Here is a 57,671-nt window from a genome sequence, read left to right as displayed (position 1 = left end):
GCATGGGTCGGGCGATCATCCATGCTGATAACCTCACTCGCATGCTCGACTTGCAAGCGCGCGCGATCAACACCCGGATGGCGGGCAATCAGCTCTTCAAGGACGGGGGCTTGGCCGACGAGGACCAGGTGAAGCGAGGGGAATTCAGCCAGACTGGCTATGCAGGCTGGAACAATGCGATGGGGACCGAAGTCCCCACCCATTGCATCGATCGCGATCAGAGCGGACAAGGATTACTCGTCGGCGCCCTTGTCGATCACTTTACGGCCGCGGTAGAAACCTTCCGGGGACACGTGGTGACGCAGGTGAACTTCACCGGTGCTTTTCTCTACGGACAGGGCATTGGCCTCGAGGGCGTCGTGGGAACGGCGCATGTCGCGGGCAGAGCGGGATTTTTTGTTCTGCTGAACAGCCATAACTCAATAACTCCTAAACGTTTGGGTCACGCTTTAACTGCGCCAAAACACTGAACGGGTTGGACCTCGATACCTCGTCCCGGCTCGACTCGGGCTCATTGGCACCGGCCGGCTGCTGGCATTCATCAGGGGCATGGACTGGAACGATGGGCAGAGCGAGCAGAAGCTCATCTTCGACCAGCGTCATCAGATCCAAAGGATCTTCGCCCACCTCCAGCACGTCATAGCCCTTCGGCAGCGACTGGGTATCCGCTCCTACCTTCACCACCGCATAATCACATTCGCTGCGGATCGGCAGGGCGACCAGTTCCAGACAACGCTGGCAAACCATCTTGACCTCAACCTCGAGCTCGCTGTGAATACTCACAGCTCGGCGCTCATCACGTTCGAAGACCAGCTTCGCGTGCACCTTGCCGACGTTGTCCGCCAGCGGGTCGCACAGTCGCTCGAAACTGGCCAGTGGCATCTCCCCTTCTAGGGTGGCACCACGATCGGCGAGTTTGCGCGGATCAACGTGAGGTGGAATCGGCCCATTCGACATAGGCGCGGTATTCTATGGACGCACCTTGCCACTGTCAAAGGAATTTCCGCCCTGTCCGTCGGACTCCACGACCGTTAGAATCGCGCGGCCGATCAGGAGAACAATCATGCTACCGCTGGTACTCGCATCAAGCTCGCCTTACCGACGCGAACTGCTGACCCGCTTACGCCAACCTTTCTCCTGTGCATCACCCAATGTCGACGAGGCGTTACACCCCAACGAAAGCGCCAGCAGCCTGGTTCGCCGCCTGGCGGAAAGCAAGGCGCGCGCCCTGAGCGAACGGAACCCAGCACACCTGATCATCGGCTCGGACCAGGTCGCAGTACTGGGCACGCAGATCCTCGGCAAGCCTCACGACTTCGATCGCGCACGCAACCAGCTTATGGCTGCCAGCGGTGCCAGCGTGACCTTCCTGACCGGACTAGCCCTGCTCAACAGCGCCAGCGACCGATGCCAGGTTGATGTAGTGCCCTTCACTGTGCACTTTCGCCCACTGACCGAGGAGCAGATCTGCCGCTATCTGGAAGCAGAAGAGCCATACGACTGCGCCGGCAGTTTCAAGTCGGAAGGTCTGGGCATCAGCCTGTTTCGCTCCACCGAAGGCGAGGACAATACCAGCCTGGTCGGCCTGCCACTGATCCGCCTGGTACAGATGCTGGACCAGGAAGGGATCCATATCCCCTGATATCCATATATAAAGAAGAAACCCGGTCAAGCCGGGCTTCCAATGACTTCAAGAAGACTCAGCGCAGCACCGGCCCCTGGAAGCCCATCCACAACGCCAAACGCTCCGCCACGCTGGTGCCGAGCTTTTTGGTGAAGCGATCAAAAGGATTCTCTTCGCGGGTGTAGTCAACTATCTCCTTGGCACCAATCACCTCACGAGCGACATAGCTGCTGCTGCCCAGAGCATCCACAAGCCCCAACTCCAGGGCCTGCTCGCCGGACCATATCAGCCCGGAGAACAGCTCTGGGTGCTGATCAACCTTCAGTCGATCACCGCGCCCTTTCTTGACACTCTCGATGAACTGCTTGTGAGTGGTTTCCAACACGCTCTGCCAGAATCGAGTCTCCTCTTCTTTCGGCGGCTGGAATGGATCGAGGAAGGCCTTGTGCTCGCCCGATGTATAGACACGACGATCAACCCCCACCTTCTCCATCACCCCGACGAAACCAAAGGTCGCTGCAGTGACACCAATGGAGCCAACTAGGCTGGCCTTGTCGGCATAGATCTCGTCAGCGGCACTGGCAATGTAGTAGGCACCAGAGGCCCCCAGATCACTGATCACCGCGTACACCTTGATATCCGGGTGCTCGCCACGCAGGCGTTTGATTTCGTCATAGACATAACCGGACTGGACCGGACTGCCACCCGGGCTATTGATGCGCAACACGACACCCTTGGTCTTCTTATCCTCGAAGGCCGCGCGCAAACTACCGACGATATTGTCCGCACTGGCCTCTTCGTCAGCCATGATCGCGCCACGTATCTCGATGAGCGCGGTATGACTCTCCGCCATCGACGACGCTTTCCCCAGCTTCAAGGCAGGCGAGAAAAGCGCCAGCGCACCGAACAGGTAAGCGAACGCCAGCAACTTGAAGAAAATACCCCAGCGCCTAGCCCGACGCTGCTCCACCACGCCGGCTTGCAAGGTTTTTTCCAGCAGCTTCCAGGCCTTTTCGTCGCCACCTGCGGCAGACGCCTTCCATTCATCCGACATATTCGTCTACCTCGACATTGCTAACGGGAGCGTGCCCTTCCAGCCAGGCACGCAACTCAGGAAATTCATTGATGGCCAGGCGAGGACCGTGGCTGCGCAGGCTGTCCAGCGGCTGCGCACCAAAACCTACCGCCACAGAATCCATGCCGGCGTTACGCGCCATCTGCAGGTCGAAGACAGAGTCACCTACCATAAGCGCCCGTTCCGGAGTAACAGAGCAGTGAGCCAGTATCTCGTGAAGCATGCGCGGATGAGGCTTGCTCGCCGTCTCATCCGCGCAACGCGTGACATCGAAGTAATCCAGCCAGCCACGCCCTTCCAAGATCCGGTGCAACCCACGGCGACTCTTGCCAGTCGCCACCGCCAACTGATAGCCCTGTTCGCGAAAAGCCTGCAGCGACTCCTCAACCCCAGGAAACAGTGCCGAGGGCTCGTTTTCCAGGGCAATGTAATGCTCGCCATAGCCAACGCGGAAGCGTTCGACCAGCGCCGCCTCACCCAGCTCGGGATATAGCGTCCGGATCGCCTCCGGCAGACCCAGCCCGATGATGCCCTTGACTGCCTCATCGCTGAGCTGCGGCAGCCCACAGGAATCGGCGGCACGATGCATGGATTCGACAATGCGCCCGATGGAGTCGACCAGCGTGCCGTCCCAGTCGAAGATCAACAGCTGATAGTTCGACGAGCGAGAGTCAGACACCGAGGCGCTCCAGCGTCTGCGCCCATACCTCGCCCACCGCTGCCTCGAGTTCCAGGCGCTGACCATCCGGAAGTTCGATTTTCAACTGATAGGCATGCAGGAACAGGCGCTTGCCGCCCAGCTCACGGATTTCGCGAGTGAACTCTTCGTCGCCGTACTTGGGGTCGCCAGCAATCGAATGCCCGGCGTGCTTGGCATGCACACGGATCTGGTGTGTACGCCCAGTGATGGGACTGGCCTCGACCAGAGTGGCGAACTCGCCGAAGCGGCGCAGCACGCGAAACTCGGTGAGCGCTTCCTTGCCCTCGGGATTGACCTCGACCATGCGCTCACCGGAGCGCAGGTTGCTCTTCAGCAACGGTGCGGCGACCTTCTTCTTCGAGGCCGGCCAGCTGCCACGCACCAGCGCCATGTAGCGCTTGTCGACACCATCGCCGCGCAGCGCCTCGTGCAGATGACGCAGCATGCTGCGCTTCTTGGCAATCATCAGCAGGCCCGAGGTATCGCGATCCAGGCGGTGGACCAGCTCGATATCCTTGGCATCCGGACGCAGCTGGCGGAAGGCCTCGATCACCCCGTAATTCAAGCCGCTACCACCGTGCACGGCGATACCGGCCGGCTTATTCAGCACGATCAGCGCCTTGTCTTCATAGACGATGGCCGCCTCGAGGCGCTCCAGCAGGCTCTGCGCCAGCGGCACCGGCTCGTCACGCTCAGCCAGGCGCAGCGGCGGAACCCGCACGATATCGCCAGCCTGCAGCTTGTACTCGGGCTTGATCCGCCCTTTGTTCACCCGCACTTCGCCCTTGCGCAGGATGCGATAGATCAGGGTTTTCGGCACACCCTTGAGGCGGGCAAGGAGAAAATTATCGATACGCTGGCCGGCATGGTCCGGCGCAACCTCAAGCAGCTGGACGCCGGAGGTTGGAGAATTGTCTGTAGTCATGGCCGCGATCATAACAATTTTTTATGGAATTGAAGCACTTAATCATTGCTGCTATAGTCGCGAACGCCGCCAAAAGCGGCCCGGCCAGCGGGTGATTGACAACCTTGCCACCCCTGCCGAGCGCAACCCTTTCAGGACGTGAGGCCGTCCGACGGGAATCTCGCCGCACAAACGCGATGAATTTCGGAAACAAAGCCTTGAGCCAAAGAGCCTTGAGCGCAGAATTCGCGACCAGGCTCGACAAGACGCGCAGGCCCAGCCTGCGGTAATGCAAACCCGCTACGGATTCAGCGAGCGGCACCCGATTTCAGCGATACGTGTAGGGTGGAGATGCACAACCGTCGGACAGCGTAGCTACACGCATTACCAAGACGCTTCACATTCGTCCGCACCGACCGGTTGATTCCTCCCCTGACTGAGTGCTTCTGTCACCACAGCAAACAGGAGCGTTGTCGCGGCCCCGGCCCCATTGGCCTGACCGCTGGACACCGGAGTGACTTACGACCACTCCGAAAGACGCACCCTGACACCGACCGTGAGAGTCGTGTGTGCCAAACGCCGTTTCCGGCAGCCCGGAAACCATTGGTACAACATGAAAAGAATGCTGATCAACGCAACTCAGCCCGAAGAGTTGCGTGTCGCTCTGGTAGATGGCCAGAAGCTCTACGACCTGGACATCGAGTCCGGCGCCCGTGAGCAGAAGAAAGCCAACATCTACAAGGGCCGCATCACCCGCGTCGAGCCTAGCCTCGAAGCGGCCTTCGTCGACTTCGGCGCCGAGCGCCACGGCTTCCTGCCCCTCAAGGAAATCTCCCGCGAATACTTCTCCAAGGCTCCTGAAGGCGGCCGCGTCAACATCAAGGAAGTCTTGAAGGAAGGCCAGGAAGTCATCGTCCAGGTCGAGAAAGAAGAGCGTGGCAACAAGGGCGCCGCCCTGACCACCTTCATCAGCCTCGCCGGTCGTTACCTGGTCCTGATGCCGAACAACCCGCGTGCCGGCGGCATCTCCCGTCGCATCGAAGGCGAAGAGCGCAACGAACTGCGTGAAGCGCTGAACGGCCTCAACGCCCCTGGCGACATGGGCCTGATCGTGCGCACCGCCGGCCTGGGCCGCTCCAGCGAAGAGCTGCAGCTCGATCTGGACTACCTGATCCAGCTGTGGACCGCCATCAAGGATGCTTCCAAGGATCGCGCCGCACCGTTCCTGATCTACCAGGAATCCAACGTCATCATCCGCGCCATCCGCGACTACCTGCGCCAGGACATCGGCGAAGTACTGGTGGACAGCGTCGAAGCCCAGGAAGAAGCCTTGGCCTTCATCCAGCAGGTCATGCCGCAGTACGCGAGCAAGATCAAGCTGTACGAAGACAGCGTGCCGCTGTTCAACCGCTTCCAGATCGAAAGCCAGATCGAGACCGCCTTCCAGCGCGAAGTGAAACTGCCGTCCGGCGGCTCCATCGTCATCGACCCGACCGAAGCCCTGGTGTCCATCGACATCAACTCGGCGCGTGCGACCAAAGGCGGCGACATCGAAGAAACCGCCCTGCAGACCAACTTGGAAGCGGCCGAAGAGATCGCCCGCCAGCTGCGCCTGCGCGACATCGGCGGTCTGATCGTCATCGACTTCATCGACATGACCCCGGCCAAGAACCAGCGCGCCGTGGAAGAGAAGGTCCGCGAAGCCCTGGAAGCCGACCGCGCCCGCGTTCAGGTCGGCCGCATCTCGCGCTTCGGCCTGCTGGAAATGTCCCGCCAGCGCCTGCGTCCGTCCCTCGGCGAGACCAGCGGCATCGTCTGCCCGCGCTGCAACGGCCAAGGCATCATCCGCGACGTCGAATCCCTGTCGCTGGCCATCCTGCGCCTGATCGAGGAAGAAGCCCTGAAGGACCGCACCGCCGAGGTTCGCGCCCAGGTGCCGATCCCGGTTGCCGCCTTCCTGCTCAACGAGAAGCGCAACAGCATCACCAAGATCGAGCTGCGCACCCGTGCGCGCATCGTGATCCTGCCGAACGACCACCTGGAAACCCCGCACTTCGAAGTCCAGCGCCTGCGCGACGACAGCCCGGAAGTGATGAGCGGCCAATCCAGCTATGAAATGGCTGCTGCGGAAGTCGAAGACGCCCAGCCAGCCAGCGCCACTCGCACCCTGGTGCGCCAGGAAGCTGCGCTGAAAACCACCCCGCCGCGCCCTGCCGCGCCGACTCCGGCTGCCCCGCTGGCACCGGCCGCGCCGACTCCGCAACCAAGCCTGTTCAAAGGCCTGGTCAAGGGTCTGGTCAGCCTGTTCGCCGGCAAGGAAGAAGAGCCGCAGCCGGTTGCCGAAGCCAAGCCTGCCGAGCGCAAGCCGCGCAGCGACGAGCGTCGCGGAAACCGTCAGCAGAACCGTCGCGATGGCCGTGGCAACCGTGAACGCGGTGAGCGCAGCGAGCGTGGCGAACGCGAAGAGCGCAAACCGCGTGAAGAGCGCCAGCCTCGTGAGGCCCGCGAGCCGCGCGAGGAACGCCAACCGCGTGAAGCCCGTGAAGAGCGCCAGCCTCGCGAAGAGCGTCAACCGCGCGAAGCTCGTGAGCCCCGTGAGCCGCGTGAAGGCCAGGAAAACCGCCGCGAGCGTGGCGAACGCCAGCCGCGTGAAGGCCGCGAGCCCCGCGAGGAGCGCCGCCGCGAGCTGCGTGACCCGCTGGACGCCGTTGCCGCCAACCCTGCAGAGCAGCAGGAGCAACAGCCGGAACAGCGTGCCGAGCGCAAGCCGCGCGAAGAGCGCCAGCCGCGCCCTCCGCGTGAGGAGCGTCAACCGCGCGCCGAGCAGACCGAAGCAGGCAGCGAAGAAGAAGTGCTGCTGAACGGTGAGCAGGCCGACGACGATCAGGAAGGCGGTGAAGGCGGCGATCGTCCGCGCCGTCGCTCTCGTGGCCAGCGTCGCCGCAGCAACCGCCGCGAGCGCCTGCGCGACGCCGATGGCAATCCGATTGTCGATGATGGTGAAGAAGCCGCAGAAGCTGTCGACGCTGGCAGCGAAGGCGCCACCACCACTGCCGCCGAAAGCGCTGCCGTGGCGGCGGCCGTTGCCGTAACCGTAGCTGCCGAGGAGGCCCAGGCCCAGCCGGAGCAATCCTCAAGCGCGGAACAACCGCAACAGCCAGAAGTCAGCCCGGCAGCAGCCGAAGAGCCCGCCCCAGCCCCGGTAATCGTTACCGAGCCAACAGTGGAAGCAACTTCTACCGAAGAGACTCCGGTTACTCCCGCCGTTGAAGCTCCGATCGAAGCTTCCGCACCGGTGGAGCAGGCGGCCCCGGAAGCCTCGCCGCAGAATAGCGGAGGACGTGCTGCCAACGATCCGCGCGAGGTGCGCCGCCGCCGTCTAGCAGCAGAAGCGGCAGCCGCCGCTCAAGCCACCGAGGCTACTCCGGCGGAAGCGTCTCCTGCAATCGAGGCTGCCCCGACTGCCGAAACGACTCCGATCACTGAAGCCAACTCAGCAGCCGAACCCCCACCGGCCGAAGCTGTCCGCGAGCAGGTAGCCAAAGTGGCAGCCGATGTTCCTGAGCAGCTACCGCCAAGCGCTTCCGAAGCCGAGGCTACCCTGCCTACGGACAAGGAAGAGCAGGAAGGCAAACCGCAGATCTGATACTGCGGGACAACAAGGGGGGGATGCAGACGCATCCCCCCTTTTTTATGCCTCTGCACTTTGATTCCTGCGATTGAAATGCTTCGGCAACGCCCTTGCGAGCTTTGGACGTTTACGGCAGAATTCGCGCCGTCCTAGGGGAGTAGTCTCCCGCGAGCCCTCGGCTCACTTGGCGTGCGTCAACACACTTGCTCCGCAGAGCATGGCGCATGCGACCCAAGGCCTTTGCGGCCTGAGAGGTTTGACAAGACCTATGACACGCACACCTCACCCGGGGCGGGGAGGTAGTACGTGTCATAGAACAGTCAAACCCGCCCCTTAGGAACGCCTGATGTTGGAATCCCTGTTCGTCCCCACCGGAATCGTTGCCCTCGCCGAGATCGGCGATAAGACGCAGCTCCTCGCCTTGCTGCTGGCATGTCGCTTTCGCCGGCCATGGCCAATCATCTGGGGCATCGTCCTGGCTACGCTAGCCAACCACTTCGCCGCCGGCGCGGTAGGCAATTGGGTTGCCAGTTTCTTCTCGCAAACCACACTGAGCTGGATTCTCGCAGCATGTTTCGCAGCCGTTGCACTGTGGACGCTGATTCCCGACAAGCTCGACGAAGACGAGTCCCACCTCAAGCGTTTCGGCCCTTTCCTTACCACCCTGATCGCCTTCTTCCTCGCGGAGATGGGCGACAAGACCCAGATCGCCACGGTGATGCTGGCGGCGCAGTATCCCGACTTCCTGATGGTAGTCATAGGAACTACGCTCGGCATGCTGATCGCCAACGTACCAGTCGTGCTGGCCGGCAACTTCGCAGCAGACCGCCTGCCCTTGGCACTCATCCGCAAGCTGGCCGCGCTCGCCTTCCTCGCGCTGGCCATCTACGCCGCCTGCCAGGCCCTCGGACTGCTCGGGGGGCTCTGATGCCGAACGGCGGAAACGAGCGACCAGGCGGCCCACCCTTATTGTCCTCGCGTTGGTAATCTGCTGGCGAATCGCGCAGTTCCAGTGCTGAAGGAGCAGTACATGTCCCTGGAAGAAATGAAGAAGCGCGTCCGCCAGCATGTCGACTTGAGCTGGAACCGGGGCCACCTGGCACTTGCCGAGCAAATGCATGGCCCCGACTTCATCTACAAGAGCTCGTTCAATGATCGGCCGCTGAGTAGCTCGGCATTCTCCCGCATGGTTCAGGAGATTCGCCATGCCATGCCTGATCTGGAAGTGGTGATCGAGGAATGCGTGGCGGAAGGCGACAAGGTAGTGACTTGGAGCACCCTGATCGGCACCCTGGCCAGCCCGGCGATGGGCTACCCCGCCAGTGACAAGGTGCTGAGCATCTCGGCGATGGCCTTCTGGACCCTGACGCCCCACGGCAGCATCCGCGAAATCTGTACCATGTTCGACATGGAAAGCTTTCGAGCCCAGTTCGGCCTGACAACCCGCTCTGTCACGGAAAAGGCCCAGCCCTAGGAAGAGCACTCTCTAGCGCTTAGCCTGCTCGTACAGGGGCAGCACTTTTGGGATCGCCGCCTCGAGCGAGGAAATACGACTACCCGATGACGGATGGGTGCTCATGAATTCCGGAGGCGCCCCGCCGCCGGCCTGGCTCATCTTCTGCCAGAGGCTTATCGCGGCGTTGGGGTCGTAACCAGCGCGGGCGGACAGTTCTAGACCGATGACGTCGGCCTCGTTCTCATTTGCCCGACTGTTGGGAAGAGTCATCAGATACTCCACTCCGGTATTGGCGAGCTGCAGGCCACCATCACCGACACCTAGAACCGCCCCAAGCTGAGTCGCCATTTGCACGCCATAGGCCTTGGACATGGCCTCGCGACTGTGCTCGCGCAACGCATGCGCGATCTCGTGCCCCATCACCGCAGCCAGTTCATCGTCGGTCAGACGGAGCTGATCGATCAAACCGCTGTACACGATGATCTTGCCGCCCGGACCACAGTTGGCGTTGAGCTCGTCGCTCTTGATCAGATTGACCTGCCAGTCCCACTCTGCAGCGTCCGCCCTGAACACCGGAGCCTGGGCGATAAGCCGCTTGGCTATGACACTGACGCGCCTGGCGTTCGCACTGGTCGAGTCCAGCGCGCCCTGACCAGCTGCCTCGTCAAGCGTTTGCCGATAGGCCTGGGCGTACATGCTGTCGACCTCCTGAGCGGACAGCATGCTGAACATGTACTGCTTGCGCTCGACCCCAACCGCTCCGCCACTGGTGGTATTGACGGCCTGGCACGCAACGAGGAGTGAAAGGCCGCCCAAGACGGGTAAGCGGAGCAGACTGTGCATGGAAATCTCCAGACGGTAATGCATGAATCATATGCTGGATGTCGGTGAGAGCATCACCCACGACAGATACTTGCACTCAGACAATACGCCATCTTTTCTAGTTGCAGGACGGCTCATGAATTGCTCGTGAGCTGCCGATAAGCCAGGGACAGGCGCAGAAACCACGCCATGGGAGTCCCTATGCGATTCAAGTCCATCCAGTTTTCCGTCGCGTTCCTCGCAGGTGCCAGCGTGCTGGCCGTCGTTGTGGCGTTGGTGCTGTACTCGCTGTTCTCGGGAGCCCGGACCCAGCAAACCGTGCGCGAACAGACCGAAGGTCTGCTTCAGCACATCATCGAAGATCGCCTGAAGACCCTGGCACAGGCACAGGTCAGTCAGATCCAGCGCGAGCTGGAGTACCCGCTGGCGGTGGCCGGGAACATCGCCCAGACAAACGCTCTGATGGGCGAGACCGATGCGAGCGGCTCCGCCCTGTTTGGCATAAGCCGCGAGGAATTGAACAACCTGCTGCGCAACGCCGTGGTCAAGAATCCCAAGCTGCTCGACGTCTATGTTGGCTGGGAGCCCAACGCCTTCGACCAGGACGACAACCTGTACGCGAATCAGCCCGGCTATGACGACAGCGGCCGATTCATGCCCTGGTGGTACCGCAAGGATGGCCAACCTTCCGTGGAGCCCCTGGGCTCCGACATGGAGAATCCCAAACTGCTACCCACTGGCGTGCGCGCCGGGGAGTACTACCTGTGCCCAAGAGAGACCAAGGGCACCTGCATCATTGACCCGGCCCCGTATGAGATGAATGGCAAGATGGTGATGATGGCATCGTTCAACGTGCCAATTCTGGTCAACGGACAATTTCGCGGTGTAGTCGGTGCCGACCTGGCTCTGGACTTCATCCAGGAGCTGCTGAAAGCCGCCGATGCCCAACTCTATGAAGGCGCAGGAGAAATGGCGCTGATCTCCAGCAATGGCCGCCTGGTGGCCTTCACTCCGGACGCTGGAAAGCTCGGAGAGCCCAGTGAGCAGGTGATCGGCAACCTCGGCGATCTGAAGGGCCTGCAGGCAGGCCAGGCCCACTTCAGCGAAGACGATGCAAAGGACCTGATCCAGCTGTTGATGCCCTTCACCATCGGCGACACCCAGACTCGCTGGACCCTGCTTCTGCAGCTTCCGCGGAGTGCCGTTTATGCCGACCTGATCAAGCTGCAGGAGGAGCTGGCAGAACAGCGCAATCAGGACATCTTCGGCATGAGCGTAGTGGGACTCCTGATCGCTGCCCTCGGCCTGATCGTCATCTGGTTCGTCGGCTACGGCATCGCCCGCCCGCTGCGGCAGATGGTCGGTATGCTCGACGACATCGCCAAGGGCGACGGCGATCTCACCGTGCGACTACAGGTGGATCGCGCCGACGAACTGGGGCAGATAGCCAACGGCTTCAACACCTTCCTCAACAAGCTGCAGAGCATGATCCGCGACGTGGTCACCTCGGTACAGAAGGTCAGTGACTCCTCCGAACACACCGCCGATATCGCCATTCGCACCAACCAGGGCGTGCAAAAGCAGATGGCGGAGATCGATCAGGTAGCCACCGCCGTACAGGAGATGAGCGCCACTGCCCAGGACGTGGCACGCAACGCCACCCAGGCGGCCGAGGCAGCCAACCACGCGGACCACTCGGCCAACGACGGCAAACGCATCGTCGAGGGTACTTCCAAGGCAATTGCCGCCCTGGCCAGCGAGATCGGCCGTGCCGTTGGCGTAGTGCAGACGCTGGCCAAGGACAGCGAGAACATCAATGCCATCCTGGTGGCGATCCGAGGTATCGCCGAGCAGACCAACCTGCTCGCGCTCAACGCCGCCATCGAGGCAGCACGCGCCGGCGAGCAAGGTCGCGGCTTTGCCGTCGTGGCCGATGAGGTGCGCAACCTCGCGCAGAAGACCCAGCAGGCCACCGAAGAGATCCAGAGCATGATCCAGCAGCTGCAGAACGGCACCCGCGAGGTGGTGAACGTGATGGAGCAGAGCCAGGCGCGCACCGACGATAGCGTGCAGCAGGCCCAGGCTGCAGCTCAGGCGCTGGAATCGATCACCCAGGCGGTATCGGTGATCAACGACATGAACACCCAGATCGCCAGTGCCGCCGAGGAGCAGAGCGCGGTGGCCGAGGACATCAACCGCAACGTCACCAATATCGGCCAGGTGGCCGGCGAGGTGGCCGGCGGCGCCGACGAGGCCAGCCAGGCGAGCGCCGAGCTGACCAAGCTGGCCGAGCAGCAGCGGCGGCTGATCAATCAGTTCAGGGTGTAAAAGGCCACCTGACGATCTAGGCAGCTAGATTGTCAGGTCTTGTGCGCCCAGCGCTGGCGCAGCCATTCGAGGTCTTCCGGGCGGGTGATCTTCAGATTGTCCGCCCTGCCCTCCACCAGCTTCGGTGCCAATCCGGCCCACTCCAGGGCGGAGGCCTCGTCGGTCACCGCCACATCAGCCACCAGCGCGTCTGCCAGCGCCCGATGCAGGGCCGCCAGGCGGAACATCTGGGGCGTGTAGGCCTGCCAGATCAGGCTGCGATCCACGGTTTCCGCCACCCGGCCATCGGCGCCGACACGCTTGAGCGTATCGCGCGCCGGCACGGCCAGCAGGCCACCAACCGGATCATCGGCCAGCTCCTGCAGCAGCAGATCGAGATCGCTGCGCGCCAGGTTGGGCCGCGCGGCGTCGTGCACCAGCACCCAGTCGTCCGGCTGTGCGCCCAGCTCCAGCAGGCGCAGCAGGCCGGCCAACACCGAGTCGGCGCGCTCGGCACCGCCCTCGGCACGCTGGATGCGTGGATCATTGGCCAGCGCCAGCGTCGGCCAGAAGGGATCGTCCACCGCCAGGCTGAGCACCAGGCCCCGCAGCTGCGGATGATCGAGAAAACAGTGGAGGGTATGTTCGAGGATGGTTTGCCCGGCCAGCTGCAGATACTGCTTGGGACGGTCGGCACGCATGCGCGAGCCGATGCCGGCGGCGGGGATCACTACCCAGAAGGAAGGTATCGCGGGAGTATTCATTCGGCCAGCTGGTAGAGGGTTTCGCCTTCCTTGACCATGCCGAGTTCGTGACGGGCACGCTCCTCGACGGTCTCCATGCCCTTCTTCAACTCCAGCACCTCGGCTTCGAGGATGCGGTTGCGCTCGAGCAGGCGCTCGTTCTCGCCCTGCTGATCGGCAATCTGCCGCTGCAGCTCGGTGACCTGGGCCAGGCTGCCGTCACCCACCCACAGGCGGTACTGCAGGCCAGCCAGAACCAGCACGAGCGCGACGAACAGCCAGTAGGGCGCTTTGTTAGACATGGGAACGCGAGTATCCATACGAAAAGGGCAGCTTGCGCTGCCCTTTTACCATTCCCGGCTTAGCCGCGGAACTCGGCGCGGCCCTTGTACGGAGCCTTTCCGCCGAGCTGCTCTTCGATGCGCAGCAGTTGGTTGTACTTGGACACGCGATCGGAACGGCACAGGGAGCCGGTCTTGATCTGGCCAGCGGCGGTGCCTACGGCCAGGTCGGCGATGGTGCTGTCCTCAGTCTCACCGGAGCGGTGCGAGATCACGGCAGTGAAGCCGGCGGCCTTGGCCATCTGGATGGCTTCCAGGGTCTCGGTCAGCGAGCCGATCTGATTGAACTTGATCAGGATCGAGTTGCCGATCTTCTCGTCGATGCCGCGTTTGAGGATCTTGGTGTTGGTCACGAACAGGTCGTCGCCAACCAGCTGCACCTTGTCGCCGATCTTGTCGGTCAGGACTTTCCAGCCAGCCCAGTCGGACTCGTCCATGCCGTCTTCGATGGAGATGATCGGGTAGCGCTGGGTCAGGCTGGCCAGGTAGTCGGCGAAGCCTTCGGCGCTGAATACCTTGCCCTCGCCTTCGAGGTCGTACTGGCCGTCCTTGAAGAACTCGGAGGAAGCGCAGTCCAGGGCCAGGGTGATGTCGTCACCCAGCTTGTAGCCGGCGTTGGCCACGGCCTCGGCGATAGCAGCCAGGGCGTCTTCGTTGGAAGCCAGGTTCGGCGCGAAGCCACCTTCGTCACCCACGGCGGTGTTCAGGCCACGGGCCTTCAGCACGACTTTCAGGTGGTGGAAGATCTCGGCGCCCATGCGCAGGGCGTCGGCGAAGTTCTTGGCGCCAACCGGCTGAACCATGAACTCCTGGATGTCGACGTTGTTATCGGCGTGCTCGCCGCCGTTGATGATGTTCATCATCGGCACCGGCATGGAGTAGACGCCCGGGGTGCCGTTCAGATCGGCGATGTGCGCGTACAGCGGCACGCTCTTGGCCTGAGCAGCAGCCTTGGCGGCGGCCAGGGACACGGCGAGGATGGCGTTGGCGCCCAGCTTGCCTTTGTTCTCGGTGCCGTCGAGGTCGATCATGGCCAGGTCGAGGGCCTTCTGCTCACGGGCGTCTTTGCCCAGCAGCAGATCGCGGATCGGACCGTTGATGTTGGCCACGGCCTTGAGCACACCCTTGCCGAGGTAACGGCTCTTGTCGCCATCACGCAGCTCCAGCGCTTCGCGCGAGCCAGTGGACGCGCCGGACGGTGCACAGGCGCTACCGACAATGCCGCCTTCGAGGATCACATCGGCTTCAACGGTGGGGTTGCCACGGGAGTCGAGAACCTCGCGACCCTTGATATCGACGATTTTAGCCATCGCGTATAACACTCCAAATGTTTACGAGAGAGATTGCCTGCCGGTCACGGCCAACGGGCGCGCACTTTACCGGAGAATTACCTGATCAGGCAGTCTCAATCGGCGGGAAACTCTTCACCAGATCATCCATCTGCTTGAGCTGGGTGAGGAACGGCTCCAGCTTGTTCAGACGCAGGGCGCACGGACCATCACACTTGGCCTGCTCCGGCTCCGGGTGGGCCTCGAGGAACAGACCAGCCAGGCCCTGGCTCATGCCGGCCTTGGCCAGGTCAGTGACTTGGGCACGACGGCCGCCAGCAGAGTCGGCACGACCACCCGGCATCTGCAGGGCATGGGTCACGTCGAAGAACACCGGGTATTCGAACGACTTCATGATGCCGAAGCCAAGCATGTCCACCACCAGGTTGTTGTAACCGAAGGAGGAACCACGCTCGCAGAGAATCAGCTGATCGTTACCGGCCTCCTCGCACTTGCGCAGGATGTGTTTCATCTCCTGCGGGGCGAGGAACTGGGCCTTCTTGATGTTGATCACCGCGCCGGTCTTGGCCATCGCCACTACCAGGTCGGTCTGCCGCGAGAGGAAAGCCGGCAACTGAATGATGTCGCACACCTCAGCCACCGGAGCAGCCTGGTGCGGTTCATGCACGTCGGTGATCACCGGTACGCCGAAGGTCTTCTTCACTTCCTCGAAGATCTTCATGCCCTCTTCCAGGCCAGGGCCACGGAAGGAGGTGATGGACGAGCGGTTGGCCTTGTCGAAGCTGGCCTTGAACACGTAGGGAATGCCGAGCTTCTCGGTAACCCGAACGTACTCTTCGCAGGCCTGCATGGCCAGATCGCGCGACTCCAGCACGTTGATGCCGCCGAACAGGACGAACGGCTTGTCGTTGGCGATCTCGATACCGCCGACTTTGATGATCTTCTGCGCCATGTTCGTTCCTTACGCCTTGCCGGCCTGTTTCAACGCAGCCTTGACGAAGCCGCTGAACAGCGGGTGGCCGTCGCGTGGGGTAGAGGTGAATTCCGGGTGGAACTGGCAGGCGACGAACCACGGGTGATCCGGTGCCTCGACCACTTCGACCAACGCGCCGTCGGCGGAGCGGCCGCTGACCTTGAGGCCGGCCTGCTCCAGCTGCGGCAGCAGGTTGTTGTTGACCTCGTAACGGTGGCGATGGCGCTCGACGATCACATCCTTGCCATAGCACTCGCGCACATTGGAGCCGGCGATCAGTTGGCAGTCCTGCGCGCCCAAGCGCATGGTGCCGCCCAGGTCGGAGGCATCGGTACGAATCTCAGTGGCGCCGGTGGCGTCTTGCCACTCGGTGATTAGGCCAACGACCGGGTGGCCGCTGTTCTGGTCGAATTCGGTGGAGTTGGCGTCGGTCCAGCCCAGCACGTTACGGGCGTACTCGATCACCGCCACCTGCATGCCGAGGCAGATGCCCAAGTAAGGGATCTTGTTCTCGCGGGCGTACTGCACGGTCTTGATCTTGCCTTCCACGCCACGCAGACCGAAGCCACCTGGAACCAGGATAGCGTCGACGCCTTCGAGCTTGGCGGTGCCTTCGTTCTCGATCTCCTCGGAGTCGATATAGCGCAGCTTGACCTTGGTACGATTCTCGATGCCAGCGTGATTCATCGCCTCGATCAGCGACTTGTACGCATCCAGCAGCTCCATGTACTTACCGACCATGGCGATGGTGACTTCCTTCTCCGGGTTCAGCTTGGCATCCACCACGCGGTCCCACTCGGAGAGGTCGGCCGGGCCGCATTGCAGGCCGAAGCGCTCGACGACGATGTCATCCAGGCCCTGGGCGTGCAGTACCGACGGAATCTTGTAGATGGTATCGACGTCTTCCAGGGCGATGACCGCGCGCTCTTCCACGTTGGTGAACAGGGCGATCTTGCGACGCGAGGACAGGTCGATCTCGTGATCGGAGCGGCATACCAGCACGTCCGGCTGCACGCCGATGGAGCGCAGCTCCTTGACCGAGTGCTGGGTCGGCTTGGTCTTGGTCTCGCCGGCGGTGGCGATGTACGGCACCAGGGTCAGGTGCATGAACATGGCGCGCTTGGCGCCCACTTCCACGCGCAGCTGGCGAGCGGCCTCGAGGAACGGTTGCGACTCGATGTCACCCACGGTGCCACCGATCTCGACCATGGCCACGTCGGCATCGCCGGCGCCCTTGATGATGCGGCGCTTGATCTCGTCGGTGATATGCGGGATCACCTGGATGGTGGCACCCAGGTAGTCACCACGGCGCTCCTTGCGCAGCACGTGCTCGTAGACACGGCCGGTGGTGAAGTTGTTGTCCTGGGTCATGGTGGTGCGGATGAACCGCTCGTAGTGACCCAGGTCGAGGTCGGTCTCGGCGCCGTCCTTGGTGACGAACACTTCACCGTGCTGGAACGGGCTCATGGTACCCGGATCGACGTTGATGTAGGGATCCAGCTTGAGCATGGTGACCTTCAGGCCTCGCGCCTCCAGGATGGCTGCCAAAGAAGCCGAGGCGATGCCTTTCCCCAATGAAGAAACAACACCACCCGTGACGAAGATGTAGCGCGTCATGAAAAATCCTAGAAGTCTGTGTTCAAGCGGTCAGCGCCGCCGGGAAGAAAGCGCAGGACGGCCAATGCCGACCTGAAATAAGCAATGCCCTGCGGGTTCGAGTCGAGCCCACAGAAGCAGCAATAAGACGGGAGCGTAGTCTACCGGAAAGGCCCTTTCAGCTCAAACCTTGTGCGTTGGTCGGAGGCTGCCAGCAGAAACGCCACTCAGCCGACGGAGGGCCATCGAGACCGGGCAGATTGGCCACCGCGATCAGCTCATCGCCCCGATAGAGCAATGGCAGACGACCGCGCACGAAGGCCGGCACAGCACGCTCGTTGAGCAGACGCTTGAGATCGCGATGCCCACGTCCGGCCAGCGCCATGACTTCGCCGCCGCGGCGATAACGCAGCTGCAGATGGCCATTCGGAGCAAATCCCTGCATGAGTACCCGACCATTGCCAGCCAAGCTGCATGGCTGCTGCGGATCACCCCAGGCAGCGGGCTCTGGCGGCGCCTGCAACCAATCGCCGGACAACCACCACAACCGATCATCGGCGCGCCGCAGCTCCCCGCCCTCAAGACGCCAGAGCGGAGCGGTATCGACCGCCGCGTCGCGCAGGCTGTCCCAGCCGGCCCAATGTTCGCTGTCCGGCATTCGTGTCAGCGGCGCCAGCCAGTGACGCAACAAGTTGCGCTGGCGCGCGGCCGAGAGGCCTCGTAGCGGTGTCAGCGCCAGGGAAGGCAGCCCCAGCCAGGCATGGGCATGCTCGACTCGTGCAGCAGCAAGATCCGCCTCGGCCAACTCACCGAGCAGCTGTTCGGCCTCGCGCATGTACGCGGCGGCCCTCGCCAGGCTCGCCCCTGCCCGCGGCCAATGCCGAGCCAGAAGCGGCAGCACGTCACGGCGCAGAAAGTTACGCGCCAGTCCGGTGTCGGCATTGGAGGGATCTTCCACCCAACTCAGGTCGTGCTGCCGGGCGTAGGCCTCCAACTCGCCGCGCGAGGCCTGCAGCAATGGACGCACCAGCCAGCCAGGGCCGAATGGCCGACTCGGTGGCATGCCCGCCAGACCACGCACACCAGCGCCACGCAGCAGACGGAACAGCAGAGTTTCAGCCTGATCATCACGATGCTGGGCGGTCAACAACAGCGCCCCCTCCTCCAACCTGCGCTCGAACGCTCTATAGCGCGCATCCCGTGCGGCGCGCTCGAGACTGGCACCACTGTCCACCTGCACCCGCTCGATATGCAGCGGCACGCCCAACTGGTCGCAGAAGGATTGGCAGTGTGCCGGCCAGGCATCGGCGGCGGCCTGCAGGCCATGATGGACATGAATGGCGAACAGCTGCGGCAGCGCCTGCTGCTCGCGCAGCCGCACCAGCAGGTGCAGCAGAACGGTCGAATCCAGCCCGCCGGACAAGGCGATGTACCAGGCGGGAGCGCCACGCCAGGGCGACAGGGAGTCGAGCAACGAGGTTTCGAGCGCAGTCATGTCGCCAGCTTAAACAACAACGGGCCCGAAGGCCCGTTGTGGATGCATGAAGCCAATCAGGCGATACCGTAACTCATCAGACGCTCGTAGCGGCGCTCCAGCAGCTTGGCATCGTCCAGCTTGCGCAGCATGTCGAGTTGCTCGAGCAGCTCGGCACGAATCGACTGGGCAGCAGTCGCCGGCTCGCGGTGCGCACCGCCCAGCGGCTCGGCGATGACCTTGTCGACGATGCCCAAGCCCTTCAGGCGCTCGGCGGTGATGCCCATGGCCTCGGCCGCATCCGGAGCCTTCTCGGCGGTTTTCCACAGGATCGAGGCGCAGCCTTCCGGCGAAATCACCGAGTAGGTGGAGTACTGCAGCATGTTCAGTTGGTCGCACACGCCGATGGCCAGCGCGCCGCCGGAGCCGCCCTCACCGATCACGGTGGCGATGATCGGGGTCTTCAGGCGCGCCATCACGCGCAGGTTCCAGGCGATGGCCTCGCTCTGATTACGCTCTTCGGCGTCGATGCCTGGATAGGCACCCGGCGTGTCGATAAAGGTCAGGATCGGCAGCTTGAAGCGCTCAGCCATTTCCATCAGACGGCAGGCCTTGCGATAGCCCTCGGGGCGCGGCATACCGAAGTTGCGGCGCACCTTCTCGCGGACTTCGCGGCCTTTCTGGTGGCCGATGATCATCACCGGCTGGTCATCCAGGCGGGCGGTGCCGCCGACGATAGCGGCGTCATCAGAGAAGTGGCGGTCGCCGTGCAGTTCGTCGAACTCGGTGAAGATGTGTTCGATGTAGTCGAGGGTGTAGGGGCGGCGCGGGTGGCGCGACAGCTGGGAAATCTGCCAACTGCTGAGATTGCCGAAAATGCTCTTGGTCAGGTCGCTGCTCTTGTCCTGCAGGCGGGCGATCTCGTCGCTAATGTTCAGCGCATTGTCATTACCGACCAGGCGCAGCTCTTCGATCTTGGCTTGCAGGTCGGCGATCGGCTGTTCGAAGTCGAGGAAATTCGGGTTCATAGGCGTCCGTCTTGCGTCGGCGGCCGAAAGGCCGGGCGGCTGATTCCATCTGGCGTCTTACCTTAAGGGATAAGACGCCCAGGGTCGAGGCCGAGGAGGCAGACCTGCGGCCTGCCCCTCAGCGGTATTGGAGGAAGACGTTGTCTTTGCCGAACTGGTCACGCAGGGCCTGGATCAGGTTGTCCGCGGGGTCTATGCACCAGCGCTCGCCGAACTGCAGTACCGCCTTGGCCTCACTGCCACTGTAGTCGAGGGTCAGTGGGCAGGCCCCCTTGTGCTTGCCGAACAACTCGCCCAGCCAGCGCAGACGATCACCCTGCAGCGCCTCACGCGGTGCGCGGATACGCAGGCTCTCGGCCAGGCCGGTACGCGCCTCCTCCAGGCTCATCACCCGCTTGGCGCGCAGGCGCAGGCCGCCGGAGAACTCGTCGTTGCTCACCTCACCCTCGACCACCACCAGGGCGTCGGTTTGCAGCAGCGCCTGGGCGCTGGCGAAGGCATCGGCGAACAACGAGGCCTCGATCCGCCCGGAACGGTCATCCAGGGTGATGAAGCCCATCTTGTCGCCCTTCTTGTTCTTCATCACCCGCAGCGCCACGATCAGACCGGCGATGGTCTGGGTGTCGCGGGCGGCACGCAGCTCGACGATGCGCTGGCGGGCGAAGCGGCGCACCTCGCCCTCGTACTCGTCGATCGGGTGGCCGGTGAGGTACAGGCCGAGGGTGTCCTTCTCGCCCTTCAGGCGTTCCTTGATCGACAGCTCGCGGGCATTGCGGTGATTGATGTAGAGGTCAGCCTCCGGCTCGGCGAACACGCCGCCGAACAGATCCATATGACCGCTATCATGGCTGCGTGCAGTCTGCTCGGCAGCCTGTACCGCCTCTTCCATGGCCGCCAGCAGCACGGCACGGTTGAGGTCGACGCTGGCCTGATAGGCCTTGAGTTCGTCCTGGTAGTAGGGACCGAGGCGATCCAGTGCGCCGGAGCGCACCAGCGCCTCCAGCGTGCGTTTGTTGATGCGCTTGAGGTCGACGCGGTTGCAGAAATCGAACAGGTCCTTGAACGGACCGCCTTCGGCGCGGCACTCGACGATGGCCTCGACCGGCCCCTCACCGACGCCCTTGACCGCACCCAGGCCGTAGACAATGCGTCCATCGTCATTGACGGTGAACTTGAACTCCGAGGTATTCACGTCCGGAGCATCGAGACGCAGCTTCATGCTGCGGCACTCCTCGATGAGGATCACCACCTTGTCGGTGTTGTGCATATCCGCCGACAGCACCGCCGCCATGAAGGGCGCCGGGTAGTGCGCCTTGAGCCAGGCGGTCTGGTAGGAGACCAGGCCGTAGGCGGCCGAGTGGGATTTGTTGAAGCCGTAGCCGGCGAACTTTTCCACCAGGTCGAAGATGTTGCCCGCCAGGTTGGCATCGATGCCGTTGCCCGCGCAGCCCTCGATGAAGCCGCCGCGTTGCTTGGCCATCTCCTCGGGCTTCTTCTTGCCCATGGCGCGGCGCAGCATGTCCGCACCGCCGAGGGTGTAGCCCGCCATCACCTGGGCGATCTGCATCACCTGTTCCTGGTACAGGATGATGCCGTAGGTGGGCTTGAGCACGGGCTCCAGGCCGGCGTACTGGTAGTCCGGGTGCGGGTAGGAGAGCTGCTCACGGCCGTGCTTGCGGTTGATGAAGTCGTCCACCATGCCCGACTGCAGCGGGCCGGGGCGGAACAGCGCCACCAGTGCGATCATGTCTTCCAGGCAGTCGGGCTTGAGCTTCTTGATCAGCTCCTTCATGCCGCGTGATTCGAGCTGGAACACGGCCGTGGTCTCGGCCTTCTGCAGCATCGCGTAGGTCGGCTTGTCGTCCAGCGGGATGAAGTCGATGTTGATCAGCTCTTCATCCGACGCGCCCTCGCGCTTCTGGATGCGATGGATGGTCTCCATCGCCCACTTGATGATGGTCAGGGTACGCAGGCCGAGGAAGTCGAACTTCACCAGGCCGGCCGCCTCCACGTCGTCCTTGTCAAACTGGGTGACCAGGCCGCCGCCCTCTTCATCGCAGGAAGTCGGCGCGAAGTCGGTGAGCTTGGTCGGCGCAATCACCACACCACCGGCGTGCTTGCCGGTGCCGCGCACCACACCCTCGAGCTTGAGGGCCATGTCCCAGATTTCCTGGGCTTCCTCGTCGGCCTTGAGGAAGTCGCGCAGAACCTCTTCCTGCTCGTAGGCCGCCTCCAGGGTCATGCCGACCTCGAAGGGGATCATCTTCGACAGGCGGTCGGCCAGGCCATAGGACTTGCCCTGCACCCGCGCCACGTCGCGCACCACCGCCTTGGCCGCCATGGAGCCGAAGGTGATGATCTGGCTCACCGCGTTACGGCCGTACTTCTCGGCCACGTAGTCGATCACCCGGTCGCGACCGTCCATGCAGAAGTCGACGTCGAAGTCGGGCATGGAAATACGTTCGGGGTTGAGGAAGCGCTCGAACAGCAGGTCGTAGGCCAGCGGGTCGAGGTCGGTGATCTTCAGCACGTAGGCCACCAGCGAGCCGGCGCCCGAACCCCGGCCCGGACCGACCGGCACGCCGTTGTTCTTCGCCCACTTGATGAAGTCCATCACGATGAGGAAGTAACCGGGGAAGCCCATCTGGATGATGATGTCGAGCTCGAAGTTCAGGCGATCGACGTAGACCTGGCGCTTCTCCTCGTAGTTGGGCGTGGTGTCTTTCGGCCACAGCACGGCCAGACGCTCCTCCAGGCCCTCGAAGGAGGCGTGGCGCAGGTAGTCGTCGATGCCCATACCGTTGGGCGTGGGGAAGTCCGGCAGGAAGTATTTGCCCAGCTGCACGTCGATGTTGCAGCGCTTGGCGATCTCCACCGTGTTTTCCAGCGCCTCGGGCAGGTCGGCGAACAGCTCCGCCATCTCCTCCGGCGACTTGAGGTACTGCTCCTCGGAGTAGTTGCGCGGGCGGCGCGGGTCATCCAGGGTGCGGCCCTCGCCGATGCACACGCGGGTCTCGTGGGCCTCGAAGTCGCCCGGCTTGAGGAAGCGCACGTCGTTGGTCGCCACCAGCGGCACGCCGGTGCGCGTGGCCAGCGCTACCGCGGCATGCAGATGCTCCTCGTCGTTGACCCGATTGGTGCGCTGCACCTCCAGGTAGAAGTGCTCCGGGAATACCGCCAGCCATTCATCGAGCAATGCCTCGGCGCGCCCCGGCTCGCCGGCCAGCAGGGCCATGCCCACTTCGCCCTCACGCGCGCCGGACAGGGCAATCACGCCTTCGGCTGCCTCCTTGACCCAGTCGCGCTGGATGATCACCAGGCCATTGTCCTGCCCCTCGGCCCAGCCGCGGGAGATCAGTTCGGTGAGGTTGCGATAGCCCTGGGCGTTCATCGCCAGCAGGGTCAGACGCGACAGCGGCCCATCCTCGTCCGGGCTGGCCAGCCAGATATCGGCGCCGCAGATCGGCTTGATGCCGGCGCCCATGGCGGTCTTGTAGAACTTCACCAGCGAGCACATGTTGCTCATGTCGGTGACGGCCACCGCCGGCATGCCTGCCCCGGCCACGGCCTTGACCAGCGGCTTGACCCGTACCAGCCCGTCGACCAGGGAAAACTCGGTGTGCAGGCGCAGATGGACGAAGGTAGCGGTCATGACAATCCCGTTGGTGACACAGAAACGATAAGGCCCGGATTGTACCGGGCCTCGACTTAAACAACAGCTTGCGAACCAGCCGTGCGGCGCTTATTCGATCCCTTCCAGCACATTGCGCACCGGGGCAAACGAGCGCCGATGAATCGGCGTGGCACCCAGGCGCTTGAGGGCTTCCAGATGGACGGGGGTCGGATAGCCCTTGTGCCCGGCGATGCCGTAGCCCGGATAGAGCGCATCCAGCGCGGCCATCTCGCGATCACGACTGACCTTGGCCAGGATCGATGCCGCCGCGATGGCCGGCACCTGGGCATCACCACCCACCACCGGCGCGCTGGGCACCGCCAGTTTCGGGCAGCGGTTGCCATCGATCAGCGCCAGCTTCGGGGTAACGCTCAAGCCCTCCACTGCGCGCTGCATGGCCAGCATGGTGGCATGCAGGATGTTGAGCTGGTCGATCTCCTCCACCTCGGCGCGGGCGATGCACCAGGCCAGGGCCTTTTCGCGGATCTCGTCGAAGAGTTTCTCGCGGCGCGCTTCGCTGAGCTTCTTCGAGTCGTTCAGCCCGGCGATGGGCCGGGCCGGATCGAGGATAACCGCAGCGGTGACCACCGGACCACAGAGCGGGCCGCGACCGACTTCGTCGACACCAGCCACCAACTCCTCGACCAGAGCGAAATCCAGACCGAGCTGCATCAGGTACGCCCCACCAGCTTGAGCACGGCGTCGGCAGCCTGTTGCGAGGCGTCCTGGCGCAGTGCACGGTGAATCACATCGAAGCCCAGAGTCTGCACCGCGCCGTCGTCCAGCAGTGGAGCCAGGGTCTGGGCCAGTGCGTCTGGCGTTGCGGCATCCTGGATCAGCTCCGGCACCAGCATGCGCTCGGCCAGCAGGTTGGGCAGCGAGATGTAGGGGCTCTTCACCAGGCGCTTGAGGATGCGATAGGTCAGCGGCGCCACCTTGTAGGCCACTACCATCGGCCGCTTGTGCAGCAGGGCTTCCAGGGTGGCGGTACCGGAGGCGATCAGCACGGCGTCACAGGCGGCCAGGGCTTCGTGGGAACGGCCATCGAGCAACAGCAGCGGTAGGTTGCGGCCGGCGAGCATCGCTTCCAGCTGGGCGCGGCGCTCGGCATTGGCACAAGGCAGCACGAAACGCACACCCGGACGCAACGCGCGCAGGCGCTCAGCGGCATCGAGGAACAGCTCGCCTAGGCGCCCTACTTCACCGCCACGACTGCCCGGTAGCAACGCAACCACGGTCTCGTCATCGCTCAAACCCAGCGTCTCACGAGCTCCCTCGCGGTCAGCCTGCAGCGGAATGGTATTGGCCAGCGGATGGCCGACGAAACGCACCGGCACCTGGTGATCCAAGTAGAAGCGCGCCTCGAAGGGGAACAGGGTCAGCATCAGGTCACAGGCTTCGCGAATCTTCAGCACGCGCTTCTGTCGCCAGGCCCAGACAGACGGGCTGACGTAGTGCACGGTCTTGATCCCGGCCTGGCGCAGCTTGAGCTCGAGGGTCAGGTTGAAGTCCGGGGCATCAATACCGATGAACACGTCCGGCTTGGCCGCGATCAGGTCCTTGATCAGGCGCTTGCGGCGGCCCAGCAGCTCGCGCAGACGGCCAAGCACCTCGACCAGGCCCATCACAGCCAGACGTTCCATGGGGAAGGCGGAAACCAGCCCCTCGGCCTCCATGCGCGGACCGCCGACGCCGATGAACTCGATCTGGGGGTGTTGCTGCTTGAGCGCCTGCATCAAACCGGCGCCGAGGATATCGCCGGAAGCCTCACCAGCCACCAGCGCAACGAGAAGGGGGCGACTCATGTCAGCGAGTGATGCCGCGGGTCGAAGCCTGGACGGAGTCGCGGAACACCGCCACTTCCGGGAACTGCTCGGCGGACTCTGCCAGCTCGGCCAGCGCCTGCTCAACGGTCAGTCCTTGGCGATAGACCACCTTGTAGCCACGACGCAGAGCGGCGATGGCTTCGGCACTGAAGCCACGGCGGCGCATGCCTTCAAAGTTCATGCTGCGCGCCTCGGCCGGGTTGCCGAACACGGTGACATAGGCAGGCACGTCCTTGCCGATGGCGGTACCCATGCCGGAGAAGCTGTGGGCGCCAATACGGCAAAATTGATGGACCAGGGTGAAGCCGGAGAGAATTGCCCAGTCGTCCATATGCACATGGCCAGCCAGCGCGGTGTTATTGACCAGGATGCAGTGGTTGCCGATCACGCTGTCGTGGCCAACGTGGACATAGGCCATCAACAGGTTGTGGTCTCCGATGGTGGTCTCGGACCTGTCCTGCACGGTGCCACGGTGAATGGTCACGCCTTCGCGAATCACATTGTGATCGCCGATCACCAGCCGGGTAGGCTCGCCGTTGTACTTCAGGTCCGGGGTGTCTTCACCGACCGAAGAGAACTGGTAGATCTTGTTGTGCTTGCCGATGACGGTCGGGCCCTTGAGGATCACATGCGGGCCGACCACCGTACCCTCGCCAATTTCCACATCGGGTCCAATGATCGACCAGGGGCCGACCTGAACGTCATCCGCCAGCTTAGCCGACGGATCGATGATGGCGCGAGGGTCGATCAAACTCATAGCTTGCGTTCCGCACAGATGATTTCGGCCGAACAGACTTCCTTGCCATCGACACTTGCACGGCACTCGAACTTCCAGATACTGCGCTTGACGCTGAGGAACCTGGCCTCGAGCACCAATTGGTCACCCGGCAACACCGGTTGGCGGAAGCGTAGCTTGTCGGAGCCCACGAAGTAATAGAGGGTGCCATCGGCCGGCTTCACATCGAGCATCTTGAAGCCGAGGATACCTGCGGCCTGGGCCATGGCTTCGATGATCAGCACGCCCGGCATGATCGGGTGCTCGGGGAAGTGGCCGTTGAAGAAAGGCTCGTTGATGCTGACATTCTTGTAGGCGCGAATGGTCTTGCCTTCGATATCCAGCTCGGCAACCCGATCCACCAGCAGGAAGGGATAGCGGTGCGGCAGATATTCGCGAATCTCGTTGATGTCCATCATTTGCAGAAAGCCTTTACTAAAAATGGGGGCGTGCCTCAGGCACGATCAGGCATCTGATGAGGCCTGATCGTCCGGGGTCACGGCGGCTAGGCGCTTTTCCAGCTCGCGCAGGCGCTTCGCCATGTCGTCCAGTTGACGGATACGAGCCGCACTCTTCTTCCAATCGGACGCAGTCTGCATCGCGGTACCAGAAGAATAGGCGCCCGGCTCGGTAATCGAGCGAGTAACCATGGTCATGCCAGTGACGAACACGTTGTCGCACACCTCGATGTGCCCAACCATGCCTACGCCACCAGCGATCATGCAGTGCTTGCCGATCTTGGTGCTGCCGGAAATGCCGGCACAGCCAGCCATGGCGGTGTGATCGCCGATCTGCACGTTGTGCGCGATCATGATCTGATTGTCCAGCTTCACGCCGTTGCCGATCACCGTATCGGCCAGGGCGCCGCGATCGATCGTGGTGTTAGCACCAACCTCGACATCGTCACCCAGCACCACGCCGCCGATCTGCGCGATCTTCTGCCAGACACCTTTCTCGTTGGCGAAACCGAAGCCCTCGCCGCCGAGCACCGCGCCGGACTGAATAACCACGCGCTTGCCGATCTTCACATCGTGATAGAGGGTCACGCGTGGTGCCAGCCAGCCACCTTCACCGATCTCACTACGCGCACCCACCACGCAATGAGCACCGATAGTCACGCCATTGCCGATCCGTGCGCCGCTCTCGATCACCGCATAGGCGGCGATACTGGCGCTCGGGTCGACCTGGGCGTCGGCCGCCACAACGGCGGTCGGATGCACACCAGCGGGGGCGGCAGGTTTGGTGTCGAACAGGTGAGAGAGCTGGGCAAAGGCCAGATAGGGGTTGGCCACCAGCAGCACATCGCCGGCATACCCCTCTGCATCGGCAGCGGTCAGCAGCACGACGCCGGCCTTGGTGTCGGCCAGGAACTTGCGGTACTGCGCGTTGGACAGGAAGCTCAGTTGATCCGGGCCGGCGTCCTGCAGGGTCGCCAGGCCACGTATCGGTTTGTCTGCGGCACCACGCAAGGTGGCGCCGAGACGCTCGGCAAGCTGACCGAGGGTGAAGACCGGTGCGCTCATCTTCAGCGCAGGGTGTTCATGCGCTGGATGACCTGACGAGTGATCTCGTACTGCGGCTTGACGTCGACCACGGCGCCACGCTCCAGTACCAGGTCATAGTTGCCCTGCTTGATCACTTCCTCGACGGCCTTGTCCAGCTTCGGCTTGAGCTGCTTGAGCATGTCGCGGTCGGAAATTGCCTTGGCATCGTTCAGTTCCTTGGACTGGAACTGGAAGTCACGGGCCTTCTGCTTGAATTCCAGCTCGAGGCGCTCGCGCTCAGCCTGCTGCATCTTCTCACCATCCTTGACCAGACGATCCTGAATGCGCTTGGCATCGGCTTCCAGCTGCTTGAGCTTGTTCAGCTGCGGACCGAACTTCTTCTCGGCATCCACGGCGTATTTCTTGGCGGCATCGGACTCGAGCAGGGCCATTTGATAGTTCATCACCGCGATCTTCATCTCGGCGAAGGCCGGGGTGGCCATCAGGGCCGCGGCCACCAGAACCAGTTGAGTCAACTTACGCACGATGCACTCCTGCAACAAGACATGTTGTCTAGCAAATTAGAAAGTTTGGCCCAGGGAGAACTGGAATATCTGAGTATCCGCGTCCTCCGGCTTCTTGATTGGAGCCGCCAGGCTGAAACTCAGCGGGCCGAGAGCGGTGATCCAGGTAACACCAACACCTACCGAGCTAGCCAGATCGCCGAAATCGATGTTGTTGCAGCTCGGCGAGGAGGAAGAACAGGAAGTGTCGTACACATTACCCACGTCCCAGAACAGAGAGGTACGCAGGGAACGCTGGTCCTTGACGAACGGCAGCGGGAACAGCAGCTCTACGCCACCCTGAACCAGCACGTTGCCACCGAACGGCAGCGGATCCTGGTCAGGATCGGTGTAACGGCCATAACGGTCCGGCTTGTCGTATATCAGCTTACCGTTATCGTATACCCGGCTCGGCGTACTGCGCGGGCCAAGGCTGCTGTCCTCGAAACCACGCACCGAGTTGAAACCACCGGCGAAGTAGTGCTCGTAAAATGGCAGCTCGGAAGTGGAGCCATAGGAATCACCGAAGCCCAATTCGGTATGGAAGCGCAGGGTGTAATTCTCGCTGATCGGAGTGAACAGCTGGCCGCGGTAGTCCAGTTTGAAGAACGAGAGGTCGCTACCCGGCACGGTACTTTCCAGCACCAGACTCTGGGAATGACCTCGGTTGGCCAGAACGCCACGGTTCAGGGTCGACTCGGACCAACCGATGGAGGCCTTCAGGTTGAGGTAGTCGTCACCCTCTTCTTCCATGAAGTCGATGATCTCATCAACCGTGTAGCGGCCAGCATCGATGCTGTCCTGTTGAATGGTCAGGCCGTAGGTCAGACGCGAGGTTTCGCTGATCGGATAACCAATGCTCAATCCCGCACCCATGCTGTCCACGGAGTAGCTGGAAACATCCACATCGAGATCATCGTAATCGGTGGTGCGATAGAACGCGTTGTAACCCAGGCTGACGCCGTCGACTGTCCAGTAGGGATCGACGAATCCGAAGTTGTAGCGGGTCTGGTATTCGGAACGGGTCAGACCGATGCTCACCTTGTTACCGGTACCCAAGAAGTTGTTCTGGCTGATAGAGCCACCCAGGATCAGACCTGCGTTCTGGGCAAAACCGACGCTGGCGGTGATGGAGCCGGATGGCTGCTCTTCAACGGTGTAGTTGACGTCGACTTGGTCATCGGTACCCGGCACCTGCGGGGTCTCGACGTTGACTTCCTTGAAGAAGCCCAGGCGCTCCAGGCGAACCTTGGACTGGTCGATCAGGTAGGTGGAGGCCCACCCTCCTTCCATCTGGCGCATTTCGCGGCGCAGCACTTCGTCTTCGGTCTTGGTATTGCCACGGAAGTTGATGCGGTTGACATAAGCACGTTTGCCCGGATCAACCACGAAGGTGATGGCGACGGTCTTGTCTTCATCATTGGGCTGAGGCACGCCGTTGACGTTGGCGAAGGTATAGCCCTCGTTACCCAGACGGCGAGTGATCAGCTCGGAAGTGGTAGTCATCACCTTGCGCGAGAAGACCTGGCCCTGCTGGACCAGCAGGAGCTTCTCGACTTCTTCCTGAGGAACTTTCAGATCACCGGACAGCTTCACTTCGCTGACGCTGTACTTCTCACCTTCCTCGACATTGACGGTGATATAGACGTGCTTCTTGTCCGGGGTAATGGATACCTGGGTGGAGGAGATATCCATATTGATGTAGCCGCGATCCAGGTAGTAGGAGCGCAGGCGTTCCAGGTCACCTGATAGCTTCTCGCGGGCATACTTGTCATCGTTCTTGAAGAACGACAACCAGTTGGTGGTCTTCAGCTCGAACAGCGAGGTCAGATCCTCATCCGGGAATACCGTGTTACCGACCACGTTGATGTGCTGGATAGCGGCGACCGAGCCTTCATTGATGGTGATTTTCAGCGCTACACGATTGCGCGGCTGGGGAATCACCTCCGCCTCGATCTCGGCGGAGTAACGCCCTTGGGCGACATACTGACGGAGCAGCTCGTTGCGTACACCCTCAAGCGTTGCACGCTGGAAGATCTCACCCTCGGCCAGACCGGACTGCTGCAGGCCCTTCATCAGATCTTCGGTGGCAATCGCCTTGTTGCCCTCGATCTCGATGGTAGAAATGGAGGGGCGCTCAACAACATTGATCACCAGCACATCGCCTTCACGGCCCAGCTGGATGTCCTGGAAGAAACCAGTTTTAAACAGAGCACGAGTGGCATCTACCAGTCGGCGGTCATCGACCTGGTCACCAACATTGAGTGGCAGAGCACCAAACAGGCTACCAGCGGACACCCGCTGCAGGCCGTTGACGCGAATGTCTGTGACAGTGAAGGACTCGGCGTGAACTTCGGCGATCATCAGAGCGGCGAGGAGCGCAGGTAGCAGCAGACGTTTCATGAAGTCCTTTCTTATTCCAACTGATAATAAAGAAACTGCCGCGATACGCGGCAGATTCGGAATTCAGCTATTCGTTACAGACGACTCAGATCATTGACCAGGGCCAGCAACATCACCCCCAGCACCAGACTGATACCGATCTGAATGCCCCAACCCTGTACCCGTTCGGAGAGCGGGCGACCACGCACCCACTCAGCCAGGTAAAACAGCAAATGCCCGCCATCCAGCACCGGGATGGGGAGCAAATTGAGAACCCCCAGGCTAATGCTCAGGTAGGCGAGGAAATTGAGGAAATCCACCACGCCGGACTGAGCCGAAGCGCCCGCCACTTTAGCAATGGTTATCGGCCCACTCAAGTTTTTTACCGAGAGCTCGCCGAACAGCATTTTCTTCAGCGAATCAAGGGTTAGAACCGTCATACCCCAAGTACGCCGAAGGCTCTCCGCAACTCCGTCGAGCGGGCCGAAACTGACCTCGTGCAACATCTGTGCGGGCCATTCGCCACCTTTGACACCGACCCCGAGATAGCCGCCACGGGCCTTGCCTTCGCCACGAACGCCCAGAGTAATTGGTAGTTCCAGAGTCTGCTCTCCCCGCTGGAGCTGCAGGATCACCTGCTTTTCCGGACGGGTGCGCACCCAATCGATCACCTGCTGCCATTCGTCCAGCTTTCGATCATCCAGGGCCAGCAGGCGATCACCCAAGCGCACGCCGGCTTTCTGCGCCGGCCCTTCGGGGTCGAGCTCGTTGACTACAGGATCGACTGGAGGGCGCCAAGGAGTAATTCCCAGAGACGTGAGAGGCTCAGGCTCGTCGACGCCACGCAGCCAATCTCTGAGCACCAGCTGCCGCTCGGATACCAGCGATGAGTCCGGCTCACGCACCTGGACCTGGACGATACCGCTCTCACCCAGACGCCTCACAAGCTGTAGATTGACCGCCGACCAACCCGGAGTGGTCTCGCCATCCACAGCCAAGATTTCCTCGCCGGCGCGCAGACCTGCCGCCGAGGCCATGCTATCCGGCTCGACCTGACCGATGATCGGGCGAACTTGCTGGCTACCCAGCAGGGCAATGAACCAGAAGAACAGGGCGGCAAGGAGGAAATTGGCAATCGGGCCAGCCGCCACGATGGCGATGCGCTGCCGGACAGACTTGCGATTGAACGACTGGTCGAGCTGCTCGAACGGAACATCTCCCTCGCGCTCGTCGAGCATCTTCACATAACCACCCAACGGGATGGCCGCCACCACGAACTCGGTACCCTGGCGATCATGCCAACGTACCAGCGGCGTGCCGAAGCCCACGGAGAAGCGCAAGACCTTCACGCCACAACGCCGAGCCACCCAGAAATGACCGAACTCGTGGAAGGTCACCAACACCCCGAGCGCAACCAAGGTGCCGAAGAACATATACAGCGCACTCATTCCATCTTCCTCCGAGCCTCAACGCCCGTGGCGAGTCAACCAGTCAACCGCCAGGGCTCGAGCCCTGGCATCAGCTGCCAGCACGGCATCCAGACCCTCGACTGTCGCCGAGGCCTCACGATCCAGTACGTCCTCGATAATACGCGCGATCTCGGGGAAGCGGATGCGCCGATCAAGAAACGCCGCCACGGCCACCTCATTAGCCGCGTTCAACCTTGCCGGAGCACAACCACCAGCCTCGGCGGCCTGGCGCGCCAGGCGCAGACACGGGAAACGCTGCTCATCGGGACGCTGGAAGTCCAGCCGCGCTACCGCGAACAGATCCAGCGGCGCCACCCCTGAATCGATGCGCTCCGGCCAGGCCAGGGCATTAGCGATAGGCGTGCGCATGTCCGGGTTGCCCAGCTGTGCCAGCACAGAACCATCCACATAGTCGACCAATGAGTGGATGACGCTCTGCGGGTGGATCACCACCTCGATCTGGGACGGCCGCGCATCAAACAGCCAGCAGGCTTCGATCAGCTCCAGCCCCTTGTTCATCATGCTTGCCGAATCCACCGATATCTTGCGCCCCATGGACCAGTTCGGGTGGGCACATGCCTGTTCGGGAGAAACAGCCTCCAACTCGACCAGCGGCGTTTCGCGGAACGGTCCGCCAGAGGCGGTCAGCAAGATGCGGCGTACACCCACAGCCCCCAGGCCACGCGAATAGTCACCAGGCAGACACTGGAAGATCGCGTTGTGCTCGCTGTCGATCGGCAACAAGGTGGCACCGTGCTCAAGCACCGCCTGCATGAAGAGGTCACCGGACATCACCAGCGCCTCCTTGTTAGCCAGCAGCACCTTTTTACCAGCACATACGGCGGCCAGCGTCGGCTTGAGTCCAGCCGCACCGACGATGGCGGCCATCACCGTATCCGCCTCCGGGTGAGCAGCCACCTCGCACAGCCCCCCCTCCCCCGCCAGCACCCGCGTGGTCAGACCCGCGACCCGCAAGGCATCCTGCAGCACACGCGCACTGCCCTCATCCGCCGTCACGGCAAACTGAGGACGATGCCTTATGCAAAGCTGTTCGAGTTCAGCGAGACGGGAAAAGCCCGTCAATGCAAACGCCTGGTAGCGTTGCGGGTGGCGCGAGATCACATCCAATGTGCTGAGCCCGATCGACCCAGTTGCCCCCAGAACGACAATACGTTGCGACTGGATCACTGCACGCCCCATCCAGCCAACCAGAGCAGCACGGCAAACACCGGTACTGCCGCGGTCAGGCTGTCGATACGATCCAGCACGCCGCCATGGCCAGGCAGCAGATTGCTGCTGTCCTTGATGCCGGACTGGCGCTTGAACATGCTTTCGGTCAGGTCACCAATCACCGAAACCGCTACCACCAGCGCAGCACCCGCCAGCGCCAGCAGCAAACTACCCCATTGCCACCCCTGCTGCAGGCCGACCACCAGAGCGATCGCCAAACTGGCAGCCAACCCGCCATAGAAACCTTCCCAACTCTTGCCAGGACTGACAAGCGGCGCCAGCTTGCGCTTGCCAAAGGCCTTTCCGGCGAAGTAGGCACCGATATCGGCCCCCCAGACCAACACCATCACAGCAATGATCAAGCCATTGGCCTGCGGCCACTGCTTGAGCAGCACCAGCCCCTGCCAGGCCGGAATCAGGATCAGGAGCCCTATCAGGAGCTTGCCCGGCAGCCCGCCCCAATAGCGACTGCTGTCCGGATAGTTCAATACCAGCACGGTCGCAGCCATCCACCACAACACCGCCGCACCCAACAACCAGGGTGCAACTACCGGCATCGACCATGCCCCCACCAGCAACAACGCAACAATGGCCGCGTAGGCCACCCGCAGCGGCTGCGCCTCCAACCCTGCCAGCCGAGCCCACTCCCAGGCACCCAGCGTGACGACGAAGCCGATGAACAGGGCGAAAGCCCAGCCATCCAGCAGGAAGAAACCCGCCAGAGCGATGGGCAACAGGATCAGGGCGGTGATGATGCGTTGCTTCAGCATTTGCTACGGGCCTCTGCCTCAACCTGTTCGCTGGTCTTGCCGAAGCGACGCTGGCGGTTGGCGTAGTCGACCAGCGCGCTACGCATGGCCTCGTGCTTGAAGTCCGGCCAGAACAGATCCGAGAAATACAGCTCGGAATAGGCCAGCTGCCACAACAGGAAATTGCTGATGCGATGCTCACCGCCAGTGCGGATGCACAGGTCCGGCAGCGGCAGATCGCCAGTAGCCAGACAGCTCTGCAACAGCCCTGGCGTGATGTCCTCGATCTGCAGATGCCCTGCCTGCACCTCGCGCGCCAGGCGCTGAGCGGCCTGTGCGATGTCCCACTGACCACCGTAATTCGCGGCGATCTGCAGCACGAATCGGCTATCACCGGCGGTCAGCAGCTCCGCTTCACGCATGGCAGCCTGCAACTCCGGATGGAAGCGCGAACGGTCGCCGATGATGCGCAGACTGATGGCATTGGCCTTGAGCTTGCGGGCCTCACGGCGCAGCGCACCGAGGAACAATTCCATCAACGCACCGACCTCTTCCGCCGGGCGCTGCCAGTTCTCGCTGGAGAAGGCAAATAGCGTCAGCACCTCGACGCCGGCCTCGGCGCACACCTCGATGACCGCACGCACCGCATCGACGCCCGCCTTGTGCCCGGCAACTCCAGGCAACAGGCGTTTCTTCGCCCAGCGATTGTTGCCATCCATGATGATGGCAACATGGCGAGGTATCGCTGCCGGTGCTTCCTGCTTGGCCTTGCTCACATCACACCGCCATCAGGTCGGCTTCTTTGACTTCCAGGGCCTTGTCGACCTCGGCGATGAACTTGTCGGTGAGCTTCTGCACGTCATCGGCAGCACGACGCTCTTCGTCTTCGCTGATGTCCTTGTCCTTGGACAACTTCTTCAGCTCGGCCAGGGCATCGCGGCGTACGTTGCGCACGGCCACCTTGGCATCTTCGGCAACGCCACGCGCCTGCTTGGTGTAGCCCTTGCGGGTCTCTTCGGTCAGGGCCGGCATCGGTACGCGGATAGTGGCACCGGCGCTGCTCGGGTTCAGCCCCAGGTCGGAGGTCATGATGGCCTTCTCGATCGCGGCACTGAGGGTCTTGTCGTGAGCGACGATCTTCAGCGTGCGCGCATCTTCCACGGTGATCGCAGCGACCTGGTTCAGCGGCATGTCGCTACCATAGGCCGGGACCTTGACGCTATCCAGAATGCTCGGATGTGCGCGACCGGTACGAATGGAGGCCAGGTTGCGCCCCAGAGACTCCAGCGACTTGCTCATGCGCTCCTGGGCGTCTTTCTTGATCTCGTTGATCATTGTGCATCCTCCTCGATCAGGGTTCCTTCGCCGCCGCCCACCACGATATTCAGCAGGGCGCCCGGCTTGTTCATGTTGAAGACCCGCAGCGGCATCTTGTGATCGCGCACCAGGCAGATGGCCGTCAGGTCCATCACGCCCAGCTTGCGGTCGAGCACCTCGTCATAGGTCAGGCGCTCGAACTTCTCCGCATTGGGGTCTTTGAAAGGATCGGCAGTGTACACGCCATCGACCTTGGTGGCTTTCAGCACCAGGTCGGCATCGATCTCGATGGCGCGCAGGCAGGCCGCCGAATCGGTGGTGAAGAACGGGTTGCCGGTACCCGCGGCAAAGATCACCACCTCGCCAGCGGACAGGTGGCGCATGGCCTTGCGGCGATCGTAGTGATCGGTCACGCCAACCATGGAGATGGCGGACATCACCAGTGCCGGGATGTTCGAACGCTCCAGGGCGTCGCGCATGGCCAGGGCATTCATCACGGTAGCCAGCATACCCATGTGGTCGCCGGTGACCCGATCCATGCCGGCAGCGGACAGTGCCGCGCCGCGGAACAGGTTGCCGCCGCCGATCACCAGGCCGACCTGCACGCCGATGCCGACCAGCTGACCGACCTCCAACGCCATGCGATCCAGCACTTTGGGATCGATACCGAACTCTTCCGAGCCCATCAGGGCTTCGCCGCTTAGTTTGAGCAGAATGCGTTTATAGCGAGGCTGACGACCACTAACCTGCTGAGCCATTGCGAGTCTCTCCTGCGGCGTTGTTTGGCTACTTATCTTACCCGGCAGTCAGACTACTGCCCGGTGAATTCGTGCGGGATGCTCCCGCGCTTTGCAAAAGAGGCTGCACGCGTGAGCGGGCAGCCTCTTCTGTTCGACAGTGCGAAACCGTCTTACTGCTTGGCAGCGGCTACCTGAGCAGCAACTTCAGCAGCGAAGTCAGCCTCGACCTTCTCGATGCCCTCGCCCACTTCGTAGCGGGTGAAGGAAACGATTTCGGCACCGGCTTTCTTGACCAGGTCACCGACCTTGACTTCCGGATCCATGACGAAGGCTTGCTCGACCAGGCTGGCTTCGGCCAGGAACTTGGCGATACGGCCTTTGACCATATTCTCGACGATGTTCTCCGGCTTGCCGGCGATCTTCTCGGCGTTCAGCTGCAGGAAGATTTCCTTTTCCTTGGCGATCAGCTCTTCGGAAACATCCGACGGGCTCAGAACGGCAGGGTTGGAAGCAGCAACGTGCATGGCAACGTGCTTGGCCAGTTCTTCGTTGCCGCCTTTCAGGACAACCAGAACACCGATGCGGTGGCCGTGCAGGTAGGAACCTACGACTTCACCTTCAACGGCAGCCAGACGACGGATGTTGACGTTCTCGCCGCACTTGGCAACCAGGGCCTCACGAGCGGATTCGCGGGAAGCGATCAGCGGAGCGGCGTCGGTCAGCTTCTGGGTGAAGGCTTCGTCCAGGCTTTCTTTAACGAAGGCCTTGAAGTCGTCCTGCAGGGCCAGGAAGTCGGTCTGCGAGTTGACTTCGATCAGCAGGCCACGGCCACCTTCGACCCGAGCGGCGATGGCGCCTTCAGCTGCGACATTACCAGCCTTCTTGGCGGCCTTGATGGCACCGGAAGCGCGCATGTCGTCGATGGCTTTCTCGATATCGCCACCAGCGGCAACCAGAGCCTTCTTGCACTCCATCATGCCTTGGCCGGTACGCTCGCGCAGTTCTTTAACCAGGGCTGCAGTGATTTCTGCCATGTTCCTAATCCTCTTGAAGTGGTGTTTCAACCATTCAACCCGGCCACGCCGGGCACAAAATTCGTAAGTGGCAAAAAGGGGGCCTAGCCCCCTTCTCGCGCAACGGGATGGTCGATCCCGTTATCAGCCTTCGCTGGCCTCGGAGGCAGCTTCTTCGACGAACTCGTCGGTGCCGCCAGCGGAGTTGCCACGACCACGGATCACGGCATCAGCCATGGCACCCATGTACAGCTGGATGGCACGAATGGCGTCGTCGTTACCCGGAATGATGTAGTCAACGCCTTCCGGGCTGCTGTTGGTATCGACGATGCCGATGACCGGGATGCCCAGCTTGTTGGCTTCGGTGATAGCGATGCGCTCGTGGTCAACGTCGATCACGAACAGAGCATCCGGCAGACCACCCATATCCTTGATACCGCCCAGACTGCGCTCGAGCTTCTCGAGGTCGCGGCTGCGCATCAGGGCTTCTTTCTTGGTCAGCTTCTCGAAAGTACCGTCTTGAGACTGGGTTTCCAGCTCACGCAGACGCTTGATCGAAGCGCGAATGGTCTTGAAGTTGGTCAGCATACCGCCGAGCCAGCGGTGATCGACGTACGGAGAGCCGCAACGTGCTGCTTCTTCAGCGACGATCTTGCCAGCGGAACGCTTGGTGCCAACGAACAGAATCTTGTTTTTGCCCGAGGCCAATTTCTCAACGAACGACAGAGCGTCATTGAACATCGGCAGGGTTTTTTCAAGGTTGATGATGTGAATCTTGTTGCGCGCGCCGAAAATGAACTTGCCCATTTTCGGGTTCCAGTAACGGGTCTGGTGGCCGAAGTGCACACCGGCCTTCAGCATATCGCGCATATTGACTTGGGACATGATAGTTCCTTGATAAGTCGGGTTAGGCCTCCACGCATCCCAATCTCCAACCCTTGCGGGCACCCAGGAAATCGTGTCGATACGTGTGCGGGTTAAGCTCTGCGGGCCCACTGCCCGTAAAGCGGCGCGTTTTATACCACAGAAACCAGACACAGGCTAGCCAAAGCCCACTTTGCCGCCGTCCCGCCGCCAGGCGGCTTTATTTGTTAGAATCGCTGACTTCCCTGATTTGCCTAGCGCCGCGCGGCGCCGAGAGATAACGCATGACCGTGACCATCAAGACGCCCGAAGAGATCGAAAAGATGCGCGTGGCCGGCCGCCTGGCCGCCGAAGTGCTGGAAATGATCGGCGAGCATGTCAAGCCGGGCGTCACCACCGAGGAAATCGACCGCATCTGCCACGACCACATCGTCAATGTGCAGAAGGCCATTCCCGCCCCGCTCAACTACGGCGCCGCGCCAGGCCGTCCCGGCTTCCCCAAGTCAGTCTGCACCTCGATCAACCACGTGGTCTGCCACGGCATCCCCAATGACAAGCCGCTGAAGGATGGCGATGTGCTGAACATCGACGTCACCGTGATCAAAGACGGCTACCACGGCGACACCAGCAAGATGTTCATGGTCGGCAAGGTGCCCGAGTGGGCACAGCGCCTGGCGCAGGTCACCCAGGAATGCATGTACAAGGGCATCCAGCTGGTCAAGCCGGGCGCACGCCTGGGCGATATCGGCGAGGTAATCCAGAAGCACGCCGAGAAGCAGGGCTTCTCCGTGGTACGCGAATACTGCGGCCACGGTATCGGCGCTGTATTCCATGAGGAGCCGCAGGTCCTGCACTACGGCCGTGCCGGCACTGGCGTCGAGCTCAAGGAAGGCATGACCTTCACCATCGAGCCGATGATCAACCAGGGCCGCCCGGAAACCCGCCTGCTTGGCGATGGCTGGACCGCCATCACCAAGGATCGCAAGCTCTCCGCACAGTGGGAGCACACCGTGCTGGTCACGGCCGACGGCTACGAAATCCTCACTCTGCGCAGCGACGACACCTTGCCGCGTACCTCGGCCTGAGCCCACACATATAGATAGAAGGTAGGCACGCATGCCGCAGATGGACCCGGAGTTGTTTGATCGCGGCCAGTTCCAAGCGGAACTGGCGCTCAAGTCCAGCCCCATCGCGGCCTTCAAGAAGGCTATCAAGCATGCGCGCGAAGTGCTCGACACACGTTTCCGCGAGGGCCGCGACATCCGCCGCCTGGTCGAGGACCGCGCCTGGTTCGTCGACCAGATACTGCTAGAGGCCTGGAAACGCTTCGCCTGGAGCGAAGATGCCGACATCGCCCTGCTGGCTGTCGGCGGCTACGGCCGCGGCGAGCTGCACCCTTACTCCGACATCGACCTGCTGATCCTGCTCGACAGCGCCGACCACGAGGTCTTCCGCGACGCCATCGAGGGCTTCCTCACACTGCTCTGGGACATCGGCCTGGAAGTCGGTCAGAGCGTGCGCTCAGTCTCCGAATGCGCCGAAGAGGCCCGTGCCGACCTGACGGTGGTCACCAACCTGATGGAAAGCCGCACCATTGCCGGCCCCGAGCACCTGCGCCAGCGCATGCAGGAAGTCACCAGCACCTCGCAGATGTGGCCGAGCAAGCACTTCTTCCTGGCCAAGCGCAAGGAAGCCAAGGCGCGCCACGCCAAGTACAACGACACCGAATACAATCTGGAGCCCAATGTGAAGGGCTCTCCCGGCGGCCTGCGCGACATCCAGACCATCCTCTGGGTCGCCCGCCGCCAGTTCGGCAGCCTCAACCTGCACTCCCTGGTGCAGCAGGGCTTCCTGGTCGACAGCGAGTACAGCATGCTGGCCGCAGCCCAGGAGTTCCTGTGGAGGGTGCGCTACGCCCTGCACATGCTCGCCGGCCGCGCCGAAGACCGCCTGCTGTTCGATCATCAGCGCAAGATCGCCGCCCTGCTCGGCTTCGAGGATGGCAGCGGCAAGCTGGCCATCGAACGCTTCATGCAGAAGTACTACCGAGTGGTGATGGGTGTCGCCGAGCTGAGCGACCTGATCAACCAGCACTTCGAGGACGTGCTGCTGCGCGAAGGTGAAAGCGGCCAGACCCAGCCGCTGAACAGTCGTTTCCAGGTGCGCGACGGCTACATCGAGGTCGCTCACCCCAACGTCTTCAGGCGCACCCCCTTCGCCATCCTCGAAGTCTTCGTGCTGCTGGCCCAGCATCCCGAGCTCAAGGGCGTGCGCGCCGACACCATTCGTCTGCTGCGCGACAGCCGCCACTTGATCGATGACGAGTTCCGTCGCGACATCCGCAACACCAGCCTGTTCATCGAGCTGTTCAAGTCACCCCAGGGCATCCACCGCAACCTGCGACGGATGAACCGCTATGGCATCCTTGGCCGCTACCTGCCGGAGTTCGGCCACATAGTCGGGCAGATGCAGCACGACCTGTTCCACATCTATACGGTGGATGCGCACACCCTCAACCTGATCAAGCACCTTCGCAAGCTGAAGTGGCCGGAGCTGGCGGAGAAGTTCCCGCTGGCCAGCAAGGTCATCGACAAGCTGCCCAAGCCCGAACTGATCTACCTCGCCGGCCTCTACCACGACATCGGCAAGGGCCGTGGCGGCGATCACTCCGAGCTCGGCGCAGTAGATGCCGAAGCCTTCTGCGCGCGCCACCAACTGCCGCTGTGGGATAGCCGCCTGATCGTCTGGCTGGTGCAGAACCACCTAGTGATGTCGACCACGGCCCAGCGCAAGGACCTGTCCGACCCGCAGGTGATCTTCGATTTCGCCCAACTGGTCGGCGACCAGACTCGCCTCGACTACCTCTACGTGCTGACCGTGGCCGATATCAACGCCACCAACCCCAGCCTATGGAACTCATGGCGCGCCAGTCTGCTGCGCCAGCTGTATACCGAGACCAAACGCGCCCTGCGCCGCGGCCTGGAGAACCCGCTAGACCGCGAGGAGCAGATCCGCCAGACCCAGACTGCGGCCATCGACATCCTGGTGCGCGGCGGCATCGACCAGGACGACGCCGAGCAGCTGTGGAGTCAGCTCGGCGACGACTACTTCCTGCGCCATACCGCTGCCGACGTGGCCTGGCACACCGAGGCCATCCTCCAGCACCCAGCCGGCAAAGACCCGCTGGTGCTGATTAAGGAGACCGCCCAGCGCGAGTTCGAGGGCGCCACCCAGATATTCATCTACGCCCCGGATCAGCACGACTTCTTCGCCGTGACCGTGGCGGCCATGGACCAGCTCAACCTGAACATCCATGACGCCCGCGTGATCACCTCCACCAGCCAGTTCACTCTGGACACCTACATCGTCCTGGATGCCGACGGCGGCCGCATCGGTGACAACCCGGCGCGCATCAAGCAGATTCGTGACGGTCTGGTGGAGACCCTGCGTAATCCGGACGAGTACCCGGCCATCATCCAGCGCCGGGTGCCACGCCAGCTCAAGCACTTTGCCTTCGCTCCGCAGGTCACCATACACAATGATGCCCAGCGCCCGGTCACCGTGCTGGAAATCACCGCGCCGGACCGCCCAGGCCTCCTGGCACGGATCGGCAAGATATTCCTGGACTTCGACCTCTCGCTACAGAACGCCAAGATCGCCACCCTGGGCGAGCGCGTGGAGGACGTATTCTTCGTCACCGACGCTAACAACCAGCCGCTCTCGGATCCCGAGCTGTGTGCGCAGCTTCAGGAAGCCATTGCCACCCAGCTATCACCGACCGGAGCCGGTGACAGCATCCCGTTGCAGATCAGCATCTAGCCAGGAAGGGGCCTAACATAGCCCCTGCGAAACTCAGGTCCGGAAGCTGTCCACCAACTGCTTGAGCCGGCCGGCCTGCTGCTCCAGCTCGGTACAGGCCTGCAGGCTCGCCTCCAGGTTACGCACACCGTCCTGGTTCAGCACATTGATCTCGGTGATGTCCATGTTCAGGTTCTCGACCACCGAGGTCTGCTCCTCGGTAGCAGTGGCCACCGACTGGTTCATGCCATCGATGTCACCGATTCGACGAGTGACCGTCTGCAGGTTCTCACCCGCCTGGCGACCGATACGCACGCTGTCGTCGCTGAACCTCCTGCTTTCCTGCATGGTGTTCACCGCCTCGCGCGCACCCGACTGCAGCTGTTCGATCATCTGCTGGATTTCCTGCGCCGAGCTCTGGGTCCGCTGAGCCAGGTTGCGCACCTCGTCCGCCACCACCGCGAAGCCCCGACCGGCCTCACCCGCACGCGCCGCCTCGATGGCGGCGTTGAGCGCCAGCAGGTTGGTCTGCTCGGAGATTCCCTTGATCACATCCAGTATCTGGCCGATGTCGTCGCTCTTCTGACTCAGGGCCTCGATGTGCTGCCCCGCCACCTCGATCTTGGACGACAGGTCGCTCATCGCCCCCAGCGTCCGCTCGACCATCTGCTGGCTATCTTCCGCCCCCTGCCTGGCATCGCTCGCCTGCACTGACGCGTCGGCGGCATTGCGCGCGATTTCCTGGGCGGCGGCGCCGAGTTCGTTGATGGCCGCGGCCACGCTATCGGTGCGACTGGCCTGCTCGCTCGAATTCTTCATCGAGGCATTGGAGGCATCCACTACCGTGCGGACCCGCCGATGCACCTCGGAGGTCGCGGACGAGACCTCACGAATGGACTCGTGGATTCGCTCCACGAAGCGATTGAAGGCCCCTGCCAGCACACCGAACTCGTCCTGGCTGTCGATCTTGAGGCGGCGTGTCAGGTCGCCCTCGCCCTCGGCGATATCCCCCATCGCACGAGTCATCAGATGGAGCGGCTCCAGCAGCATACGGATCAGCAGGCCAAGCAGCACCAGGATCGCCACGACTCCGCCTACCGTGACCATCAGTGCCGAGATCCGGAATTCCCGCAATGCGGCATAAGCCTTGTCGCGGTCCACCGAAAGACCAACGTACCAGGTGACCCCCGGAAGCTCGCGCACCGGAACAAAGGTAACGATGCGGGCGCTACCATCAGCCGCAACGACCTCCTGTAGATCGCCATCGAGCGAGGGAGCCCCCTCGGGGTACAGCTCAGCCAGCGGCTTGAGCACCTGCTGCCGATCGGAATGAACGAGCACCGTGCCTTTCTGGTCGACCAGGAAGGCATAGCCCAGGCCGCCAAGATCGATGGCATTGAGGATCCGATCCACGGTCTCAAGCTTCAGGTCGCCGCCGACCACGCCCTGCAACGCACCGTTGCGCTTGACCGGATAGGTCACCGTGATCAGCAAGCCGTCGCGCGGATCGGCCGCCTGATAGGGGTCAGTCAACCCCGCACCGCTGCTGCCCTGGGCGACCTTGTACCAAGGCCGTTGGCGCGGATCATAGCCGGCCGGCAGTTCGCTGCCTGGAAACTGGGTATAGGTGCCGTCGGCCTGACCGAAGTAGGCATAGAGGAAGGACGAGGCGATGCTGCGGTGCTGCAGCACTCTCTTCAGGGCCTCTGGCTCCTCGCTGTCCTGCACCGATTCGGCGAGGTTCTCGAGAAGTTGGATGCGCCCCCCCAACCAGTGCTGGATATTGCCGGCCGAAACACCGCCCATGTCGCGCAGGTAATTGGTCAGATTGTTCTGGATGGCATGGCGCTGCAGGTAGTCGTTGTACAGCGCGAAGGACGCAAAGGCAGCCACCACCACCAATGCTGCCGCCAGCATGATCTTATGACTGAATTTCAAGGTGCTCATCGGAACTCTCATGCAATTAGGCAGGAAGGTGAACTCGACGAGCTTATCGACCCGCCGGTCACGGACTTGAGAGCGGAGCGGCTCTCATCGAAGGACTCTTGGAATTTTTCCGCCCCCTTCATCCATGCTAGTGTCGCCCCCCTCAATTGCCATGCTGTTACGAACATCCATGAACCACGCCCTGAACCAGCTGCAGCCCTACCCCTTCGAGAAACTGCGCGCCCTGCTCGCCGGCGCCACCCCGCCCACGGACAGACGCCCGATTGCCCTGTCCATCGGCGAGCCCAAGCACAAGTCACCGGACTTCGTGGCCAAGGCCTTGGCGGACAATCTCGACCAGCTGGCTGTCTACCCCACCACACTGGGCATCCCGGCCCTGCGCGAGGCCATCGCCGCCTGGTGCGAACGCCGCTTCGGCGTGCCGACCGGCTGGCTGGACGCCGCCCGCCACGTGCTGCCGGTCAACGGCACCCGCGAGGCGCTGTTCGCCTTCACCCAGACGGTAGTGAACCGCGAAGCCAAGGGCCTGGTGGTCAGCCCCAATCCGTTCTATCAGATCTACGAGGGCGCGGCCCTGCTGGCCGGCGCCGAGCCGCACTACCTGCCATGCCTGGAAGAAAACGGCCTCAACCCGGACTTCGACGCCGTGCCGGCCGACGTCTGGCAGCGCTGCCAGATCCTCTTCCTCTGCTCGCCAGGCAACCCCACCGGCGCGCTGGTGCCGATGGAGCAGTTGAAGAAGCTGATCGCCCTGGCCGATGAGCACGACTTCGTGATCGCTGCCGACGAGTGCTACAGCGAGCTGTACTTCGATGAAGAGAATCCGCCACCGGGCCTGCTGACCGCCTGCGCCGAGCTGGGCCGTAGCGACTTCAAACGCTGCGTGGTGTTCCACAGCCTGTCCAAGCGTTCCAACCTGCCGGGCCTGCGCTCCGGCTTCGTCGCCGGCGACGCCGATATCCTCAAGGCCTTCCTGCTCTATCGCACCTACCACGGCTGCGCCATGCCGGTGCAAACCCAGCTGGCCAGCGTCGCCGCCTGGCAGGACGAGGCCCACGTACGCGCCAACCGCGACCAGTACCGTGCCAAGTACGACGCCGTGCTGGATATCCTGCAGCCGGTGCTGGACGTGCAGCGCCCGGACGGCAGCTTCTACCTCTGGGCCAAGACGCCGGGCGACGACACCGCCTTCACCCGCGAGCTGTTCGCCCGCGAGCACGTCACCGTGGTGCCGGGCTCGTACCTGTCGCGTGAAGTGAATGGCGAGAATCCGGGCGCTGGCCGCGTACGCCTGGCTCTGGTCGCTCCGCTGGCCGAGTGCATCGAAGCCGCACAACGTATTCGCAACTTCATTCAGGGCTGACGAGCGGACAAAAGAAACCCGGCGCGTAGGCCGGGTCAGGGGAGAGCATCACAGCTTCACCATGACGGGGCGGACGTGAAAAGATCGTGAAAAGATCGCCAACACCTCCACCCACTCCCACCGCCCACTGAATACTTCAACTATCTCCAGGAATTTCAATGAGTTACACCCTCTACGGCATCAAGGCCTGCGACACTATGAAGAAGGCCCGCACCTGGCTCGATGAACAGGGCATCGCCTACGCCTTCCACGACTACAAAACCTCCGCCATCGACCGCGCCAACCTGCAGAAATGGTGCGCCGAACATGGCTGGGAAACCGTGCTGAACCGTGCTGGCACCACCTTCCGCAAGCTGGAGGATGCCCAGAAGGCCGACCTGAACCAGGACAAGGCCATCGAACTGATGCTGGCCCAACCCTCGATGATCAAGCGCCCGGTGCTGGACCTGGGTGACAGGACCCTGGTCGGCTTCAAGCCGGACCTCTACGCAGCTGCATTCAAGTACCCCCCCCACGAGACGATTTATTGATCTCGATCTATAGGGGTCCAAACGCAACTCGATAGTGTTCCCTCCCGATCAACCAGCGAGAGGGAGCCCCATGTCCGCCTCCATCCAGTACGACCCTACGCGTCACGGCGACATGCCCGAAGTGTGGCGGCAGATCGGCATGCCCGCCGTCGCCGTGCTGCGCATCGGCTATGAAGACACGGTCGGCAGCGTGGTCGAACGGGTGATCGACACCCGCATGTTCGCCAACCTGACCTTCGGTCCGACCATCCTGGCCAACTGCCACTTACGCAACGCGGTTCGCGAGTTTCGCATCGACCGCATCCGCAGCTGTATTGACGAGAGCACCGGTCGGCCAGTCGAGGATGTCTACGAGCACCTGCACGATCTGTACATGGGCACACCGGACTACACCCTCGATTGCCTGATGAACGAACAGCACGACATCCTGCGAGTGCTGCTGTTCCTGCTGGAGTCAGGCGGCCACAGCGTTGAGCACATCACCGCGACCCTGGCCGAAACATGCCGCCACCTGAGCGGTGACGAGCGTATCACCGACCACGCCCTCGACGAGCGCCTCACGCCCATCCGCGGCGCCGGTGCCCAGGCCTATCGCGCCTGGGTCGGCCGGCTCGGCAAGCGTCTGACCGGCGACGCCCGCCAGCTCCTATTGCGCCTGGCCAACCGCCTGGTGAAGCGCGAAGGCAACCTGAACGACGCACAGCGCGAAGCGCTGGACTATCTGTCCGTACGCTTCACACAGGCAGCCTGACGAGCCCTAGCAGTTGCCGATCGCTGCACATGCGTACGGCAACTGACCATGACGGAGACATCCGGCAGCGATTGGGGCTCGGGATTACGCGCGGACAGTTGTAAACTGCGCACCACACAATCCGGTTTGCGGTTCGGGCTGGCACATGACCGGCCCCGCCCCCTCTTTATCGTCTTGCCACAAGGAATCCCCGCATGTCGCAATCCCTGTACAGCCTGGCCTTCGGCGTCGGCACCCAGAACCGCCAGGGCGCCTGGCTGGAAGTCTTCTATGCGCAACCGCTGCTGAACCCGGCCGCCGAGCTGGTTGCTGCCGTTGCCGAGAAGCTGGGCTACAGTGGCGGCAACCAGGCTATTGCCATTACCACCAATCAGGCCGGCGAGTTGGCTAACGCCCTCAAGACCCTCGATGCCACCCAAGCCGCTCTGCTCACCCGCCTGGCCGAAAGCCACCGTCCGCTGGTCGTCACCCTGTTGGCAGAAGACGCTGCGCTGACTTCCACCCCCGAGGCTTACCTCAAGTTGCACCTGCTGTCGCACCGCCTGGCCAAACCGCACGACCAGAACCTGACCGGCATCTTCCCACTGCTGCCGAACGTGGCCTGGACCAGCCAGGGCGCCGTCGACCTCGGCGAACTGGCCGAGCGCCAGCTGGAAGCGCGCCTGAAGGGTGAGCTGCTGGAAGTGTTCTCCGTGGACAAGTTCCCGAAAATGACCGACTACGTGGTGCCGGCCGGCGTGCGCATCGCCGACAGCGCCCGCGTGCGCCTGGGCGCCTACATCGGTGAAGGCACCACCGTGATGCACGAAGGCTTCGTCAACTTCAACGGCGGCACCGCCGGCCCGGGCATGATCGAAGGCCGCGTTTCCGCTGGTGTGTTCGTCGGAAAGGGCTCCGATCTGGGCGGCGGCTGCTCGACCATGGGCACCCTGTCCGGCGGCGGCAACATCGTCATCAGTGTCGGCGAAGGCTGCCTGATCGGCGCCAACGCCGGTATCGGCATCCCTCTGGGCGACCGCAACACTGTGGAGTCAGGCCTGTACATCACCGCCGGTACCAAGGTGTCCCTGCTCGACGATCAGAACAACCTGGTCAAGGTGCTCAAGGCCCGCGACCTGGCCGGCCAACCGGACCTGCTGTTCCGCCGCAACTCGCAGACCGGCGCGGTGGAGTGCAAGACCAACAAGACCGCGATCGAGCTCAACGAAGCTCTGCACGCGCACAACTGAAAATCGGTCTGAAGCTGCTGCGCTAGGCCATGCGGCGTTGAAATCAGGCTCGGGCTGCTCATTTACACACCGTAAACTCCGCGCCCTCGCCTGATTTCGCCTTGCCTGACCGTCGCTCGCAACGCTTAAGCTCCGATTTTCGGCCGCATGATGGCGAACAGGCCGGGCCCATGCCCGGCCTGTCTATTTATACTCAGCACATCTCCCAGCCCTGCCGAGCCCCATGTCCCTCACCTCCCCCTGGCGTGCCGACTTCCCCGGCATCCTGGCCCTCGATGCTGAAGGCCAGACCTACCTGGACAGCGCCGCCACCGCGCAGAAACCCAAGGCCATGCTGGACAGCCTGTTCGGCTACCTGACCAGCGGCGCCGCCAACGTGCACCGTGCCCAGCACCTGCCCGGCGAGCGCGCCACCCGCGCCTTCGAGGCCACCCGTGAGAAGGCCGCGCGCTGGCTGAACGCCGCCAGCCACGAGGAGATCGTCTTTACCCGCGGCACCACGGAATCCCTCAATCTGCTGGCCTACGGCCTTGAGCATCTGTTCCAGCCCGGCGAGCAAATAGTCATCAGCGCCCTGGAGCACCACGCCAACCTGCTGCCCTGGCAGCAGTTGGCGCTGCGCCGCGGCCTGGAGCTGGTGGTCCTGCCGCTGGACGCCAGTGGCAGCGTCGACCTGCAACAGGCGGCCACGCTGATCGGCCCACGCACCCGCCTGCTGGCAGTGTCGCAGCTGTCCAACGTGCTGGGCCGCTGGCAGCCGGTGTATGAGCTGATCGCCCTGGCCCGCCCCCAGGGCGCGTTGACCGTGATCGATGGCGCCCAGGGTGCTGTCCACGGTCGGCACGATATCCAGGCACTGGGCTGCGACTTCTATGTCTGCTCCAGCCATAAGCTGTACGGCCCGGATAGCGTCGGCCTGCTGCATGGACGACACGAGGCCCTTGAGCAGCTGCGCCACTGGCAGTTCGGCGGCGAGATGGTGCTGCAGGCCGACTACCGGGAATCGCGCTTCCGCCCTGCCCCGTTGGGCTTCGAGGCCGGCACGCCGCCGATCTCCGGTGTCATCGCCCTGGGCGCGACGCTGGACTACCTGAACGGCCTGGACGCCGCCGCCGTGGCCGGCCACGAGGCCACGCTGCACGCCAAGCTGCTCGCCGGCCTGGCCGTGCGCGACGGCGTGCGCCTGCTCGGCGAGCCGCAGCTGGCCCTGGCCAGCTTCACCGTGGACGGCGTGCACAGCGCCGACCTGGCCCACCTGCTGACCGACCAAGGCATCGCCGTACGTACCGGCCATCACTGCGCCATGCCGCTTCTCAAGCAGTTGGGCCTGCACGGTGCGATCCGCGTCTCCCTCGGTCTGTACAACGACGGCGCCGACCTGGAGCGCTTCTTCGCTGCCTTGGACAAGGCTCTGGAGCTGCTGCGATGAACCTGCCAGCCGCCGCCCAGGAAGCCCTGGACGCCTTCACCGCCTGCCCCGGCTGGGAACAGCGCGCGCGCCTGCTGATGCAATGGGGCGAGCGCCTGCAACCGTTGAGCGAGAACGAACGCAGCGAAGCCAACCGGGTCAGCGGCTGCGAGAGCCAGGTCTGGCTGGTCGGCACCCGCAATGGCGATGCCTGGCAGTTCCGCGCCGCCAGCGACGCCCGCCTGATCCGTGGCCTGCTGGCCGTGCTACTGGCCAGGGTCGAGGGCCAGGACAACGAGCAACTGCAACAACTGGACCTGGCCGACTGGTTCAGCCAGTTGGGCCTGGCTCGCCAGCTCTCCCCTTCACGCAGTAACGGCCTGAACGCCGTGTTGCAACGCATGCGCGAGCTGGCGGCTAGCTGATCAGCGACGCATCGCCTCGAACAGGGCGAACTCCCAGCGGCGCATCGCCAACACCAGCGTGTAACCCTCACGCTCGATCTCGGCCAGCTTCTGGTCGGCCAGGTGCTGCTGGGCGAACTCCTGCGCCACCCGCTGCAGGCGCTCGACGAAGGAAGGGGCGAGCGCCCGGCTGATGCGCCCATGCACCAGCAGCAGGCCCTCGTCGCTACCGGCGAAGTCACCCGCGTAGTAGTCCTGCAGCGCCTGCTTGCGGAAGTAGCGCATTACCGGCCCGTCCGGCTGCCAGCGGAAAGTCTTCGCCAATTTAAGGCGGTAACGATTGAGTGGTTTCAGCTCGATCACCCCGAGCCGGTCCAGGCGGATCAGCGCGCGCACTGCCTCGGCATCGCTCAGGCGATAGGCCGCCACGATCTGTTCGAAGGTCCACTGGCTGAGCACGCAGATGGCCACCAGTAGCAGTTTCTCGTCGCCCACCACGGCCTGCTCCTGTTCCAGGCTCAGGGTAGCCAGCAACGGCTGGGCGTCCGCCACCCGGCGTGCCAGGTCGGCGAACTCCAGCTGCAACACCCGGCAGATCGCATCCACTCGCGAAAGCGGCATATCCGCCTTGGCTAGCATGCGCTTGACGTTGGACTCGGACATGCCCAACTCGCGAGCCAGGTCGGCATAGGTGAGCTGCTGCGCCTTCAGCTCGCGCTTGATGATGTCGATCAGATCGGTTGTTGCGCCCATAAGTATCGCCAAAGTGAACCAGATGGCCATTTATACGCCACTCAGCATAACCAGAAGGGACTTCTGTAGCGAGAGCGAACAGACTCCGGCTCCATCACACCATCTGATGGAGCAGGTCATGCGCACTACCAACGATCGTCCCCAACCTAACGGAGCTCGACTCCTGCTCGGGCTATTTGGCCTGGGCCTGGTGCTCATCGCGCTCTTCGGGCCTGCCGTTGAACAGCCCAGCCACTACCACGCTTTCGCCGACCAACGCGCCTTGCTCGGTATTCCGCATGCCATGGATGTACTGAGCAATCTGCCGTTCCTGCTCCTGGGGCTCTACGGCCTGGCTCGTCTGCCACGGATAAGCGAGCACCGCTGGCGTACCCTCGGTTTGTCACTGAGCCTTGGACTGCTGCTCACCTTCCTAGGCTCCAGCGCCTACCATCTCGCGCCTGTCGATACCGGCCTGATCTATGACCGCCTCGGCATGCTGGTGCTGTTCAGTGCCATCCTCGGAATGGCGACAGCCGACCGTCTCGGCTTCCGTGCAGCGGGAATGGCGCTGACCGCCGTATTGCTGGGTGGTGCGACCAGCCTGTGGGCCTGGTGGGTCCATGACAACCTGTTGCCATGGATCGTGCTTCAGGCAGGCGGCATGTTCCTGCTGGTACTGCTCGCGTGCTGCCAACCGCTACGCGGCAACCATGGCTTCAAGCTCGGCGCCTGCGTCGCCTGGTATGCGCTGGCCAAGTTGTTCGAGCTCGGGGATGCCAGCCTGTTTCACCTGAGTGGTGAGCTGCTGTCCGGTCACAGCGTCAAGCATCTGCTCGCCAGTCTCGCCGTGCTGCCGCTGCTGCTTCCACTGGCCCTGGCCAGGTCTGGCGCTACAGCTTTGGCCGCCACCGGTCGGCATCGCCGGAGTACAGCGCTTCCTGCAGACGTTTGAGCTCACCGCGCTGGGCAAAGCGGGACAGCTCTTCATTGAAACGATGGAGCAGCTCGTCGGCCGCCGGGTCGCCCTTGCGGAACAGCAAACGCAGCGGCTCGGTGTTGAGGTAGCGCGGGTGATGGGTGATGCCCTGCTCGCCAGGGAATAGACGGCGCAACATGGAGTAACCCACGGCGCGGTCCTGGGGGTGTAGGTCGATGCGCTTCAGTTCGAGCAGGCGGAAGGCGGTGTCTTCCTTGCTGTTCTGCTCGATGCGCAGCAGGCCTTTATTCAGGGCTCCATCGAACTCCGGCCCATAGGAATAGCCGAGGGTAGTTCCAATCCGGTAATCCTTCAGGTCTTCGACGCGGGTCCAATCGAACGGCAGGTCCTTGCGATGGAACAACACCACCTGCCCACGCACCAGCGGCTCGCTGCACACGCCATAATCCAGGCGAATCGGGCTGCAGCTGTAGGGCATGATGGCGTCCAGCATGCCCTGCTGCAGCATCAGCACGTTGCGATCCCACGGATAGAAGACGAACTCCACCTGGTAACCGGCAGCGGTGAACACGGCCTTGACCAACCGCACCAGGGCGCCACCATCCTCGCGATGCTGATCGACATAAGGCACCCAGTCGCCGGTGCCGACGCGCACCACCCGCTCGGCCAACGCCGACGAGCCACTCAGCAGCAGGCTCGCCAGGAGCAGCCAGCGAATCGACGAGAGGCCTGGGCGGGCCAGAGCGACAGACGAACGAAACATTGGTTTACCTCGTGCAATAGGGCGCTGGACGCATCCCTGAATGACGTGGTCGGACTATCTTCTTCTGAGCCTAGCCGATGGTCAGCCGCGTTGGCGCTGGGTAAGGCCACGAAGGAAGTTGCGCAGGAGCTGGTCGCCGCAGACACGGTAGTTCTTATGCTCCGGGCTGCGGAACAATGCACTGAGCTCTGCCTTGGTCATAGGCAGGTCGGCGGCACGAAGGATCTCGTGCATATCCTCGTCACGCAGCTCGAAGGCCACCCGCAGCTTCTTGAGGATGATGTTATTGGTCAGACGCTTGGCGACCGGTTGCGCCGGACGGCTGTCATCCTTGCCACGCTTGTGGAACACCAGGCCATCGAGGAAATGTGCCAGTACCTCGTCGCTGCAGGGCTGCTGGCCCTCCTCGTCGTCCTTCTTCAGCAGTGGCTCGACCGCGTCTGCCGCGAGCTCATAGCCGGCCAGGCGGCAGATATCGGCCACCTGAGCATCACTGATATCCAGCAGGTAGCGCAGGCTGCGCAGCACATCGTTGTTGTTCATGGAAAAAACTCATGGGCGCCACGGGGCGCGGGATAGAAAGAAGCTCAGGCAGAAGCGCCTGGCCGTTCGGACGGACGACGTGCGCCGGCCACCAGTTTGTCGACGATGCGGGCCGCCGCGGCCAAGCCGAAGCTGGCGGTGACCATCATCACCGCACCGAAGCCGCCGGCACAGTCGAGCTTGACGCCCTCACCGACGAAGCCCTTGGACTGACACACGGTACCGTCCGGCTTGGGGTAACGCAGTTGTTCGGTGGAAAACACACAAGGCACGCTGTAGGTACGCCCCGGCGTGCGGGAGAAGTTGTAGTCGCGACGCAGGGTGCTGCGTACCTTGGCGGCCAGCGGGTCGTTGAAGGTCTTGTTGAGGTCGGCGATCTGGATCTGCGTGGGGTCGACCTGGCCACCAGCGCCACCGGTGGTAACGATCTGGATCTTGCGCCGCTTGCACCAGGCGATCAGCGCTGCCTTGGCCGCCACGCTGTCGATACAGTCGATCACCGCATCCAGCTGCTCGGTGATGTATTCGGCCATGGTCTCGCGGGTGACGAAGTCGGCCACTGCATGCACGGTACAGGCAGGGTTGATCGCGCGGATGCGCGCGGCCATCTCGTCGACCTTGGCCTTACCCACGGCACCGTCGATGGCGTGGACCTGGCGATTGGTGTTGGTGATGCACACGTCGTCCAGGTCGAACAGCGAGATCTCACCGACTCCGGAGCGGGCCAGGGCCTCGGCTGCCCAGGAGCCCACACCACCGATGCCGACCACCGCCACGTGTGCCGCCGCCAGGCGCTCCAGCCCCTCACGCCCGTAGAGCCGGGCTATACCGCCGAAGCGCTGTTCGTCTGTCATCTCATAGCACCTTCAAAATCCGGCCCGCATTATACGGCGCTCCGCCACTGCACGCTCTCGTCACTCCACTCGCCATAAACCGATCAAGTGCATTGGCGGAACTCTGCGGGGAGCTGCGGGACCAAGCCAGTTGAGCGGCGACAGCCAGGGGCCAGCGATGCTATACAGGCCTATGGCCGCGGAGTAGCATGCGCGCCGACCGGCGTTCGCCGGCCCTTCCCTAGCATTCTTTCGGCGATCTCCAAGCAGCCATGCCAACGCGCAAACTCGGAATCAATCTGGTGGTCATCGTGGCAGTCGCCGCGCTCTGCACCGGCCTCTGGGCTCTCTATAACCGACCCGTGGACGCGCCGGACTGGCCGGAGCAGATCTCCGGTTTCTCCTACTCGCCGTTCCGCGTCGGGCAGAACCCGCAACAGAACATCTACCCGAGCGACGCCCAGATCCGCTCCGACCTGGAGCTGCTGAGCAAACAGACCGACAGCATCCGTACCTACTCGGTGGATGGCACGCTGGAGCACATTCCGCGCATCGCCGAAGAATTCGGCCTGCGTGTGACATTGGGTATCTGGATCGGCACCGACCTGGAGCGCAATGAGCGCGAGATCGCCAAAGGCATCGAGATCGCCAACAACTCGCGCAGCGTTGTCCGAGTGGCGGTCGGTAACGAGGCGCTATTCCGCAGCGAGGTCAAGGTGCCGGAACTGATCGCCTATATCGATCGGGTCCGTGCCGCGGTCAAGGTACCGGTGACCACCTCCGAGCAGTGGCACATCTGGCAGGACCACCCGGAACTGGCCGAACACGTCGACCTGATCGCCGCGCACGTGCTGCCCTACTGGGAGTTCGTGCCGATGGAGGACTCGACCGACTTCGTCATCGAGCGTGCCAAAGACATGCGTCGGCTGTTCCCGAAGAAGCCGCTACTGCTGTCCGAGGTCGGCTGGCCGAGCAACGGCCGCACCCGCGGCGGCGCCGAGGCGGACCAGGCCGAGCAGGCCGTGTACCTGCGTACCCTGGTCAACCAGCTCAACGCCAAGGGTTACAACTATTTCGTCATCGAGGCCTTCGACCAGCCGTGGAAGGCCAGCGACGAGGGCTCGGTCGGTGCCTACTGGGGCGTGTACAACCTCGATCGCCAGCCCAAGTTCGCCTTCGAGGGCCCGATCATCGCCATTCCGCAGTGGCACATGCTGGCCGTGGCCTCAGTGGTCATGGGCCTGCTGGCCCTGGCACTGATGCTGATCGACGGCAGCTCGCTGCGTCAGCGCGGCCGTACCTTCCTGACCTTCGTCGCCTTCGTCGGCGGCTCCGTCCTGGTGTGGATTGCCTACGACTACAGCCAGCAATACAGCACCTGGTTCAGCCTCACCGTCGGTGGCCTGCTCGGCATCGGCGCGCTGGGAGTATTCATCGTCCTGCTCACCGAAGCCCACGAGCTGGCCGAGACCGCCTGGGTTCGCAAGCGGCGCCGGCCATTCCTGCCGGTCATGGCCGACACCGCCTACCGGCCCAAGGTATCGATCCACGTGCCCTGTTACAACGAACCGCCGGAAATGGTGAAGCAGACCCTGGACGCCCTGGCGGCCCTGGACTACCCGGACTACGAAGTCATCATCATCGACAACAACACCAAGGACCCGAAGGTCTGGGAGCCGGTCGAGGCCTACTGCCAGCAGCTTGGCGAGCGCTTCCGCTTCTTCCACGTGGCGCCCATCGAAGGCTTCAAGGGCGGCGCGCTGAACTACATCCTGCCGCACACGGCGCCGGATGCCGAAGTGATCGCGGTGATCGACTCCGACTACTGCGTGAACAAGAACTGGCTCAAGCACATGGTGCCGCACTTCAGCGATCCGCAGATCGCCGTGGTGCAGTCCCCGCAGGACTATCGCGACGGTGACGAAAGTACCTTCAAGAAGCTCTGCTACGCCGAGTACAAGGGCTTCTTCCACATCGGCATGGTCACCCGCAACGACCGCGACGCGATCATCCAGCACGGCACCATGACCATGATCCGCCGCAGCGTGATGGACGAGCTGAAGTGGGCCGACTGGACCATCTGCGAAGATGCCGAGCTGGGCCTGCGCGTGTTCGAGAAGGGCTACTCCGCGGCCTACGCCCACGAGAGCTTCGGGCGCGGCCTGATGCCGGACACCTTCATCGACTACAAGAAGCAGCGCTTCCGCTGGGCCTACGGCGCCATCCAGATCATGAAGGGCCACGCACGCAGCCTGTTCCGTGGGCAAGGCTCGGAGCTGACCCGTGGCCAGCGCTACCACTTCATCGCCGGCTGGCTGCCGTGGATCGCCGATGGCCTGAACATCTTCTTCACTGTCGGCGCCCTGCTCTGGTCGGCCGCGATGATCATCGTGCCAAACCGCGTCGACCCGCCGCTGATGATCTTCGCCATCCCGCCGCTGGCGCTGTTCTTCTTCAAGTTCGGCAAAATCATGTTCCTCTATCGCAAGGCGGTGGGTGTCGACCTGGCACGTTCGTTCCAGGCAGCCATCGCCGGCCTGGCGCTATCGCACACCATCGCCAAGGCCGTGCTGTACGGGACCTTCACCAAGACCATCCCGTTCTTCCGTACGCCGAAGATGGCCAGCAACCACGGCATCATGGTGGCCCTGGCCGAGGCCCGCGAAGAGGTGTTCGTCATGCTCCTGCTGTGGGGCGCGGCGATCGGCATCAGCTTCGCCCAGGACATCGGCAACGCCGACGTGAAGTTCTGGGTCGCGACCCTGCTGGTGCAGTCTCTGCCGTACCTGGCGGCGCTGATGATGGCCCTGCTGTCTTCTCTGCCCAAGCCGCAGGCAAAGGACGCTGGCGAGCCGGCTGGCGCGGCCTGATCGCACATCGCCCGTCGAAACGGCGGCCCAGTGTCTTCGGACCCTGCGCCGCCGTTTTGCTTTAGAATGACGGCCTTTTTCGCCTATCGCCGCACCGGAGCTGCAATGACCACCCTCTCCCCCACCCTCGAGCTCGCCTGCGACCTGATCCGCCGCCCGTCCGTGACCCCGGTCGACGAAGGCTGCCAGGAGCTGATGATGCGCCGCCTGGCCGCACTCGGCTTCGCGGTGGAGCATATGCGCATCGAGGAAGTGGAGAACTTCTGGGCCAAGCGTGGTGGTCGCGATGGCGCCCAGGGCCCCGTGCTGTGCTTCGCCGGCCACACCGACGTGGTCCCAACCGGCCCGCTGGAAGCCTGGCAGTACCAGCCGTTCGACGTGCGCGTGGACGACGAAGGCATGCTCTGCGGCCGTGGCGCGGCGGACATGAAAGGTAGCCTGGCGTCGATGATCATTGCCGTGGAGCGCTTCGTCGCCGATCACCCGAACCACAAGGGCGCCATCGCCTTCCTCATCACCAGCGACGAAGAAGGCCCGGCCCACCACGGCACCAAGGCCGTGGTCGAGCGCCTGCGCGAACGTGGCGAGCGCCTGGACTGGTGCATCGTCGGCGAACCCTCCAGCACCACCCTGCTCGGTGACGTGGTGAAGAACGGCCGCCGCGGCTCCCTCGGTGCCACCCTCACCGTCTACGGCAAACAGGGCCACGTGGCCTACCCGCACCTGGCCAAGAACCCCATCCATCTGGCCGCCGGCGCCCTGGCCGAACTGGCCGCCGAGCACTGGGACGACGGCAACGCCTACTTCCCACCGACCAGTTTCCAGGTGTCCAACCTCAACTCCGGCACCGGCGCCACCAACGTGATCCCCGGCGAGCTGAAGGCGGTATTCAACTTCCGCTTCTCCACCGAGTCGACCGTCGAAGGCCTGCAGCAGCGCGTCAACGCCATCCTCGACAAACACGGCCTGGACTACCTCATCGACTGGGCCCTGTCTGGCCTGCCGTTCCTCACCCAGCCAGGCGAACTGCTCGACGCCGTGGCCGCCAGCATCAAGTCCGTCACCGGCCGCGAGACCACGCCATCCACCTCCGGCGGCACCTCGGACGGGCGCTTCATCGCCACCTTGGGCACGCAGGTGGTCGAGCTGGGTCCGGTCAACGCCACCATCCACCAGATCAACGAGCGCGTGCTGGCCAGCGACCTGGACCTGCTCACCGAGGTCTACTACCAAACCCTGGTGAAGTTGTTGGCATGAGCCTGACCTGCCCGATCTGCCAGGCGCCGCTGAGCCAGGTCGACAACGGCCTGGCCTGCCCGGCAGGCCACCGTTTCGACCGCGCGCGCCAGGGCTACTACAACCTGCTGCCGGTGCAGCACAAGAACAGCCGTGATCCGGGTGACAACCAGGCCATGGTCGAGGCGCGCCGGCGCTTCCTCGACGGCGGCCACTACGCGCCGTTGGCCAAGCGCCTGGCCGAGCTGGCCGCCGAACGCCGCCCGCGCACCTGGC

General features: G+C 63.0%; 52 protein-coding genes, 1 pseudogene and 1 riboswitch (2 of these 54 running past the window's edge). Of the genes and pseudogenes, 17 read left to right on the top strand and 36 right to left on the bottom strand.

Annotated features, from left to right (window positions below; all coding sequences use genetic code 11):
* The 3 genes in view from plsX to IB234_RS08310 are tightly spaced (at most 13 nt apart) and all read right to left on the bottom strand, a layout consistent with a single transcriptional unit that may run on beyond the window.
* Positions 1–230 carry the start of a phosphate acyltransferase PlsX gene (plsX, locus tag IB234_RS08320; RefSeq protein WP_263864187.1) on the bottom strand. The gene continues 778 nt to the left of window position 1, outside the view, so only the first 230 of its 1,008 coding nucleotides appear in the window; it begins with the start codon at positions 228–230; its stop codon lies beyond the left edge, outside the window.
* A gap of 3 nt (positions 231–233) precedes the next feature.
* Positions 234–416, bottom strand: coding sequence for a 50S ribosomal protein L32 (gene rpmF / locus IB234_RS08315; protein WP_021700475.1), 183 nt, complete (start codon positions 414–416; stop codon positions 234–236).
* 13 nt (positions 417–429) lie between these two features.
* Positions 430–957: a YceD family protein gene (locus IB234_RS08310; protein WP_192316420.1), complete on the bottom strand. Its 528-nt coding sequence runs from the start codon at positions 955–957 to the stop codon at positions 430–432.
* A gap of 106 nt (positions 958–1,063) precedes the next feature.
* On the opposite strand from IB234_RS08310, the gene IB234_RS08305 reads away from it, so the two are divergent.
* Positions 1,064–1,642, top strand: coding sequence for a Maf family protein (locus tag IB234_RS08305; protein ID WP_192316418.1), 579 nt, complete (start codon positions 1,064–1,066; stop codon positions 1,640–1,642).
* 58 nt (positions 1,643–1,700) lie between these two features.
* Here IB234_RS08305 and sppA read toward each other — a convergent pair whose 3' ends face one another.
* The 3 genes from sppA to rluC are packed head-to-tail and all read right to left on the bottom strand — an operon-like array spanning position 1,701 to position 4,324.
* Positions 1,701–2,678 carry a signal peptide peptidase SppA gene (sppA, locus tag IB234_RS08300; protein ID WP_192316416.1) on the bottom strand — a complete coding sequence of 326 codons (978 nt, stop codon included), beginning with the start codon at positions 2,676–2,678 and terminating at the stop codon, positions 1,701–1,703.
* Complete coding sequence (locus tag IB234_RS08295) at positions 2,668–3,378, bottom strand: HAD-IIIA family hydrolase (protein WP_318651992.1); 711 nt, start codon at positions 3,376–3,378, stop codon at positions 2,668–2,670. Before IB234_RS08295 ends, sppA begins: the two co-directional genes overlap by 11 nt.
* A complete protein-coding gene (rluC, locus tag IB234_RS08290; RefSeq protein WP_192316412.1) occupies positions 3,371–4,324 on the bottom strand; it encodes a 23S rRNA pseudouridine(955/2504/2580) synthase RluC in 954 nt (317 codons plus the stop codon). The genes IB234_RS08295 and rluC overlap by 8 nt, the downstream gene beginning before the upstream one ends.
* A 592-nt stretch (positions 4,325–4,916) precedes the next feature.
* Here rluC and rne point away from each other — a divergent pair.
* From rne to IB234_RS08275, 3 genes are all read left to right on the top strand, one after another.
* The gene (rne, locus tag IB234_RS08285) at positions 4,917–7,949 is read left to right on the top strand and encodes a ribonuclease E (protein ID WP_192316409.1); all 3,033 of its coding nucleotides are present in this window, start codon (positions 4,917–4,919) and stop codon (positions 7,947–7,949) included.
* A 125-nt stretch (positions 7,950–8,074) separates the two neighbouring features.
* Positions 8,075–8,192, top strand: a riboswitch (yybP-ykoY riboswitch).
* Positions 8,193–8,283: 91 nt separating this feature from the next.
* Complete coding sequence (locus IB234_RS08280) at positions 8,284–8,862, top strand: TMEM165/GDT1 family protein (protein ID WP_192317762.1); 579 nt, start codon at positions 8,284–8,286, stop codon at positions 8,860–8,862.
* A 102-nt stretch (positions 8,863–8,964) separates the two neighbouring features.
* Positions 8,965–9,408: an ester cyclase gene (locus IB234_RS08275; protein ID WP_192316407.1), complete on the top strand. Its 444-nt coding sequence runs from the start codon at positions 8,965–8,967 to the stop codon at positions 9,406–9,408.
* Between the two features lie 12 nt (positions 9,409–9,420).
* Here IB234_RS08275 and IB234_RS08270 read toward each other — a convergent pair whose 3' ends face one another.
* Complete coding sequence (locus tag IB234_RS08270) at positions 9,421–10,233, bottom strand: M48 family metallopeptidase (RefSeq protein ID WP_192316405.1); 813 nt, start codon at positions 10,231–10,233, stop codon at positions 9,421–9,423.
* A gap of 180 nt (positions 10,234–10,413) precedes the next feature.
* Here IB234_RS08270 and IB234_RS08265 point away from each other — a divergent pair, with 180 nt between their 5' ends.
* Positions 10,414–12,540 carry a methyl-accepting chemotaxis protein gene (locus IB234_RS08265; protein ID WP_192316403.1) on the top strand — a complete coding sequence of 709 codons (2,127 nt, stop codon included), beginning with the start codon at positions 10,414–10,416 and terminating at the stop codon, positions 12,538–12,540.
* Positions 12,541–12,572: 32 nt separating this feature from the next.
* Here the strand turns inward: IB234_RS08265 and ispD are convergent, their stop codons facing one another.
* From ispD to rpsB, 23 genes are all read right to left on the bottom strand, one after another.
* Entirely contained in the window at positions 12,573–13,283 is a 711-nt protein-coding gene (gene ispD, locus IB234_RS08260) for a 2-C-methyl-D-erythritol 4-phosphate cytidylyltransferase (protein WP_192316401.1), read from the bottom strand.
* Positions 13,280–13,564: a cell division protein FtsB gene (ftsB, locus tag IB234_RS08255; RefSeq protein ID WP_043306928.1), complete on the bottom strand. Its 285-nt coding sequence runs from the start codon at positions 13,562–13,564 to the stop codon at positions 13,280–13,282. The genes ispD and ftsB overlap by 4 nt, the downstream gene beginning before the upstream one ends.
* 59 nt (positions 13,565–13,623) lie before the next feature.
* Complete coding sequence (gene eno, locus IB234_RS08250) at positions 13,624–14,913, bottom strand: phosphopyruvate hydratase (RefSeq protein ID WP_192316398.1); 1,290 nt, start codon at positions 14,911–14,913, stop codon at positions 13,624–13,626.
* Between the two features lie 85 nt (positions 14,914–14,998).
* Positions 14,999–15,844 (bottom strand): 3-deoxy-8-phosphooctulonate synthase, encoded by an 846-nt coding sequence (gene kdsA, locus IB234_RS08245; RefSeq protein ID WP_192316396.1) that lies wholly within the window; start codon positions 15,842–15,844, stop codon positions 14,999–15,001.
* A 9-nt stretch (positions 15,845–15,853) separates the two neighbouring features.
* Positions 15,854–17,482, bottom strand: a complete 1,629-nt coding sequence (locus IB234_RS08240) for a CTP synthase (RefSeq protein WP_192316394.1) — start codon at positions 17,480–17,482, stop codon at positions 15,854–15,856.
* A gap of 157 nt (positions 17,483–17,639) precedes the next feature.
* Positions 17,640–18,956, bottom strand: a complete 1,317-nt coding sequence (gene tilS / locus IB234_RS08235) for a tRNA lysidine(34) synthetase TilS (protein ID WP_192316391.1) — start codon at positions 18,954–18,956, stop codon at positions 17,640–17,642.
* 56 nt (positions 18,957–19,012) lie between these two features.
* Positions 19,013–19,963 (bottom strand): acetyl-CoA carboxylase carboxyltransferase subunit alpha, encoded by a 951-nt coding sequence (locus tag IB234_RS08230; protein ID WP_192316389.1) that lies wholly within the window; start codon positions 19,961–19,963, stop codon positions 19,013–19,015.
* A 118-nt stretch (positions 19,964–20,081) separates the two neighbouring features.
* Positions 20,082–23,615 (bottom strand): DNA polymerase III subunit alpha, encoded by a 3,534-nt coding sequence (gene dnaE, locus IB234_RS08225; RefSeq protein WP_192316387.1) that lies wholly within the window; start codon positions 23,613–23,615, stop codon positions 20,082–20,084.
* 90 nt (positions 23,616–23,705) lie between these two features.
* Positions 23,706–24,308, bottom strand: coding sequence for a ribonuclease HII (gene rnhB / locus IB234_RS08220; protein ID WP_192316384.1), 603 nt, complete (start codon positions 24,306–24,308; stop codon positions 23,706–23,708).
* Positions 24,308–25,441, bottom strand: coding sequence for a lipid-A-disaccharide synthase (gene lpxB, locus IB234_RS08215; protein WP_192316382.1), 1,134 nt, complete (start codon positions 25,439–25,441; stop codon positions 24,308–24,310). Before lpxB ends, rnhB begins: the two co-directional genes overlap by 1 nt.
* A 1-nt stretch (position 25,442) precedes the next feature.
* On the bottom strand, positions 25,443–26,219 hold the full coding sequence (gene lpxA / locus IB234_RS08210; RefSeq protein WP_192316380.1) for an acyl-ACP--UDP-N-acetylglucosamine O-acyltransferase: 777 nt from the start codon (positions 26,217–26,219) through the stop codon (positions 25,443–25,445).
* Entirely contained in the window at positions 26,216–26,656 is a 441-nt protein-coding gene (fabZ, locus tag IB234_RS08205; RefSeq protein WP_021701230.1) for a 3-hydroxyacyl-ACP dehydratase FabZ, read from the bottom strand. The genes lpxA and fabZ overlap by 4 nt, the downstream gene beginning before the upstream one ends.
* A 45-nt stretch (positions 26,657–26,701) precedes the next feature.
* On the bottom strand, positions 26,702–27,760 hold the full coding sequence (lpxD, locus tag IB234_RS08200) for a UDP-3-O-(3-hydroxymyristoyl)glucosamine N-acyltransferase (protein ID WP_192316378.1): 1,059 nt from the start codon (positions 27,758–27,760) through the stop codon (positions 26,702–26,704).
* A 2-nt stretch (positions 27,761–27,762) separates the two neighbouring features.
* Entirely contained in the window at positions 27,763–28,266 is a 504-nt protein-coding gene (locus tag IB234_RS08195; protein WP_192316375.1) for an OmpH family outer membrane protein, read from the bottom strand.
* Between the two features lie 36 nt (positions 28,267–28,302).
* The gene (bamA, locus tag IB234_RS08190; RefSeq protein WP_192316373.1) at positions 28,303–30,687 is read right to left on the bottom strand and encodes an outer membrane protein assembly factor BamA; all 2,385 of its coding nucleotides are present in this window, start codon (positions 30,685–30,687) and stop codon (positions 28,303–28,305) included.
* A gap of 74 nt (positions 30,688–30,761) precedes the next feature.
* Positions 30,762–32,114 (bottom strand): RIP metalloprotease RseP, encoded by a 1,353-nt coding sequence (rseP, locus tag IB234_RS08185; protein WP_192316371.1) that lies wholly within the window; start codon positions 32,112–32,114, stop codon positions 30,762–30,764.
* An 18-nt stretch (positions 32,115–32,132) separates the two neighbouring features.
* Positions 32,133–33,323 (bottom strand): 1-deoxy-D-xylulose-5-phosphate reductoisomerase, encoded by a 1,191-nt coding sequence (ispC, locus tag IB234_RS08180; protein ID WP_192316368.1) that lies wholly within the window; start codon positions 33,321–33,323, stop codon positions 32,133–32,135.
* Positions 33,320–34,135 carry a phosphatidate cytidylyltransferase gene (locus IB234_RS08175; protein WP_192316366.1) on the bottom strand — a complete coding sequence of 272 codons (816 nt, stop codon included), beginning with the start codon at positions 34,133–34,135 and terminating at the stop codon, positions 33,320–33,322. Before IB234_RS08175 ends, ispC begins: the two co-directional genes overlap by 4 nt.
* On the bottom strand, positions 34,129–34,890 hold the full coding sequence (gene uppS, locus IB234_RS08170) for a polyprenyl diphosphate synthase (RefSeq protein ID WP_192316363.1): 762 nt from the start codon (positions 34,888–34,890) through the stop codon (positions 34,129–34,131). The genes IB234_RS08175 and uppS overlap by 7 nt, the downstream gene beginning before the upstream one ends.
* Before the next feature lies 1 nt (position 34,891).
* Positions 34,892–35,449: a ribosome recycling factor gene (gene frr, locus IB234_RS08165; RefSeq protein WP_192316361.1), complete on the bottom strand. Its 558-nt coding sequence runs from the start codon at positions 35,447–35,449 to the stop codon at positions 34,892–34,894.
* Positions 35,446–36,189, bottom strand: coding sequence for a UMP kinase (pyrH, locus tag IB234_RS08160; protein WP_043306947.1), 744 nt, complete (start codon positions 36,187–36,189; stop codon positions 35,446–35,448). Before pyrH ends, frr begins: the two co-directional genes overlap by 4 nt.
* Positions 36,190–36,341: 152 nt before the next feature.
* Positions 36,342–37,205, bottom strand: a complete 864-nt coding sequence (tsf, locus tag IB234_RS08155) for a translation elongation factor Ts (protein WP_043306948.1) — start codon at positions 37,203–37,205, stop codon at positions 36,342–36,344.
* 123 nt (positions 37,206–37,328) lie between these two features.
* Complete coding sequence (rpsB, locus tag IB234_RS08150) at positions 37,329–38,069, bottom strand: 30S ribosomal protein S2 (protein ID WP_192316359.1); 741 nt, start codon at positions 38,067–38,069, stop codon at positions 37,329–37,331.
* A gap of 263 nt (positions 38,070–38,332) precedes the next feature.
* On the opposite strand from rpsB, the gene map reads away from it, so the two are divergent.
* Complete coding sequence (gene map / locus IB234_RS08145) at positions 38,333–39,133, top strand: type I methionyl aminopeptidase (protein WP_192316357.1); 801 nt, start codon at positions 38,333–38,335, stop codon at positions 39,131–39,133.
* A 31-nt stretch (positions 39,134–39,164) separates the two neighbouring features.
* A complete protein-coding gene (locus IB234_RS08140; protein WP_192316355.1) occupies positions 39,165–41,867 on the top strand; it encodes a [protein-PII] uridylyltransferase in 2,703 nt (900 codons plus the stop codon).
* A 33-nt stretch (positions 41,868–41,900) separates the two neighbouring features.
* Here the strand turns inward: IB234_RS08140 and IB234_RS24365 are convergent, their stop codons facing one another.
* Together IB234_RS24365 and IB234_RS24360 are read right to left on the bottom strand one after the other, a co-directional pair.
* Positions 41,901–42,665: a methyl-accepting chemotaxis protein gene (locus IB234_RS24365; protein ID WP_412547912.1), complete on the bottom strand. Its 765-nt coding sequence runs from the start codon at positions 42,663–42,665 to the stop codon at positions 41,901–41,903.
* A 90-nt stretch (positions 42,666–42,755) separates the two neighbouring features.
* A pseudogene (locus IB234_RS24360) lies at positions 42,756–43,763 on the bottom strand (cache domain-containing protein); the annotation flags it as partial.
* A gap of 199 nt (positions 43,764–43,962) precedes the next feature.
* On the opposite strand from IB234_RS24360, the gene dapC reads away from it, so the two are divergent.
* From dapC to IB234_RS08105, 6 genes are all read left to right on the top strand, one after another.
* On the top strand, positions 43,963–45,156 hold the full coding sequence (gene dapC, locus IB234_RS08130) for a succinyldiaminopimelate transaminase (protein WP_192316350.1): 1,194 nt from the start codon (positions 43,963–43,965) through the stop codon (positions 45,154–45,156).
* Positions 45,157–45,314: 158 nt separating this feature from the next.
* Positions 45,315–45,686, top strand: a complete 372-nt coding sequence (locus tag IB234_RS08125; protein ID WP_192316348.1) for an ArsC family reductase — start codon at positions 45,315–45,317, stop codon at positions 45,684–45,686.
* Between the two features lie 70 nt (positions 45,687–45,756).
* Positions 45,757–46,437 (top strand): hypothetical protein, encoded by a 681-nt coding sequence (locus IB234_RS08120; RefSeq protein WP_192316345.1) that lies wholly within the window; start codon positions 45,757–45,759, stop codon positions 46,435–46,437.
* A gap of 194 nt (positions 46,438–46,631) precedes the next feature.
* Entirely contained in the window at positions 46,632–47,666 is a 1,035-nt protein-coding gene (dapD, locus tag IB234_RS08115) for a 2,3,4,5-tetrahydropyridine-2,6-dicarboxylate N-succinyltransferase (RefSeq protein WP_192316343.1), read from the top strand.
* 223 nt (positions 47,667–47,889) lie between these two features.
* Positions 47,890–49,095, top strand: a complete 1,206-nt coding sequence (locus IB234_RS08110) for an aminotransferase class V-fold PLP-dependent enzyme (protein ID WP_192316341.1) — start codon at positions 47,890–47,892, stop codon at positions 49,093–49,095.
* On the top strand, positions 49,092–49,499 hold the full coding sequence (locus IB234_RS08105; protein WP_192316338.1) for a SufE family protein: 408 nt from the start codon (positions 49,092–49,094) through the stop codon (positions 49,497–49,499). Before IB234_RS08110 ends, IB234_RS08105 begins: the two co-directional genes overlap by 4 nt.
* On the opposite strand, the gene IB234_RS08100 is transcribed toward IB234_RS08105, so the two are convergent.
* On the bottom strand, positions 49,500–50,231 hold the full coding sequence (locus IB234_RS08100) for a helix-turn-helix domain-containing protein (protein WP_192316336.1): 732 nt from the start codon (positions 50,229–50,231) through the stop codon (positions 49,500–49,502).
* A 118-nt stretch (positions 50,232–50,349) separates the two neighbouring features.
* On the opposite strand from IB234_RS08100, the gene IB234_RS08095 reads away from it, so the two are divergent.
* A complete protein-coding gene (locus IB234_RS08095) occupies positions 50,350–51,165 on the top strand; it encodes a hypothetical protein (protein WP_192316333.1) in 816 nt (271 codons plus the stop codon).
* Here the strand turns inward: IB234_RS08095 and IB234_RS08090 are convergent.
* From IB234_RS08090 to tcdA, 3 genes are all read right to left on the bottom strand, one after another.
* Positions 51,104–51,913, bottom strand: coding sequence for a substrate-binding periplasmic protein (locus IB234_RS08090; RefSeq protein WP_192316331.1), 810 nt, complete (start codon positions 51,911–51,913; stop codon positions 51,104–51,106). The two genes, IB234_RS08095 and IB234_RS08090, sit on opposite strands and share 62 nt — an antisense overlap.
* A gap of 81 nt (positions 51,914–51,994) precedes the next feature.
* Positions 51,995–52,456 (bottom strand): DUF1456 family protein, encoded by a 462-nt coding sequence (locus IB234_RS08085; protein WP_192316329.1) that lies wholly within the window; start codon positions 52,454–52,456, stop codon positions 51,995–51,997.
* A gap of 44 nt (positions 52,457–52,500) precedes the next feature.
* Positions 52,501–53,310 (bottom strand): tRNA cyclic N6-threonylcarbamoyladenosine(37) synthase TcdA, encoded by an 810-nt coding sequence (gene tcdA / locus IB234_RS08080; RefSeq protein WP_192316326.1) that lies wholly within the window; start codon positions 53,308–53,310, stop codon positions 52,501–52,503.
* Between the two features lie 251 nt (positions 53,311–53,561).
* Here tcdA and IB234_RS08075 point away from each other — a divergent pair, with 251 nt between their 5' ends.
* The 3 genes from IB234_RS08075 to IB234_RS08065 all read left to right on the top strand — a co-directional run.
* Entirely contained in the window at positions 53,562–56,159 is a 2,598-nt protein-coding gene (locus tag IB234_RS08075) for a glycosyltransferase (protein ID WP_192316324.1), read from the top strand.
* Between the two features lie 66 nt (positions 56,160–56,225).
* Positions 56,226–57,416 carry a succinyl-diaminopimelate desuccinylase gene (gene dapE, locus IB234_RS08070; protein WP_192316322.1) on the top strand — a complete coding sequence of 397 codons (1,191 nt, stop codon included), beginning with the start codon at positions 56,226–56,228 and terminating at the stop codon, positions 57,414–57,416.
* A protein-coding gene (locus IB234_RS08065) for a putative RNA methyltransferase (protein WP_192316319.1) crosses the window boundary here: on the top strand, positions 57,413–57,671 show its 5' portion. Its footprint extends 548 nt past the window's final position; only the first 259 of its 807 coding nucleotides appear in the window; the start codon lies at positions 57,413–57,415; its stop codon lies beyond the right edge, outside the window. Before dapE ends, IB234_RS08065 begins: the two co-directional genes overlap by 4 nt.

It is taken from the genome of Pseudomonas sp. PDM16 (assembly GCF_014851865.1).
GTDB lineage: Bacteria > Pseudomonadota > Gammaproteobacteria > Pseudomonadales > Pseudomonadaceae > Aquipseudomonas.
This window is presented reverse-complemented; position numbering and strand designations above follow the sequence as displayed.

Bases quoted from the DNA above. Each gene is read 5' to 3' on its own strand.
- rpmF (WP_021700475.1), bottom strand. From the start codon at position 416: ATGGCTGTTCAGCAGAACAAAAAATCCCGCTCTGCCCGCGACATGCGC.
- IB234_RS08310 (WP_192316420.1), bottom strand. From the start codon at position 957: ATGTCGAATGGGCCGATTCCACCTCACGTTGATCCGCGCAAACTCGCC.
- IB234_RS08305 (WP_192316418.1), top strand. From the start codon at position 1,064: ATGCTACCGCTGGTACTCGCATCAAGCTCGCCTTACCGACGCGAACTG.
- sppA (WP_192316416.1), bottom strand. From the start codon at position 2,678: ATGTCGGATGAATGGAAGGCGTCTGCCGCAGGTGGCGACGAAAAGGCC.
- rluC (WP_192316412.1), bottom strand. From the start codon at position 4,324: ATGACTACAGACAATTCTCCAACCTCCGGCGTCCAGCTGCTTGAGGTT.
- rne (WP_192316409.1), top strand. From the start codon at position 4,917: ATGAAAAGAATGCTGATCAACGCAACTCAGCCCGAAGAGTTGCGTGTC.
- IB234_RS08275 (WP_192316407.1), top strand. From the start codon at position 8,965: ATGTCCCTGGAAGAAATGAAGAAGCGCGTCCGCCAGCATGTCGACTTG.
- IB234_RS08270 (WP_192316405.1), bottom strand. From the start codon at position 10,233: ATGCACAGTCTGCTCCGCTTACCCGTCTTGGGCGGCCTTTCACTCCTC.
- IB234_RS08265 (WP_192316403.1), top strand. From the start codon at position 10,414: ATGCGATTCAAGTCCATCCAGTTTTCCGTCGCGTTCCTCGCAGGTGCC.
- ispD (WP_192316401.1), bottom strand. From the start codon at position 13,283: ATGAATACTCCCGCGATACCTTCCTTCTGGGTAGTGATCCCCGCCGCC.
- ftsB (WP_043306928.1), bottom strand. From the start codon at position 13,564: ATGTCTAACAAAGCGCCCTACTGGCTGTTCGTCGCGCTCGTGCTGGTT.
- eno (WP_192316398.1), bottom strand. From the start codon at position 14,913: ATGGCTAAAATCGTCGATATCAAGGGTCGCGAGGTTCTCGACTCCCGT.
- kdsA (WP_192316396.1), bottom strand. From the start codon at position 15,844: ATGGCGCAGAAGATCATCAAAGTCGGCGGTATCGAGATCGCCAACGAC.
- IB234_RS08240 (WP_192316394.1), bottom strand. From the start codon at position 17,482: ATGACGCGCTACATCTTCGTCACGGGTGGTGTTGTTTCTTCATTGGGG.
- tilS (WP_192316391.1), bottom strand. From the start codon at position 18,956: ATGACTGCGCTCGAAACCTCGTTGCTCGACTCCCTGTCGCCCTGGCGT.
- IB234_RS08230 (WP_192316389.1), bottom strand. From the start codon at position 19,963: ATGAACCCGAATTTCCTCGACTTCGAACAGCCGATCGCCGACCTGCAA.
- dnaE (WP_192316387.1), bottom strand. From the start codon at position 23,615: ATGACCGCTACCTTCGTCCATCTGCGCCTGCACACCGAGTTTTCCCTG.
- rnhB (WP_192316384.1), bottom strand. From the start codon at position 24,308: ATGCAGCTCGGTCTGGATTTCGCTCTGGTCGAGGAGTTGGTGGCTGGT.
- lpxB (WP_192316382.1), bottom strand. From the start codon at position 25,441: ATGAGTCGCCCCCTTCTCGTTGCGCTGGTGGCTGGTGAGGCTTCCGGC.
- lpxA (WP_192316380.1), bottom strand. From the start codon at position 26,219: ATGAGTTTGATCGACCCTCGCGCCATCATCGATCCGTCGGCTAAGCTG.
- fabZ (WP_021701230.1), bottom strand. From the start codon at position 26,656: ATGATGGACATCAACGAGATTCGCGAATATCTGCCGCACCGCTATCCC.
- lpxD (WP_192316378.1), bottom strand. From the start codon at position 27,760: ATGAGCGCACCGGTCTTCACCCTCGGTCAGCTTGCCGAGCGTCTCGGC.
- bamA (WP_192316373.1), bottom strand. From the start codon at position 30,687: ATGAAACGTCTGCTGCTACCTGCGCTCCTCGCCGCTCTGATGATCGCC.
- rseP (WP_192316371.1), bottom strand. From the start codon at position 32,114: ATGAGTGCGCTGTATATGTTCTTCGGCACCTTGGTTGCGCTCGGGGTG.
- IB234_RS08175 (WP_192316366.1), bottom strand. From the start codon at position 34,135: ATGCTGAAGCAACGCATCATCACCGCCCTGATCCTGTTGCCCATCGCT.
- frr (WP_192316361.1), bottom strand. From the start codon at position 35,449: ATGATCAACGAGATCAAGAAAGACGCCCAGGAGCGCATGAGCAAGTCG.
- pyrH (WP_043306947.1), bottom strand. From the start codon at position 36,189: ATGGCTCAGCAGGTTAGTGGTCGTCAGCCTCGCTATAAACGCATTCTG.
- tsf (WP_043306948.1), bottom strand. From the start codon at position 37,205: ATGGCAGAAATCACTGCAGCCCTGGTTAAAGAACTGCGCGAGCGTACC.
- rpsB (WP_192316359.1), bottom strand. From the start codon at position 38,069: ATGTCCCAAGTCAATATGCGCGATATGCTGAAGGCCGGTGTGCACTTC.
- map (WP_192316357.1), top strand. From the start codon at position 38,333: ATGACCGTGACCATCAAGACGCCCGAAGAGATCGAAAAGATGCGCGTG.
- IB234_RS08140 (WP_192316355.1), top strand. From the start codon at position 39,165: ATGCCGCAGATGGACCCGGAGTTGTTTGATCGCGGCCAGTTCCAAGCG.
- IB234_RS24365 (WP_412547912.1), bottom strand. From the start codon at position 42,665: ATGAAGAATTCGAGCGAGCAGGCCAGTCGCACCGATAGCGTGGCCGCG.
- dapC (WP_192316350.1), top strand. From the start codon at position 43,963: ATGAACCACGCCCTGAACCAGCTGCAGCCCTACCCCTTCGAGAAACTG.
- IB234_RS08125 (WP_192316348.1), top strand. From the start codon at position 45,315: ATGAGTTACACCCTCTACGGCATCAAGGCCTGCGACACTATGAAGAAG.
- IB234_RS08120 (WP_192316345.1), top strand. From the start codon at position 45,757: ATGTCCGCCTCCATCCAGTACGACCCTACGCGTCACGGCGACATGCCC.
- dapD (WP_192316343.1), top strand. From the start codon at position 46,632: ATGTCGCAATCCCTGTACAGCCTGGCCTTCGGCGTCGGCACCCAGAAC.
- IB234_RS08110 (WP_192316341.1), top strand. From the start codon at position 47,890: ATGTCCCTCACCTCCCCCTGGCGTGCCGACTTCCCCGGCATCCTGGCC.
- IB234_RS08105 (WP_192316338.1), top strand. From the start codon at position 49,092: ATGAACCTGCCAGCCGCCGCCCAGGAAGCCCTGGACGCCTTCACCGCC.
- IB234_RS08100 (WP_192316336.1), bottom strand. From the start codon at position 50,231: ATGGGCGCAACAACCGATCTGATCGACATCATCAAGCGCGAGCTGAAG.
- IB234_RS08095 (WP_192316333.1), top strand. From the start codon at position 50,350: ATGCGCACTACCAACGATCGTCCCCAACCTAACGGAGCTCGACTCCTG.
- IB234_RS08090 (WP_192316331.1), bottom strand. From the start codon at position 51,913: ATGTTTCGTTCGTCTGTCGCTCTGGCCCGCCCAGGCCTCTCGTCGATT.
- IB234_RS08085 (WP_192316329.1), bottom strand. From the start codon at position 52,456: ATGAACAACAACGATGTGCTGCGCAGCCTGCGCTACCTGCTGGATATC.
- tcdA (WP_192316326.1), bottom strand. From the start codon at position 53,310: ATGACAGACGAACAGCGCTTCGGCGGTATAGCCCGGCTCTACGGGCGT.
- IB234_RS08075 (WP_192316324.1), top strand. From the start codon at position 53,562: ATGCCAACGCGCAAACTCGGAATCAATCTGGTGGTCATCGTGGCAGTC.
- dapE (WP_192316322.1), top strand. From the start codon at position 56,226: ATGACGGCCTTTTTCGCCTATCGCCGCACCGGAGCTGCAATGACCACC.